The organism is Chryseobacterium sp. 7, from assembly GCF_003663845.1.
Taxonomy (GTDB): Bacteria; Bacteroidota; Bacteroidia; order Flavobacteriales; family Weeksellaceae; genus Chryseobacterium.
Genome location: NZ_RCCA01000001.1, coordinates 403,700 through 461,370 on the forward strand (window position 1 = coordinate 403,700; position 57,671 = coordinate 461,370).

Here is a 57,671-nt window from a genome sequence, read left to right on the forward strand (position 1 = left end):
CAACTTTAGGGTTAGAAGCCTGAAAGTCAAGAATAGCAAAGATCTTGTCATTTTCATTGCTGGTTCTTGCAACTTTAACGCCCAAATCTTTTAAGATTTTAGTCAGTTCCGTTACGGATTTTGACCTTAACGTTTCTATGTTAAACATATTTATGTAAAAATGTAATTAATTGTGAGTAAGAAAAGTAAGTCCGGCGACTTTGGTTTTCAAGTACATTGTATAATGCAAATCTACACTTATTTTTGAATTGTGCAAAATTTATGTTATTTTTGCCAAGAATTTAATATTCAATGCTACAGAGAATACAAACAATATGGACTTTATTAGCAGTTTTAGCTGCTGTTTTCCTTTTTATAACGGGACAGGATGTTGTTATTTCAGACAGTATTCCTTTACTTAATATAGGATGTATAGTCCTTGTTATCATAGGAGCATTAAGTATTTTTAGTTTCAAAAACAGAAAAAGACAAATTTTGCTGAATACCATCAGCATCATTATAAACGTTTTGTTGATTGGTGTATTGGCGTACTGGTTACTCAACTTATCCGGAGGAATTCATTTTCCTGAGAAGGGTATTGAGCCGATTTTCCCATTAATCGCGGTGATATGTCTGCTTATAGCAAATGTTTACACCCGCAAAGATGAGAGGCTCGTAAAATCTGTAGACAGACTTCGATAGCCTTACAACGATTTTTTGAGTGAGAACAGCTTCTTTTAGGAGCTGTTTTTTATTGTTTATATACTCTGAGTATATCATTCACAATGCCGAATCAATTAATTTATGTAATTTCATGCAACATTTTCACTGAAAATGCGACAGATCATATAACTTTCAATTAAAGACAATGAAAAAGCTCACGTATCTTACTTTATCACTTTTCTCCCTATTCACCTTTGCACAGGAAGTTTCCAAAGAAAGGGTAAAAACAGTTCTTTCTACTTTGGCATCAGACGAAATGAAAGGCCGTGAAATAGGAACCCAGGAAAATGAAAATGCAGCCAATTATATTGCAAAACTTTTCAAAGAAAATAATCTGGAATACTGCACCGGAAAGTCGTACCTCGTACCTTTTGACTATAATGGGAAAACAGTATATAACGTTTGTGGAGTCAAAAAAGGGAAAACAGACCAGTATTTGGGATTCTCGGGACATTTTGATCATATCGGAACCAGTGATAAAACCGGAGACAATATTTATAACGGAGCCGATGATGACGCCAGCGGAATTACCACTCTGGTAGGTATTGCCGACTATTTTAAAAATAAAAAACCGGAATTTTCTATGGTTTTCATGGCATTTAATGGGGAAGAAAAAGGAATGCTGGGATCAAGAGCCATTTCAACAGATAAAAATCTGGATCCTATTTATAATAAGATGACTGCACTTTTCAATTTTGAAATGGTTGCTACAGAATCCCAATGGGGGAAAAATGCTTTATATATGACGGGAGACGGATTCTCTGATCTTGATGAACTTTTCAATAAAAATGCGGTGAACGGACTCAAAATCAATGCCGATCCTTATGCAAAACAACAGCTGTTCTACCGCTCAGATAACGTAAGCTTTGTAAAAAAGAAAATCATTGCCCACTCATTCTCTACCGTGGATATGACGAAAGCATCTCATTACCATCACGAAAATGATGATGTCAATATTGTAGATCTTGATAATATGACGCAGATCATCAATAACTTTGGAAAAACACTGGATAAGCTGAGTCCGAAAAATTTTGCCCCGAAATATAATGATCAGGTGAAATTTTAAGTCAAGTAAAGATAAAAAAACCGCTACTTCAGCGGTTTTTTTATTATCCGGTTCTCTTATTATTAAGTCATTTTCAAGCCTGCTTATTCAAAAAAACAAAGTATGATTGCCCCTCGTTGTAACAAAAAGACATTTTTTGGAACTTATCCATTAAAGTAAAACAGGATTAAGAACGTCTTATCTTTTAATTTTACGTAATTTTGCTATCCAATTTTTTTATTGAATGAACCAATATATTAAAATACTAAAGTTCGCAAGACCTCACCAAAAATACATCTACGGAAGTTTGTTTTTCAACCTTATGTACTCTGTATTTCAGATTGCTTCCTTAGGAACTATTCTACCCGTTTTGGGGATGCTTTTCGGAACCATTGAGGCTAAAAAATACAGCCATCCTCCTGTTTATTCGGGAGAGATTTTAGACTTTTTCTCTTATGCAAAAGAATATGCCAATTATTATGTTCAGACCTTAGTGGCTGAGCATGGAGCACTTAACGTTTTGGCGTGGCTTTGTGTGGTAACGGCTTTTATGTTTTTACTGAGAAACCTTTTCAGATATTTAGGTTCGTTTTTACTGATCAATTACCGAGTAGGGGTTACTAAAGATCTTCGTGGAGCTATGTACAGAAAGATTCTTTCTTTACCCGTTTCATTTTTTACAGAAAGCAGAAAGGGAGATCTGATGTCTCGTATGTCCAATGACGTGGGTGAAGTGGAAGGAAATATTTTAGGAAGTTTAGTTGAATTAATCAATGCGCCTTTCATGCTGATCAGTACATTGGTAACACTCTTCTTTTTAAGTACAGAGATGACGCTTTTCTCTCTTTTAGTATTGCCTGTAATGGGAACTATGATCGCTTTAATAGGAAAAAGTCTTAAAAAAGATTCTCACGAAGCGCAAAATGAAATGGGAAATATTTTCTCTATTGTAGATGAAACATTAAAGTCTACCAAAGTGATTAAAATTTTCAGCGCAGAAAAAATAATGGACAACCGCTTTATGCAGTCTATGCAGAAATGGATTAACAGTTCAATAAGCCTGGGCAGAAAAAAGGAATTAGCCTCTCCCATGAGCGAATTCTTAGGTTCAGTTACTTTCTTAATTATTGCCTGGTACGGTGGTAAACAAATTATTGTAGAACAAAGTATTTCACCTGCAGATTTCTTGGTTTTCCTGGGTATTTTCTTCCAGATTTTACCTCCTGTAAAAAGTTTATCCCAGTCTATCTCGAATGTACAGAAGGGAGAAGCTTCTCTTGAAAGAGTTTTAGCAATTCTGGATGCTGATGTGAAAATAGACGAAGTACCCAATCCTGTTTCTATCTCCACATTAAACAGTTCTATCGAATTTAATAATATTGGTTTTTACTATGATAAAGACCACACGATTCTTAAAAACTTCTCACTTTCCATTCCTAAAGGGAAAACTGTTGCTCTTGTGGGGCAAAGTGGAAGCGGTAAAACAACTATTGCTAACCTTTTAGCGAGATTCTATGATGTTTCGGAAGGAGAAATACTGATTGACGGAACTGACATCAAGCATTTAAAATTACAGGAATACCGTAAACTATTAGGAATGGTAACACAGGAGTCTGTATTATTTAATGATTCCGTTTACAATAATATTCTGATGGGTAAACCTGATGCTACCAGAGAAGAAGTAATTGCTGCGGCTAAAATTGCCAATGCAGATGCATTTATTACCACACTTCCTGAAGGATATGATTCCAATATTGGAGATGATGGAGGTAAGCTTTCCGGAGGTCAGAAACAAAGGGTTTCTATTGCCAGAGCAGTATTGAAAAATCCTCCAATTATGATTCTGGATGAAGCCACTTCCGCACTGGATACGGAATCTGAAAGATTTGTACAGGATGCACTGGAAAAAATGATGGAAAACAGAACTTCCTTAGTGATTGCCCACCGTCTTTCAACCATTCAGAAAGCAGACTGGATTGTAGTAATGGAAAAAGGTGATATTGTGGAACAGGGAACACACCATGACCTGATTGCAAAAAGAGGAATGTATCATAAGCTTGTTGAACTTCAAAACTTCGACTAATCTTTTAATTCAATTAAAATGAACCCCATACAAGAGTATTTCTACAGAATCGAAGAGCCTGAAAGAAGTACTCTTTTATTTTTGCGTAATGCTATTCTGGCTTCGGATCCGGAACACATTACGGAAACATTCAGTTTCGGACTTCCGTTTATTAAATACAAAAAGAAAATGCTGTGCTATTTCTACTACAGCAAAAAATACCAAAAACACTATCTGAGTTTTTATCACGGTGACAGATTAGATTATCCGGAACTGATTCAGGACGGCAGAAAGAAGTTTAAGATTCTTCTTATTGATGCAGAAGAAGATATTCCTGTAGAATTTATACTAAGCCTTACAGAAGAGATTAAAAGATATATAAAATAAAAAACTCCGGTACGAATCATCGCACCGGAGAAATCTTTAAAAACCTTTTATCATTGTGTGTTTATTCCGTTAAATTCTGCCTGCTTTATTGCCCAGGCAATCATATTGGCAAAGAGGATGGAATTCTGAACCTGCATCCCTCCTGTTGTATATCCGTTTCCGGCGTATCCGTAAGCTGATTTCTGAACCGGAAAATACCCTCCTGTGCTGGGTGCTACAAAAGGCTCAATAGTATTACTTGCATATTGATTTCCATTAGCATTTTCGTTACTTAAAAAGCCACCGTCACCAAACCAGATAAAGTTTAAGCTAGTATTTCTTAACCCTGAAATTCCAGTTCTGGTAGTTGTACTGTTGATAGGCTGCGCATAGCTGTAAGGAACAAAACCACTTGTCAATCCTGACATGTTTACAGTTGTAGAAGCATCCTCACCCCAGTTTTTCCCCCTTACATCTCCAAAAGGCCCGTTAAGGATAGGATCATCAGTATTGGTAAGAGCATACACAGAACCTGCACCTGCTCCATAAGAGGCAGAAATAGTAGGATCAGAGAATATTCCTCTGAATAAATTCTGTGCAGTCCCTGTATCATCTGTCAGAGCAATGACAACTCCTTTTTTATTAAGATAAGAAGCAATATAACCGGCATCTGTAGCATTAGGTGTATAGTTGTAACCAATAACAACAATATCCGGCTTATTATTCAGAGCAGTCTGAAGGGCTGTTGATGAAGGGGAATTTCCTAAAGAAGTATGGGTAAAACCTTCATATTTAACAATACTGGAAGCAGTGGTACCGAAATTTGTCGGAGAATCCATCAGACTTCTTGAGGGACCAGTATATGCGCTATACCCGTAAGCTGTTTCCAGTCCGATATGGAGAACCGTTTTCTTAGGAATAACAACCACTACATTTACAGAACAAGTGGTAGATACACCTCCCTGGCTGTCAGAAGTAATCGTAATTGTTTTCACCGATGTAGAGGTTGGCGTTCCTGTTCCTCCTAATGTTATATTCTGATTTCCTGTAGCCGTAAATGTTCCTGATCCGCTGAAAGAAATTCCATCCACCGTATTGGTAGTAATAGTATAGCTTCCCAATGTTGCAACATTCACAGGTAAAGTAATGGTATTGGAAGCAGTAAGTGCAGTTCCTACTTTGTAAACACCATTTACTGTTGCACTACCACAACTCATAGTATATGATCCTGCAGGGCTTAGTACAGCAATAGAAATAGCGGGTGTACAGGTAACAGCAGCGCCGTTTGCTTCCAGTGACACATTATCTGTCTGGATATTCACAGGTGTTCCCTGCCCCGGAATCTGTACTGTTTGTGTTCCGGTATTAAGAAATACGCCGGTTCCATAGAAGTTATATCCGTTTGTAGTAGTACCCGAAATGGTATAATTACCTGGTTTCGTTACGTTAACAGCAATGCTCAGATAATTTGAATTGGTAAGTTCTTTACCTTTCACATAGCTTCCCATTGCTTTGGAAGTAGAGCAGTCTATCGTAAAAACAGATTTACCCATTTGTCCGCAGACACTTTTCCATTCGTTATCTGCAAGGCTCCAGTAATTGATACAATCTTCAGTTGTGTTGTAAATGGTCAAGCCATCATCTTTAGACTGGTTGATTGTAATAGCATTTCGTTGTGCTTCAGTTAATCTTGGAATTAGTATTCCTTTGTTGTTATTTCCTGAAACAACATCCAGAACGGAATTAGAATTGGGCGCTGAAGTATTAATCCCTACTGCACCATTATTGGTTTGAGAAAAAGATTTTCCAAAAATAAAAAGCATTGCGATAAGCAAAACTTTGATTGGAGGCATTGTAAATTTTGTTTCCATCATTGTATATGTTATAATTGTTTGATAATTAAAATTTTTAATCAGATCATTTAACAGGCACAAAATTATCAACGATAGGCTATTATAAATTAATTTTCCGATACGCAATACTACTCACGCGTAGTAAAACTCACAAAACACCAGCAACTTACATTTATTTAAAAGCACAAATAAAAAGTTGAGTTATTTAAAATAACTCAACCATAAATTCAAAAATAAAAATCAAATCAATAAAAAACTTATCATTGATCAATTATATCAAAAAATAATATTACTAAATTAAATAAAATGCAATTTTAATTTATGAATTGAAAATAGTTTTCCATTTGGCAATGGTATTCCGGCTTATTTTAAACTGTTTACCCAACTGAAGATTGTTGAGCCCATTCTGTTTCTGATATTTTAGAATTTTCAAAATAGATTCCTTATCATAGGAACGAAGCCTTTGATTATTAAACCCAACGGTATATTCAGGTTCTCCAAAAATCAGTTGATTAAACTTAAGAATATCAAAAGCCGAATGCAGTGTTTCCAGTTTAAGCCTGATGGCAGCATCTATTAATTTTTCAGGAAACTTTTCTTCAAGAATGTCTGTGTAAATCTGTTTGTAATCAGGGATCATGTTATAGTTTTTTCATCCATTTGTATAAAGTTGTTTTTGGGATTTTATACCTTTCTACAACGTCATTGGCTGTCATTGTTCCGTTTTTTATTTTTTCCAGGATAAAATCCTTTACCTCCTGTGTATAAATGCTTTTCCTGAAAACAAGAGAATTTCCCTTCTGTCTGAGTGCATTGTCCATTCTGGACTGTGGGGAATACAAAATGAGATGTCCGGTATAAAATCTAAAGAAATCAAATCTTAAGAGTTTACACCACTTCATCAGGATGTCTGTATCCATGCTTTTTACATGGTACATCTTTTCTATATCACCCTCTGTACTCCCAAAAAATCTGCAGATTCTTTCTATTGAAATCTGATGCTCTTCCACTTTTGATCTGATCAGGCTTCCAATATGAATGTTCTTAATATTCATCACAATATTTTTAAGTAAAAATATCGACAAGAAACTCAAAAAATACCATCAGACACTACTCAACACTACGTATAAGTAATAAAAATCGGAATTTTGTTTAAATTTTAATGAGAAAGCTATTGATATTGATCTCTGAGGAAATATTCAGCTTTTTCCGGATCCTGTATTTTTTACTTTCCACAGCCCGAATACTGTTATTGGTACACTGTGCAATCTTCTTGGTATCAAAATCAAGCTTCATCAATGCACAGAAATACAATTCGGAATGGATAAGATTAGGATTTATTTTCAAAATACCGGGGATAAAATGTGGAAAAAACACCTGAAATTTCTCAAAAAACATAGGCGAATTGCTATCTGCTAAATTTAAAATCTCCTGAATATTTTCTTCTGAAAGGTGGTTGATCAGCATTTGGTGCTTCATGAGTTCCGTATTCGTTTTCACCAGATCTTTGATGGTAGAATCTTTTTCCTTTTTATCTGAAATTAATCCATGAATAAGCGCATCTTTCTGGGTAATAAAAACAATATCCATAAGAAAAGAGGCTACGGAAAACAAGATATTCAGCAGCTTTATGGTTTTAAAGTCCTCTTTTTCTATATATCTGCTCTTAGGAAGAAAATTAAAATCAAAGTAAAGGCATGCAATAAAGTTAATACTGATGATGAAAGTAATAAGGAAAATAGCAAAAGTATCTTTTTTATAATTCAGAAAGAATGGCAGGGCAAATAAAAGGCAAAAATAAAAATACTCTACACCAGCATTTTTGTAGGTATAAATATTAAAAAAATTCACTATAAAAGTCAGCAGTACAAATACAAAGATGACAAATCCTTTCAATATATTTCTGAATCGTTTTGTTTTCCCCTTTATTGCCATTAAAAGCAACCAAAAAAAAGTAATGACAGTAAGAAAGATTGAGATCAACGTATCTCCGAAAAAAGTAATAATAAAAATAGAATAAAACAGAAATATGAAAAACAATAAAAGGAGATAACGGTTAATAAGATGAAGATAATTACTTTCGAAATCATCATCTATATTCTCCGCTTCGTTGTTGATCACTTTAAAGAAAAACTTATAAATCATCTTGTTGTTGTTTTTTGTGCTTACACAAGCTTAAGTTGGCATTTGTACTTCCGAAAGTATAAATTCCCCTATATTAACAGCCCTTCATGCAAATAAAAACTTACAAAACGAAATATGTCAGTACTTTTCCAGCATTAAAAAGGGTATGATTAAGGTGTTTTTCTAGTTCTAATTTACTAAAAATCAACATTAAAATTATCAAATAAAATACCATTCCTGATAAAATTTAATAATTGCTTATCTCATATCACCTAAAAAGCGAAAGCTTGTGTTTTTAAGCATGCAAAAATATTGATCTCAACGGAATATTATGAATCTTCTTATACGCAATATTACGCGTGCGTAATTAAACTCGAACAACAAAATATACTCATTAATCCAAAATAAAAAAGAGAGCTTTTATAGCTCTCTTTTGATTTTTATATACGATAAAGAATATTAATTTTCTTTCAGTTTGGCAATAATATCTTCACCTCCTTTTGTAATATCCCCGATCTTGCAGATGATTTCCGTATCCAAAGGCAAGAATACATCCATTCTGGACCCGAATTTAATAAATCCGAACTCATGTCCCGCTTTTGCATTATCTCCTTCATTACAGTAGAAAACAATCCTTCTGGCCACATATCCTGCAATCTGTCTGAAGACTACTTTATGATTCGTCATTGTTTGCACTGCAACAGTAGTTCTTTCGTTCTCTGTAGAAGATTTTTCATGCCATGCTACAAGATATTTTCCAGGGTGGTATTTCTTGTAAATAACCTCTCCGGAAACCGGATATCTACAAATGTGCACATTCAGTGGAGACATAAAAATAGAAACCTGAATAGCTTTTCCTTTTATAAATTCGTCTTCATCCACTTCTTTAATCATTACCACTTTTCCATCTACCGGAGCTATAACGTTTTCTTTATGCTCCAGAATACTACGATCCGGAACTCTGAAAAACCAGAAAACTAAACCATAAATAACTAATAATGGGATGATGATCAGCAGGGACCATATTTTAAGGAAATAAATTGCTAAAGCACCCAGAATAATAAAAGCCAGGGTTGCAACGGTAATTGTTCCTTTTGATTCTCTATGTAATTTCATGAGACTAAATAAATTTTTCTAAAATAAAGTACAAATATACAACAGGAACGCAGATAATAAAACTATCCAGCCTGTCTAAAACTCCGCCATGTCCAGGAATGATGTTTCCACTGTCCTTCACACCGAAATTTCTTTTCAATTGGCTCTCCACCAAATCACCTAGCGGAGCAAAAGCGGCTACCAGAAATCCTACGACCATCCAGTTTCCTCTCAGCTCTGGCTGATAATGTTCTATAAAATAAGATAACACTAATGTTAATACCACACCTCCCGCATATCCTTCCCAGGTTTTCTTAGGAGAAATTTTAGGAGCCATTTTATGTTTTCCTAAGAACTTTCCTACCAGATAAGCAAAGGTATCACTACTCCAGATCAGGATAAACAGAAACAGCACCTCAAGAGAGAAACTTTCTGAATAGCTGGAGAACTTTGGAAGTCCTAATGCAAAACTAAACGGAAGCGCGACGTAGATAACTGTAAAAATAAGTTTTCCACTGTCGAAGTATAATTCGTTGGGATATTTGAATAAAGTAACCACAGCAATTCCAATGAGCGCCAGCGCCAGTATTTCACTCAGCCTGAAATCAAAAAAGAAATCGTGATTAAAATATCTTTTGGAAAACATGTAGAATATAAAAATGACCAGCGGATACACTACCCATTTTTCATACCCGTTTCCAAACTTCATGATTTTGACGCACTCCCATGTTCCCACAATCAGCAGCAAGCTCATTAACCCATGATAAAGATACTGTTGCTTGGCAAGACCAGGGGCAATACTGTTCAGCAGCTGTGCTCCCAATGGAGTAGAACAAAGAATAATGATGGCTACATAAACGATACCTGATACGGTTCTTTGAATGAGATTTTTGTCCAAGATGTAAAATTTTGAGGTGGTTGCTTAATCTTCAAGCAGCAATAAAAATAATTTTGTATTGGAATTGGAAGAACTGTCCATTTTAGACTGGCTTCCGCTGATGGAAGTAAGGTTCTTGATATTTCCGTTTCTTTTTATTTTCCCCATAGCATCATTCAGGTTGTTTACAATCTGAGAAACATTGGCAATGATGATAATTCTATCAGGAAGCCTTGAAGAATGATAATGAAGAATATTATTATGCGAAAGCATGATTCTGCCATCATAGGCAATCAGGTATTCACAGGTGATGAATGCGGCGTCATTAGACGGCTGAAGTTCTGAAGTATAGGTAGACTTCACAACGTTCAAAAAGTTCTGAAGTTCTTTATCCCAACAGAAAAGGTTATGGATACCTTCAATTTTGATAATCTGATTTAAAGTTTGTAGAGCCTCCGCTTCATCTGCACAATAATTAAAAAATCCCCCCGAATGCGTAAATAATTGCGCAAACTTATAGTCAAGATCCGCATTTTTCAGCGAATCCCCAAGCTTCTCCAGGCTCTGTTTGTCCTCTTCTTCAGGCTGGTTGGTAAGTTTGCTTACAATCCTCTTGAATAAATTCAACTTAATCTATTTTTAGTCAACTTTATACAAAAATAGAAAATAAATTACAATAGTGTCCAAAATATCTCCTTAAATATGAAAAAACCTGACAATTTTCGAGGTTGCCAGGTCTTTGTAATATTTATTTTTGAGAGTCTTAAAGCTGTGTCGGGCTTTCTGGAGCCTGTATTTCGCTTTCTTCTTCTTTTTCTTTGATGTGAGGTGTTTCCACTACTACCGGCTGATCTTTTTCAGGGATTGTATTGGTAACAGGCTTCTCTGTCAATTCAGGATCCCATGCTCTTTTTCCGAATATTTCTTCTAAGTCTTCACGGAAGATCACTTCTTTTTCTAACAGTTTACTTGCTAAAGCATCCAGCTTGTCTTTATTATCAGCAAGGATTCTTACTGCTCTCTCATATTGGTTTTCAATAATCAATTTGATCTCTGCATCAATTTTGGTAGCCGTTTCTTCAGAATATGGTTTCCCGAAATTGTATTCAGACTGGCCTGAACTGTCATAGTAAGAAATGTTACCAATGTTCGGGCTTAATCCGTAGATGGTCACCATTGCCTGAGCTCTCTTCGTTACTGTTTCCAGGTCAGAAAGTGCTCCTGTGGAAATATTATTGAAGATCACCTGCTCTGCAGCTCTACCTCCCAATGTTGCACACATTTCGTCCAACATCTGCTCTGTAGTGGTAAGCTGTCTTTCTTCAGGAAGATACCAAGCCGCTCCTAATGAACGTCCTCTCGGAACAATCGTCACTTTTAAAAGTGGAGATGCATGTTCTACCAACCATGAGATGGTAGCGTGACCTGCTTCATGGTAAGCCACTCTTCTTTTTTCAGAAGGTTTGATTGCTTTATTTTTCTTCTCAAGACCACCAATGATTCTGTCTACAGCATCAAGGAAATCCTGTTTTGTTACCGAAGTATGGTTATTTCTTGCTGCGATAAGCGCTGCTTCGTTACAAACGTTGGCAATATCCGCTCCACTGAATCCAGGAGTCTGTTTTGCAAGAAACTCTCTGTCTACATTATCATCAAGCTTGATCTTTTTCAGATGAACATCAAAGATCTGTCTTCTTTCGTGAAGTTCCGGAAGATCTACATAAATAGAACGGTCAAAACGTCCTGCTCTCATCAAAGCTTTATCAAGGATATCTGCTCTGTTGGTTGCTGCCATTACAATAACGTTGGTATCTGTTCCGAAACCATCCATTTCAGTAAGAAGCTGGTTCAATGTATTTTCTCTTTCGTCATTTCCGCCGGAGAAATTATTTTTTCCTCTTGCCCGTCCAATGGCATCAATCTCATCAATAAAGATAATTGCCGGAGATTTTGCTTTTGCCTGAGCAAAAAGGTCTCTTACTCTGGAAGCTCCTACCCCAACAAACATTTCAACGAAATCTGACCCTGAAAGTGAGAAAAACGGAACTTTAGCTTCCCCAGCAACAGCTTTTGCCAATAAGGTCTTACCTGTTCCCGGAGGCCCTACTAAAAGAACTCCTTTAGGAATTTTACCTCCTAATTTTGTATATTTTTCAGAGTTTTTCAAGAAATCTACTACCTCCTGAACTTCTTCTTTAGCACCTTCCAATCCTGCAACATCTTTAAATGTTACCTGAATTCTTTCTTTTTCGTCGAAAAGCTTCGCTTTAGATTTTCCGATAGAGAAGATCTGTCCGCCAGGACCTCCGCCACCGCCCATCTTTCTGAAAAGAAGGAAGTAGAATAATCCAAGAATGGAAATCCAAACCAACGCAGGAACTAAGATGTCCATTAGTGCGCTTTTGCCTGTTCCGTAATCTTTTGTTGTTTTAATAACCGGATTGCTGGCTTTAACCTGTTCAAATTTCTGAAGGAAAAGTTGAAGGTCTCCGTATTTCACAGAATAATCTGCTTTAGGAGCCATATCCAGGACAGAAAGAGGGTTATTTTCTTTACCGGTTTTGGAAACCATTGCTGATTTCGCTTCTTTTGTTAGGAAAACATCAGCTTTCTCTATGTCTTTGTATATAATTATATTCTGGACTTTGCCCGCCTGCATTTCTCTAAAGAAACCATCTTCATCAATAGATTTTGCTGCATCACCTCCAAGGAAATTGGAGCCAAAGAAAAGCAAAAGAGCTATGATTGCAATTGGAAAGAACCAGTTGAATCCTTTATTATTCATTTAGACTTTTTAAATTTTTTATTATTCATTTTCAATTTTGGTAATGACTGCGTCACCCCAAAGCTCTTCTATATCGTAGTACTCACGTACCTGTTTTTGGAATATATGAACCACCACTGAAACATAATCTACCAATACCCACATTGCATTTTCAGTCCCTTCTACGTGCCAAGGTCTGTCTTGCAGTTCGTTTCTTACTTTCTTCTCTACACTTCCCGCCAATGCAGATACCTGTGTATTTGAGTTTCCACTACATATCACGAACGTTTCTGCTACGGAGTTTTCGATGTTGGAAAGGTCAAAGATCATAATGTCTTCTCCTTTTACATCCTGGATAGCTTCAACGATTTTATCTATTAACGCTTGTTTTTCTGCTGTTTTATTCATTAAAAAAATACTATAATCTGCAAATTTATTGTTTTTTCTTTACTTTACCCTTACTTTTACCCTCTTAATGTCTTAAAGTTTTCTTAAATGAGCCAACTCTTCTACCTGAAAGAATGTTCTTCTACTAATGACGAAATATCAAAGTTTTTACTTTACGGAGATTCAAATTTTATAGGACTTCATACTTTTAATCAAACAAAAGGACGTGGTCAGTATGGAAATGTCTGGACTCAGACTGCCGGAAAAAACCTGGCTTATACGCTGGCAGTGAATACTCAGAACATCCTGTGCTCCGACTTTATGTTCAATTATTATACCGCAACGCTGATCCGGGATTTCCTTGCCAAATTGTCTGACTCTGAGGTAAAAATCAAGTGGCCGAATGATATTATCCTTAAAGGTAAAAAAATCGTTGGGATTTTAATAGAAAAGAAAAAAATTAATCAAAATAATTATTTCATCATAGGAGCAGGCATCAACGTCCTTCAGGACAGTTTTGATGAGATATCGAATGCTGGATCACTTCTGACGCAGACAGGCATACAGTACAATCTGGAAGAACTCTCCTTGAATCTTCATGAATATCTGTCTGAAAAAATTAGAAATATTCCCTCCGACCAGGAAATTCTGGACGGTTTTAACAACCATCTTTTCAGAAAAGATCAGGTATCTGTCTTTGAAATTGAAAAAGAGCGACAAAATGGCATCATCCGATATGCAGACGAAAAGGGTGAACTGTGGATTGAACTGGAAGATGGAATGCACTCCTTTTATCACAAAGAAGTAAAATTACTTTACTGATTGGCTCTTTTAATATAAAGATAAAGGGTAAGCGGTAAAAATACCATATTAGGCAGCCACATGGCTACAGCCGGGGACAAACTTTTATTTTCTGAAACCACTTTTAGGGCTTCAAATGAAAACACGAAAATAAAGGCCAATGAAATACCTATTGCTAAGTTAACTCCCAATCCTCCCCTTTTCTTTTGTGATGACAGGGAAAGTGCCAGAAATGTAAGGATAATGATAGAAACAGGCATTGAGGTTCTTTGGTGAAGCTCATTCAGATAGGAATTCAGGTTACTGTTTCCTCTTGCTTTTTCTCTTTCAATGAATTTTAAAAGCTCCGGTGTGGTTTTATTCTGGCCCAAAAGCTCATTAGGGAAAAGTTCTTCCGGTGAGTGTCCGTAGTTTTTCCTTAATTCTATTCCGTTACCTAGTTTTTCGGTATTGTCTTTATTGATTGTTTTTTCAAGATAATTATTGAGAACGAACTGTTTTTTGGTCTTATCCCAATACACTTCACTTGCTTTCAGCTCGTAGGTCATTTTTCTGTCTTTATCATATTTCTGATAGACAAAACTGGATCCTCTTTTTTCTCTTTTATTCCAGGAATCAACGAAGATATATTCTGTTTTACTCAGCTGTGAAGAAGCCGGAGCTGTTCCTAAAATCTTTTCTTTATTGGCTGCATTATAAGTATATGCTTCCAGTTCATTTTTTTTGATATTGGCCCATGGAAGAACCATGTGATACACCACGAGGGCGATCAATCCAATAAAAATGGAGGTAAACAGATAAGGTTTGGAAAATCTGTGAAAACTGGCTCCACTACTGATAATAGCAACAATTTCAGTATTGTTTGCCATTCTGGAGGTAAAATAAATTACTGAAATAAATACCAGAATGGAAAGGAATGTTACCACAAGATTGATGATCCAGAAGGGATAAAAATGGATAAGGAAATACGTAAGATCCAGTTTTGGATCAATAGCCTTGGCGTTTTCTATCCTTGGAATTTTCTGCTGAACATCAATTACCAATACGACTATAGACAATAATACCAACATGAAACTGAAAGTTCCAAGGTATTTTTTAATGATATATCTGTCTACAATTTTAAGCATATTCTCTTACAGTCTTTGTCTAAGAACCGGTACTACAGCGTTTTTCCATTCGTAGAAATCTCCTGCAATAATATGTTCTCTGGCTACTTTTACTAAATCCAGGTAGAATGCCAGATTATGAATCGAAGCAATCTGTTTTGCCAGATATTCTTTAGATACAAACAGGTGGCGAAGATACGCTTTTGAATATTCACGATCTACAAAACTGGTCCCGAATTCATCCAAAGGCGAAAAATCGCGCTTCCATTTTTCATTTTTAAGGTTCATCACCCCCTGCCATGTGAAAAGCATTGCATTTCTTGCATTTCTGGTTGGCATTACGCAATCCATCATATCAATTCCCAGTCCGATAGATTCAAGTATATTCCATGGTGTTCCTACTCCCATCAGATATCTTGGTTTTTCTTTTGGAAGGATATCTGTCACTTCATCAGTGATTCTGTACATTTCTTCTTCCGGTTCTCCTACAGAAAGTCCTCCGATAGCATTTCCTTCTGCTCCTGCTTCTGAAATTACTTCAGCTGAAATTTTTCTAAGGTCGGAATAGGTAGATCCCTGAACAATTGGGAAGAGTCTTTGTTTGTATCCGTATAATTCAGGATTATCATTCGTCCAGTCAATACATCTTTTCAGCCAACGGTGCGTAAGCTCCATAGATGATTTTGCCTGGTTGTAGTCACAAGGATAAGGAGTACATTCATCAAAAGCCATGAAAATATCGGCTCCGATCTGTCTTTGAATCTCCATTGATCTTTCCGGAGAGAACATATGATAGCTTCCGTCGATGTGAGATTTGAATCTCGCCCCTTCTTCCGTCATTTTTCTGTTACTCGCCAGTGAAAATACCTGAAATCCTCCCGAATCTGTAAGAATAGGAAGATCCCAGTTCATGAATTTGTGTAAGCCACCTGCATCCTGCATTGTTTCCATGCCCGGACGAAGGTATAAGTGATAAGTATTCCCCAGAATAATCTGAGCTTTAATGTCTTCTTTTAATTCTCTCTGATGAACTGTTTTCACACTTGCTACAGTTCCCACAGGCATAAAAATAGGAGTTTGAATTTTCCCGTGATCTGTGGTAATTTCCCCTGCTCTTGCTTTTCCTTCAGAGGTTTTTTCTATATTAAAAAATTTCATCTCTATACTTTTTAATTCACCGTTTTTATCAGTGATTTCTCCAGAATTGAAACTCCGGCCCTTTTTTATCTTACCAAAGGTACTACAGCTCCGTTTTGTTTCAGTTTATCTTTTATATATTTATCTGCTTTGGGATCTTTCTTCACCAGTATTTCCTGTGCATCATTGGCGATCCCATCCATTTCTTCTTTGATGACGTAATATTTGAAGCTTTCTACAAAGTCTTCAGATTTTACTTTATGTGATTTCAGAACAGCTCTTGTACCGGCTTCCATATTTTTGTCCGGATATACAAAGATTGCCTGATCATTGATTGCAAGGTCTGCAATGATTTCTGCCATCACATCTTTATCGATCAGATTTTTAGGCTTATCAATATAATCGCTGCACGACAACAGGCTCAGCAAAACGAAAATAAAGATTAACTTTTTCATCAGTTTCATAATTTGTTGATGATTGATTTCCATTTTAAGTTCAGTACTCCAAAAACGGCTTCATGAATAATTCCACCGTTCATTTTGCTTTCTCCTAAAATCCTGTTGGTAAATATAATAGGAACTTCTACAATTCTGAAACTTTTTTTGAATGCTCTGAATTTCATTTCTATCTGAAACCCGTATCCTTTCAGTTTTACATTATCCAGTCCTATTTCTTCCAATACTTTTCTTGAAAAGCAGACAAATCCTGCTGTAGTATCATGAATAGGAAGTCCTAATACAAATCTCACGTATTTAGATGCAAAATAAGAAAGCAATACTCTTCCCATAGGCCAGTTGACCACATTTACTCCTTTTGAATAACGGGATCCGATGGCCATATCTGCATTTTGGCATGCTTCAAAAAGCTTTGGCAGATCATTAGGGTTGTGTGAAAAATCGGCATCCATTTCAAAAATATAATCGTATTTATTTTCGATGGCCCATTTAAACCCATGAATATATGCCTTTCCCAATCCGTCTTTTGTATGTCTTATTGACAGGTGCAGATAATGCGGATGTTTTTTTTGCAGTTCTTTTACAATACCTGCTGTTCCGTCCGGAGAGGTATCATCCACTACCAGGATATGAAAATCGTCCTCCAATGCAAAAACCGCGGAAATAATATTTTCAATATTTTCCTTTTCGTTATAAGTTGGGATAATGACGAGTTTTTTCATTTCAGTTTGCAAAGATAGTTTATTTAACCTTTTTATTTTATACAAAATAATCTATAATTTTGCAAAAATATTTCTCAGGGATTGAGCGGATGAAACAGAAACTTTTATACAAAAGGTCTGAACATTACGCAAAATCGGTGAGAGCAAATATTTTAACTTTAAATTTACGAATCAGGTGACAGGAAAATCTGTGCCGGGATATGTTATCTGAAGTTAAGAGCCTGTTTAAATTTTCGTAGAAAATTTTGTTAAGAGGCTTTCAGAGGTTGGATATTTGAAAAAAAAAAATGAAATACCCAACCGATTTAACTGAAAACCAGTGGCAATATATAAAGAAAACGATGAACCTAAAAGAGAGAAAGAGAAAATATCCTCTTCTTTTGATTTGGAACTCCTTAATGTATTTGATAAAAACAGGTTGCCAGTGGCGTATGCTTCCTAAAGATTTCCCCAAATGGCAATTGGTTTATTACTATTATATCCGTTGGACGGAGTTGGGATATTTTGACTTAATTCTAGAAAAGCTACGAATGAAAGTTCGTATAAAAAAGGGTCAGCGAGCAGAAGCCTCCTTAGGAATAATGGATAGCCAAAGTGTACGCTGGGGCAATAATAGAGGTCTTCATGGCGTAGATGGAAATAAGAAAATAAAAGGAATAAAACGCCATGTGCTAGTAGATAAGAATGGATTTTTAATCGCAGTGATGGTTTGTGTAGCCAATATTCATGATAGTAAGGCTGGATTGCTTTTGCTTAGATTACTCAGGGAAGAGCTGATGAATTTCAAGTGTATTCTTGCTGATGCAGGCTATAGAGGAGATTTTCTAGATAAAGCTCATAGCCTTTATTCATACCTGGTAAAAGTGGTAAGTCGGGATAAAGAAAAACAAGCTAAAAAAGAGTTTAAACCCGTAAGTAAACGATGGGTAATAGAAAGAACTTTTGCTTGGTTTGATAATGACAGAAGGCTTTGTAGGAACTATGAACTACTGCATGAGTCTTCCGAAAATATGACCAAATTATCCGCTATAAAATTATTACTCAATAAAATTTAAACAGGCTCTAAATAATAAATAATAAAAACTTAAATTTTGCCATCATCACAACACTTCATCAATCATGTAAGAATACCTGAGAATAATGACTGGGTAATCTTCATCCTCGTGGGCTGTATATTTTTGTATGTTTTTATGATGAACGTCATAGAAAGGGATGCCAGTCTCAAGGATTTTCTGCTTCAAAAGTATTTTGATGCGAGCAATAACCTTCCCAGCTGGATTATCACATCCTGCGTGACTACTCTTACCTTATCTGTTTTGATTTCTCAGTACATTCCTATTGTACCTAAATATATTGCCGATCTCCAGCTTTTTGGATATCAGCTTAATAAATTCGGGTATACCTTGCTGGCGGTACTGTTTTTTTACTTAATAAAATCTACATTCGGATTTTTATTTTATCAAAGTATAGGGGATGGAAAAAAATGGACAATATTCTATTTTACTTCCACAAAGTTCTATTTCATTCTTTCCTTTTTGCTAATAATTCTTTGTGTAGCCCACTATTACTTCCCTATTGACAGAAATAGAATGTTCTTATATTATATCTGCTTCTTTTCTTTTGTCTTCATTTTCAAAGTTTTTTTCTATTTATTTCACAAGAACAAGATTCTTCCCGAGAAATGGTATTATAAATTTTTGTATATTTGCACCCTCCAAATCGCACCATTATTATTGCTTTGGAAGTTGTTATTTTTTTAATAAATGTCAATGATGAGAATAAAGTCTATATTGGTTTCTCAACCAGCGCCTAGTGAGTCTTCTCCATATCTGGATATAGCGAAGAAGGAAAAAATAAAGATTGATTTCCGTCCATTTATCCACGTCGAAGGGGTTGACAATAAAGAGCTCAGAACACAGAAAATAGATCTGACGCAGTATACCGGTATTATTTTTACCAGTAAAAATGCGATTGACCATTACTTCAGACTTGCGGAAGAACTTCGTTTTGCCGTACCGGATACAATGAGATATATCTGCCAGTCGGAAGCAATTGCCAACTACCTTCAAAAGCATATCGTGTACAGAAAAAGAAAAATCAGCTTTGGGGAGAAAAACTTCTCAGATCTGCTTCCTCTTTTCAAAAAATTCCCAACTGAGAAATATCTGTTGCCATCTTCAGATGTTCTAAGTCCGGATATTGTGAAAACCATGGATGCATCTAATGTAGACTGGACAAGAGCAATCATGTACCGTACCGTATGCAGTGATCTTACAGATATCACTATTAAGGATTACGATATGCTAATCTTCTTCAGCCCGCAAGGAATCAAGTCGTTACAACAAAATTTCCCAGACTTCAAGCAGGATGAAACAAAGATCGGGGTTTTCGGAAACACCACTTTGGCAGCTGCGGAAGAAGCAGGATTAAAAGTAGATTTAATGGCTCCTACGAAGGAAACTCCTTCCATGACAATGGCTCTTGAAAAGTATATTAAAGCACTTCATAAATAGTCTTTAATTATAAAAATACTATCAACCATCTTTTCAATAAAGGAAAGATGGTTTTTTTTTACCTAAATTTGAACAAAAATTAATATTGAACAGAATTCTGCTTAAATTACTTTACTTTCAGAAGAAAAAGTATAAAGACCTATTCTATTCAATAAAAAAATAAAATACCCGGATGAAAGCTCCACAGGCAAAAAAAATAGAAAAAATACTAGAAACCCACGGCGATACAAGAACCGATAATTATTTTTGGCTGAATGAAAGGGAAAACCCTGAAGTCATCAAATATATTGAGGAAGAAAATGCCTACGAAGAATTCATCATGAAAGATACGGAAACCCTTCAGGAAGAGCTTTTCGAAGAGATGAAAGCCCGTTATAAGAAGGATGATGAATCTCTGCCTTATTTCTTCAATGAATACTGGTATATTGTACGGTATGAAGAAGGCAAGGAATATCCTATTTTCTGCAGAAAGCACAAAAGCCTTGACAATGAAGAGGAAATTGTACTGGACGTTAATATCCATGCAGAAAGCAAAGAGTTTTTCGAGGTAGGAAGTGTAGCCGTAAGCCCAGGTAATGAACTGGCTTCTTTTTCTTCCGATGATGTAGGAAGAAGAATTTACACACTTAATTTTAAAAATCTGAAAACCGGAGAAATCCTACCGGACACCATCCCCAATACAACAGGAAAAGCTGTTTGGGCCAATGATAACCAGCATGTTTTTTATATCAGAAAAGATAAAAGCCTGCGTGCATTCCAGGTGTACAGACATAAGTTGGGAACAGATTCCGCAGAGGACATTCTGATCTTCCACGAAGAGGATGAAACTTTCGATGTGAATGTATTTAAAACAAAATCTTTACAATATATTTTCATTGCCAGCTCAAGTACTATTTCTGACGAGCATCGTTTTATTCCTTCTGACAATGTATTTGCAGAATGGACTATTATTCAGCCAAGAATAGATGATCTTGAATATTCTGTAGAACATTACGAAGATGAATTTTACATCATTACCAATGCTGATGATGCCATCAATTTCAAAATTGTAAAAGCAAAGATTGACAATTGTGGTATGGAAAACTGGGTAGATGTAATCCCACACCGTGCCGAAGTTTTGCTGGAAGGTTTTGAAATTTTCAAAGATTACCTGGTACTTGAGGAAAGAGAAAGAGGATTGCTTCAGATCAAAATTATTGATGAAAAGACACAGGAATCTTATTATTTACCTTTCTCAGATCCTACTTATACAGCTTATATAGGAATCAATCTTGAATTTGACACCGAGATTCTGCGTTACGGATACACTTCTCTTACACAGCCTAGTTCTACGTATGAGTATAATATGAAAGAAAAAACCACAAAGCTTCTGAAGCAACAGGAAGTACTGGGTGGAAAATTTTTCCCTGAAAATTATATTTCAGAAAGAATCTGGGCAGACTCCAGAGATGGAGAAGCTAAAGTTCCTATTTCATTAGTATATCATAAAGACACCAAAAAATCAGCTGATACACCACTTCTTCTGTATGGATACGGAAGTTATGGACATACTGTTGATGCCAGCTTTTCAAATGTAAGATTATCTTTACTGGACAGAGGTTTCATCTATGCCATTGCCCATATCCGCGGTGGAGAATATTTAGGAAGAGAATGGTATGAGGACGGAAAAATGTTATTCAAGAAAAATACATTCTTCGATTTTATTGATGCAGGAAAACACTTAATCAAAGAAAACTATACTTCATCAAAGCATATGTATGCGATGGGTGGAAGTGCAGGAGGTTTGTTGGTAGGTGCTGTAGTGAATTATGAACCGCAGTTATTCAACGGAATTGTGGCACAGGTACCATTCGTAGATGTTGTAACCACAATGTTAGACGATACTATTCCATTGACTACCGGAGAATATGACGAATGGGGAAATCCAAATGATGAGGAATACTATCATTATATGAAGGATTACTCTCCTTATGATAATGTGGAAGCCAAAGATTATCCGCATATGCTGATCACTACAGGATTTCATGATTCTCAGGTACAATACTGGGAACCTGCAAAATGGACCGCAAAACTGAGAGAATTAAAAACAGACGATAATATTTTAGTTTTCAAAACAGATATGAGTTCCGGGCACGGAGGAGCAAGCGGAAGATTTGAATCCCTGAAAGAAGACGCGCTGGAGTATGCGTTCTTGTTGAAAATAAATGGCAATTCATAAAATTATGATTAACGAATCCGAATATTGGAAAAAAATAGAACAGTTCTTCGAAGATAATTTTCAGACTGAGAAGAATCCGCCCATTGAAACCCTTTTATTTCTGATAGGGCTTCAGGAGCTGGGAAGCGGCCAGCAAAAATATACAAAAGAAGACAAAGTAAACCTGATTCACATTGCAGTCTGCAGATTACTTGAACCTTTTGGATATTATAAATTTACACACTATGAAGATGGATGGCCACAGTTTGAAAACCTGGAAGAACTTCCGGAGCTAAAGCCTAATGAGCAGACTTTACTTATGAAGAAGGCAATCATTCAGTATTTTCAGGAAGAGGAGCTTTTATAAGTGCAGGAAGCCTGAAGAATGAAACGGGATGTTAATCGCTAATGAGGCAATATTCAATATAGAATAAATAATCCGGATCTTTCCAAGGAAAGATCCGGATTATTTTTATTGATCATTTATTTTATAATTTCATATTTACCCAATTATTTTCTCCAGTTGGTTAAGTCCCATTGTAAAGCCGCCTTCGAATCCCATTTCCATAATTTTCTTCATCATTTCCTGAGAGTGATAATGAATATTAATAGTCAGCTTGGTACCTTCTTCTACTCCCGTAAAACCAATCAGCCATTTTGATCTCGGAAAATCTTCGTTGATATTTCCTTCTTCATCAGAAAAAGCACTCAGCCAGTCCAGACTTCTGTGTTCCATAATTTCTCCATATTCAAACTTCGAATATCCTTTTTCACCATTTGGGCCAACCATTGCATAGAACCAAAACCCTCCTTCTTCGAAATCCTGACTTACCGTTTCACATTTCCAGGGCTTGGGTGCCCACCACAGATCCAATAATTCGGACTGGGCAAAATAATTCCACACTGTAGAAACGTCAGCTTTATAAATCTTCATTACATAAGTACTGGCTGCGTCAAAATCTTTGTTAAAAATGAAGTTCGATTCCATAAATAATTATTTTTAATAAAGTTAGCACTTTATTTCATTCAAAGGGAGTTTTCATACGACAAGGAGAGGATAATTCATAAATAATTGTTAAAAAACACTCTTTTAAGAGAAAAAAAACAATTTTTTGGCTCGTTTTTTGTTTATGTAGTCTTAAAACAATTAATTTTAACATTCATTTTTCCAAAACATATATAATTAAATAATGAATAACAAATTCATCCCAATAATTTCAGTGTTTATGACGATCTCACTGATTGTCTTTGTGACGCTCCAATTTTATTGGTTGAAAGGCTATTATGGCGTACTGGAACAGGATTTTTCAAATAAAGTATATGCAGTTTTGGAAAGTACTTCAAAAAGTATTGAAGAGATTGAAGCAGACAAATACCTGAATCAGGATTATAAAGATTTCAGAAAAAATATTCTTGCCAACAGCAAACAGCCGTCCTTAACAACGATTCAGCAGGTAGCAGACTCTGGTACTCAGAGACAGATTATTTATTCCAAAAACATTATTGAAAACACGCAGCTTCCAATTTCTCAAAAAGGAGATTCTATTAAGCTGACCACTTTGTATACAGATGAGGCTGCTTATAAAATAAAAAGAGATACCACCAATCGTGAACTTCTTACAACGGACATCAATCAGGAGATTGAAACAGGAGACTACTCCATGAAAGAGTTTGTAAAAGTATATGGAAACAATCTTCCTATCACCAAAAGAGTGGATCCGAAAACGCTTGATTCCGTTATTGCCAAAGAACTTAAAATAAGAGGGATTACAGCCAAGTTCGGATATGGAGTTCTGGACAGCAATAATAAGCTTACAAGCATTGCCAATAAGGCTTACAAAGAGAAGAAGGACAGCAATACGTACAGCTTTCCTCTTTTTGCAGATAAGAAAAATACATTGTACAGCCTTGCCCTGGTTTTCCCTAAAAAAGAATATTCTCTGGCCATGAATAACTGGCCGATGCTGTTAGGAACATTCCTTTCTCTCCTTACCATTCTTGGGATTTACATTATTTCCATCAATTATATGATGAGGCAGAAGAAACTTGCTGAAGTAAAAACAGACTTCATCAACAACATGTCCCACGAGTTTAAAACACCACTGGCAACCATTTCTGTAGCAACGGATTCATTAGCAAACGATAAAATTGCAACCAATCCGGATAAGGTAAAATATTATTCGGAACTGATTAAGCAGGAGAACTTAAGGATGAAAAAGCAGGTAGAAAATGTGCTTAATATGTCTAAGCTTGAAAGGAATGAAGTGGAATTATTCTTAAGGGAAACTAATGTAAGAGAACTGATTAAGAGAACAACAGAATCTTTCAATCTTATTGTACAGCAGAGAAACGGAACACTTACACAGAAGTTCAATGCTACCCATTATAATTTTAAAATAGATGAATTCCACATCTCAAACATGCTGGTCAACTTACTGGATAATGCCAATAAATATTCTCCTGAAGCACCGGAAATACATGTGGAAACAAAAAATGAAGGAAACTGGTATGTGATTGAAATTTCCGACAAGGGAATGGGAATGGACACCCAGAATAAAACTAAAATTTTCGAAAAGTTCTTCAGAGAAGAAACAGGAAATATTCACAATGTAAAAGGACAGGGCTTAGGTCTTTCCTATGTAAAAAAAATTGTAGAACTGCACAAAGGACAGATTATTGTGGACTCTCATAAAGGAAAAGGAAGTACGTTCACAATAAAATTGCCAATGGGATAGAATATCAATGATAGATGATAAGCGATAAATGATAAAACTTCTCCTTCACATCAATTATCAATGATCATTCATCAATTATAAAAAATTTAACCAAATATCAAAATATAGAAGATAGAGTGAGGAAGTTCATTCTTAATGTTAATTATTAATTATTAAAAGTTATGAGCAACAGAATATTATTAGTAGAGGACGATCAGAGTTTCGGGGCGGTGCTTAAAGATTATTTGACGATCAATAATTTTGAAGTAACTCTTGCCACTGACGGGGAGCAGGGATTAAAAGAATTTACAGAAAATGAATTCGACATCTGCATATTTGACGTAATGATGCCTAAAAAAGACGGGTTTTCATTAGCAGAAGACGTAAAAAAGATTGATAAAAATACACCTATCATTTTCCTTACCGCAAGAAATATGAGAGAAGATATCTTAAAAGGGTATCAGCTGGGTGCGGATGATTATATTACAAAACCTTTTGATACTGAGCTTCTTTTATACAAAATAAAAGCAATTCTTCAGAGAAGTTCTACGTTGGAGAACGAAGAGCAGGAGCAGTTCAAAATCAGCAATATTTTCTTCGACTCTATGTTGAGACAACTGAAAGTAGGTGATAAAGAATACAAACTTTCTCCTAAAGAGAATGAATTATTAAAACTTCTTTGCATCCACAGAAATGATTTTATGCCGAGAGATCTTGCTTTAAGAAAGATCTGGAAGAAAGAAAATTACTTTACCGCAAGAAGTATGGACGTTTATATTGCAAAGCTTCGTAAATTATTAAAAGATGACGAAGGATTGGAAATTATCAACGTTCACGGAGAAGGATTTAGACTTTTGGTAAAAAATTAATTCAAAAATCAAATTATAAGTATAAAATTAGCAAAACAATTGAAAATGTTTTGCTAATTTTGTTTCATACCCATGGATATGAAGAATACATTTATAGGTTTGATCGCCGTATCACTACTAGCTGCATCTTGCAAAAAAGATGAAAGAGCAACTTATTTAAAAGAAGAAGCTAATGCTGGACAACCCAACGTAGCCCTTAATACCACCTCAAAAACAGCCCTGATGGATCAGGCAGGCATTCAGTCCAGCCCTAATCCCGCTCCTATGGCCACAGCTCCGGGAATGAACCCTCCACATGGACAGCCCGGACACCGATGCGATATACCGGTAGGACAACCTTTGAATAGCCAACCTGCAGCAGCTACTCCTGGTGCACAAAATGTAAATGTGAACGGAAACAATACCATCCAGATTGACCCGAATGCTGTATCACCAGGAAAAATCACACTGGATAACAACGGAAAACAGGTAAAAACAGCTCCGGGGATGAATCCTCCACACGGACAGCCAGGACACCGATGCGATATTCAGGTAGGACAGCCATTAAACAGCAAACCTGTTCCGGCAGCGCAGCCTGCACAAAATGTAGTACAGCCCACTCCAGCACCCGCACCCGCCGCACAGAATCTTGCCATGGGTGAAAAACCTAAGCTGAATCCGGCACACGGAGAACCTTGGCACAGCTGCTCTCTGAAAGTTGGTGATCCTTTGCCATAAATTTTGTATTTTTGCAGATATGAAGCTGTTTCACCTACTTGCAATAGTATTTTGCCTGGGAGTCTTTCTGATTCCCAAGGACAATCTCTATGTGCAGGGAATGAAGGAAACATGCTGTAAAGCAGAGTCGTCCAAAAAAATGGACTGCTGCAAAAATCATTCTTCAAAAAAAGAGAGCAACCATGATACAACAAAATCATGTAATGATGACTGCTGCTCGTCATGTGTTGCCTGCTATACTTTTATTGAAACCCCTTTCTCAAAAAATCTACGTTTGGAACTGTCTTATTACAAAGCGAATAAGAATCTTCAGTTTCAATATTCAGATCCTTATCTTTCAGACCGTTTAAAGGAAATCTGGCAGCCGCCTAAGATAGGTTAATTAAAATATCAAGGGTTCATTATGTCCTATAGTGAACTGTTTTAATTAATTTAAACTTTAAACAAAATGAAATTATATATTTCCAGGTTGATACTTGGTGCATTATTCCTATTTACACAATTTATATCTGCTCAAGCCCTTTCAAAAAATCAGTTCAAGGTAAAAGGGAACTGCGAAATGTGCAAAACAAGAATTGAGAGTGCCGCAAAAAAAGCAGGTGCAAAAACGGCAATTTATTCCATTGATCTTCAAACCTTAACCTTTGAAACAGACAAAGCATCCGCTGATGATATTCTGAAAAAAGTAGCAGAAGCAGGACATGATAATGAGAAATTTAAGGCGTCTGACACAACCTATGAAGGTCTTCCGGGATGTTGTCATTACGATAGAGATGCACAACTTTCTAATGCAGAAACACATCATGAACACCATGCTGATGCTAATGTTTCCGCTAAAAAAGAAAATGAATTTTATGTAAGAGGAAACTGTGCTTCTTGTAAAGCCAGAATTGAAAAAGCATCCAAAGATGCCGGAGCCAATTCTGCAGAATGGAATGCGGAGAAACAAACGATTACTTTAAATTTTGATCCTTCAAAAACCTCATCAGATAAGATTTTAAAAGCCATTGCTGATGCTGGTCATGATAATGAAAAATACAAGGCTTCTGATGCCGTTTACAACGGACTTCCGGGATGCTGCCTGTATGACAGAGACTTTACTTTTGGTGAACCCAATCCAAAAGTACATTATGAAGAAGGAACAAAGCATGAAGATCATAAAGAAGGTGAAACTTCATCAGCTAAAGAGGACCATTCTCAGCATGAAAAAAACATTGACGGAGTTGTGGTAACAGGTTCAAAGGCAGCAACCTCTTTAAGTAAAAAAGAAGCCGGACTTGTTTTTAATATTGATAAAAAAGAGCTGTTAAAGGCGGCTTGCTGTAATCTTTCTGAGAGTTTCGAAACCAATGCAACGGTAGATGTTTCTTTCAGTAATGCCGTTACGGGAACAAAGCAGCTGAAAATGCTTGGCCTGGATCAGAAATATACCAGTTTAACGAAAGAACAACTGCCTGAAATCAGAGGACTAGCTTCTGCTTACGGATTAAATTTTATTCCGGGAAGATGGATTGAAAGCATTCAGCTTACCAAAGGGGGAAGTACTGTAACTAATGGTTATGAAAGTATCACAGGACAGATCAATACTGAACTTCTGAAAAATGCCAAGACTCCTGAAACATCGTTAAACCTTTTTTCTGACTTCAATGGAAGAGCAGAAATCAATATTACCAATGTTTCTCTCATCAACGATAAATGGTCTCAGACTTTCCTTCTTCACGGAAACGGAACTTTCGGAAATACGGATATGAATGGCGACGGTTTTCTTGACAGACCGAAAGGAACTCAGATCAACGCAGCCTATTTATTGAATTATAACGACCTTGAAAAGTCAGGATTCGGGTCTCACTTTGGGATTAATTTTATCAGAGATGAAAGAACTGCAGGACAGATTGGTTTTGATAAAAAAATTTCTCAGGATAAGCAGTCTCCATACGGTGTAGGAATTGATATTTCAAGATTTCAGGTTTGGAATAAGACGGGCTATGTTTTTAAAGGAAAACCTTATCAGAGTATCGGCTGGATGAACCAGTATGTGTATCATCAGCAGGACAGTTTCTTTGGATTGAGAAATTATGCAGGGCAACAGCATACGTATTATTCAAACTTAATCTTCGAAAGCATCATTGGAAATACCAACCACAAGTATAAGGCTGGTGCAAGTTTCTTATATGACGGATACAAAGAAACGTATCTGACAGATGATATGAGAAGAAATGAAATTGTACCGGGGATTTTTGCTGAATATACTTTAACTGGCTTAAAATATACTTTAGTTGCTGGTTCCAGGGTAGATTTTCATAATCTGGCAGGAACACAGTTTACACCGAGACTTAATTTCAAGTATGATTTCACGCCTCAGACTATTTTAAGACTTTCTGCAGGAAGAGGATTCAGAACAGCGAATGTATTTGCGGAAAGCCAGCAGTATTTTGCTTCGAACAGAGCCATCAATATTTTACCCAACGGAGGAAATATTTATGGTTTAAGACCTGAAATTGCATGGAATTATGGGGTGAGTTTACAACAGGAATTTAAGTTATTCAGAAGAAAATCGAGCATTGTTGCGGACTTCTTCAGAACAGATTTCCAGGATCAGGTATTGGTAGATTTGGATAAATCACCTCAACAGCTTACATTCTATAATCTGGATGGAAAATCTTTTGCGAATTCATTTCAGACTCAATGGGATTTTATGCCTGTCAAAAATCTTGAAGTAAGACTTGCTTATAAGTACTACGATGTGCAAGCGGATTATATAGGAGGAAGAAGAGAAGTTCCTTTTATGGCGAAGCATAGAGGATTTGTGAATCTGGCTTATTCAACCAATAAAACAGATAAAGGAGGATTCTGGAGTTTTGATACTACTTTAAACTGGGTTGGAAAGCAAAGGCTTCCTGATACTTCAAGCAATCCTGCAGAGTTTCAGTTACCAGCTTATTCAGAATCGTATGCCGTACTTAATGCTCAAATCTCAAGAAATTTCAATAAAAAGATCAGAGCTTATGTAGGAGGTGAAAACCTTACTTCTTACTATCAGAAAAATGCGATTGTTGATTTTAAAAATCCTTTCGGAAATTATTTTGATGGTGGAATGGTATACGCTCCGATTATGAAGGCTAATTTCTATGTGGGACTGGATGTGACGTTTTAAAGGCTGGGAGCTGGAAGAATGAAGCAGGGAGTACTGTTAGACAGGTGTTCTTATCTGGTATAAACCATTGATATATTTGCTCCAGAAACTTCCCTCTTCCAGCCTCAAGCCTCCTTACCAATAAAAAAATCCGCTTCAATGAAGCGGATTTTTTTATTTATCTTCCAAAGTCATCCTGTACTCTTACAATATCATCTTCGTCTGAAGGATTGGATGCATCGGTATGCTGCCAGATTTCAGCTACAATTCCCCAGCCTGCAAGACCAATTAATCTGTGTCTTTCACCCTGCTGAAGTTTTATCTGATCTTTCGGACCATATTCTCCCAACTCGCCTTCTTCATCGGTATTACTTCTTTTGATACCAACAGTTCCTTCTACCACTTGCCAGATTTCGGCTCTTCTGTGGTGATACTGCCAGCTTAATCTTGCTTCCGGAGCAACGATAAGAATTTTCGGGCTTAGCTTCCCTCCAATTCTCAGGTTATCTACATCAATCCCATCGAAATATTGGTTAGCAAAATCCTGTGCCTGTGTTTCATCAATCACAAAAAATCCTCCCCATGGTCTTGTATCATCTTTGGCTGCAATGTTAAAACCTTGTGTCTGCAGCATGCTCTCTACTCTCTCGAATATTTCTTTTTTTTCTGTACTCATACAGCTATATTTTTAATTTAAAAATTATTTATTTGATTCTTCTTTTGACATTGAGTAAGGAAAATCTTTTTCCTGTGAACCTCTTTCTTTATTGGGCTTGTTATCCATCTTAAAATCTAAAACAGCTCCTTTCATCAGTTCTTTATGGCTCAGCCAGTTTTTGGAATAAGGTTGCTGGTTCACATCCAGTGATTTTACATAAAGATTTTCTGCATTGTTTTCCGGAGCTTTTATTTCAATTTTCTTACCATTTTCCAAGTGGATGGTAGCTTCTTTAAATAATGGCGCTCCCAACACATACTGATCTGTTGCCGGTGTCACCGGATAAAATCCGAGAGCTGAGAAAATATACCACGCAGAAGTCTGCCCGTTATCCTCGTCACCGCAATATCCGTCTGGAGTGGCATGATACAATTTGTTCATCACCTGTCTTGCCCAATATTGGGTTTTGTAAGGTGCTCCTGCATAGTTATAGAGATAGATCATGTGCTGGATAGGCTGATTTCCGTGGGCGTACTGCCCCATGTTCATGATCTGCATTTCTCTGATCTCGTGGATCACGCCTCCATAATAGCTGTCATCAAAAACCGGTGGCAACGAGAATACCTCATCTAATTTAGCTTCAAATTTCTTTTTTCCACCCATTAATTCTGCCAGACCGTCAATGTCCTGGAAAACAGACCATGTGTAATGCCAGCTGTTTCCTTCTGTGAAAGCATCTCCCCATTTGAAAGGATTGAAAGGTTTCTGGAAATTACCATCTTTATTTTTACCACGCATCAATCCGGTTTCTTTGTCAAATACATTTTTGTAGTTGTAAGCTCTTTTCTTATAAATATCAATTTCAGAAGCAGGTTTTCCCAGTGCTTTTCCTAACTGATAGATTGAAAAGTCATCATAAGCATATTCTAATGTTCTAGCTGCATTTTCATTAATTTTCACATCATAAGGGACATAGCCTAACGTATTGTAATATTCTACTCCGGCACGGCCTACAGCTTCTATTGGACCTTCATGATTCGCGCCGTGTTTTACAGCCTGCCAAAGAGCTTCCGTATCATATCCACGAAGTCCTTTGATATAAGCATCTGCTACTACGGACGCAGAATTGTTTCCAATCATAATATCAGAATATCCAGGACTGCTCCACTCTGGTAAGAAACCTCCTTCCTTATAAGCATTGGCCAAGCCTTCCTGCATTTCCACATTGATACTTGGATAGACAAGATTCAGGAAAGGATACAAAGCACGGAAAGTATCCCAAAATCCTGTTCCGGCAAACATTCTTCCGTCAACAATTTTCCCGTTGTAAGGACTCCAGTGTTTTATTTTGTTCTGAGCATCAATTTCATATAATTTCTGCGGGAAGAATAACGTTCTGTATAAAGAGGAATAAAAGGTTCTCATCTGCTGATCTGTTCCTCCTTTTACATCTATTTTTCCTAATGTTTTGTTCCAGATATTTTTAGCATCGGTTTTTACCTGTTCAAAATTTCTGTTTCCGATTTCTCTTTTAAGGTTCAGTTCTGCCTGTTCAAAGCTTATGAATGAAGAGGCTACTTTTGCATAAACCGTTTCTTTGTTTTTAAGCTTAAACCCTACTACAGCACCTGTATGATCGCTCGTAATTTCTAATTGGTCATTAACCAGTTTATCGTCTTTCCAGGTTTTTGTCAGTTCGAAATCTTTATCAAATTGGATAACAAAGTAGTTTTTAAAGTTTTCGTATTTCCCGGTAGAATATTTCGTTGTATATCCCAGGATTTTTCTTTCTTTCGGTAAAATCTTGATATAAGAACCTTTGTTCAAAGCATCTACTACCACATAAGCACTGTCAGTCTTTGGAAAATCGAATTTAAAATAAGAGGCTCTTTCCGTAGGGGTAAACTCTGTAGTAACATTGATATCTGCCAGATAAACACTATAAAAATAAGGTGTGGTAACCTCAGCTTTATGACTGAACCAGCTTGCTCTTTCGTCTTCTTTAAATTTCACTTTTCCTACTCCCGGCATCATGGCAAAAGCACCATAATCGTTCATCCATGGAGAGGGCTGATGGGTTTGTTTAAATCCTTTTATTTTATCTGCATCGTAGGTATATGCCCATCCGTCGCCCATTTTACCGGTTTGTGGCGTCCAGATATTCATTCCCCATGGAAGTCCTACTGCCGGATAGGTATTTCCGTTGGATAAGGAGGGTTTGGATTGTGTTCCCATCAAAGGATTCACATAATCTACGGGAGATACATTCTGACCTAAAGCCCAGGCCTGTAATAACAGTAAGCAAGTAGAAAATATAAACTTCATTGTATCTTTTCGTTTGTTAATTTATATACGCTTTTTTTAATGCATAGCTGGCAGCTCCAAGAATGGCCGCATCTTCAAATATTGCAGAAATCTTAACCTGCAAGTTAATATTATTCTTCGTTAAATTCTGAATAAATTGTTGTTCAAAATAAGGATATGCTTTGGCAATATTTCCTCCTATAACTAAAACTTTCGGTTTGTAATGAGCTACGTATTTCACAATAAATTCGGAGAAAGTGTCTGCATATTCATCAAACATTTGGGTTTGTATTTCTTTGGGTTTATCCAGCAAATCTTTGGTTCCTGAAATTTCATCCCCTGTCAGTTCTTTGTAACGATTCACAAACCAGCGTGTTGCCAGATAATCTTCACTGATAGAATCTCTGAAAGAAGAATCCCATAAGTCCTCATCGGCAGCAAATTCTCCGTTAAAGAAAGTCGTTCCCAATCCTGTACCGAGAGTGACTCCAAAAGCACTGTCGAATCCCTGGGCGCAACCTCCGAATACTTCTCCTTCCATGAAGGCGGCAGCATCATTTACAAAATGAATCTGCTCCTGAGAAATACTGAGTCTTTTTGCCAGTTCTTCTTTAATATTGACCTGATAGATATCTATAAATTTCCCCTGCTGCATAAGAGATACTCCATTCTCATAATCGAAAGGGCCTGGCATTGCAATACCGATTAAAAGGTCTTCTTTTACCAGATCATGAGCCACTTTTTCAATGGCTGAAACCCAAGCGCTGAAAATAAATTCTTTCTTTTCAAAAGCATCTACATGTTCTCTTACATAGGTTGATGAAATGATTTCACGTTTTTCCGGATCTACCTGAGCCAACGTGATGTGAGACCCTCCGATATCGATTCCTACTATATTCTGCATTATTTTTTATTTTAAATTCAAGATCTCCCTGTGACTGAAAAAACAGACAAACAGAAATGAGCTTCTGTCTGTCTGCTTTGTATTTCAGACTTTATTTTATCGAATCCAGTAATTACTTCATTATCTGAATTTTACTTCACAATGATTTTACCGGTTGATAATACTTTACTGTTGGCGGATGTAATCTTGTAAATATAAGTACCACTGATTAAATCCTGTGTATTCACTACGTTATTATTTTGATTAATATTCTGTTTTTTGAACAGTTTTCCTGAAGCATCATACAATGCCACTTCATTGGCTGAGCTGTCACTGATGGCAAAATGAATATCATTTCCTCTTTTCACAGGATTTGGATAAACTGTACTACTCTCTTTTACGGATTCAATATCTTTCACGGCAAGAGATGACGCACATGCAACATCTGTTCTCCAATTCGCATCTGTCATACTTACCAGCGTTGCAAAATGAGTATTTGCCGTAGCATCCAATGCACCTAAACCGCTTCCTTCATCCATTTTCCAGTTGGCTTCAAGACCTGCGGAGTTCGCAGGAACGTTACAGCTGTTGCTCAAAATTTCCTGAGGAGTCAGTGCTTTTTTCCATACTCTGAATTCATCAAGAAAACCGTTGATTGTACGGGAATTGTCATAATTTCTTCCCAGATAAAGAATTCCGTTTGCTGTAAAGTTACCCGTTACGGCAAAAGTAGCATCAAGGTTACCATTGACATAAATTTTCATGGCTGCACCATCATAAGTGGCTGCTATATGATACCATGTATTAGTGTTGAATGCTGTATTCGTATTCAATTTCACCTGTGATGAACCGAAACTCAATATAAACTGAAGTTTGTTATTCGCCAGGTTTCCGTCTCCGAATCTAAGCATAGCCGAGTTATTATCGCCTACTTCAACTCCCATCACTGATGAGATATAAGGAAAAGCTGATTTAAATGAGTTTACTTTTACCCATCCTTCAAAGCTCACTGCATTTCCGCTTAAATTAAATTGTCCTGCATTAAGATAATTGGTACTTCCGTTGAAGGCAAGGGATCTTGCTCCAGGGCTTGTAACAGGTGCGAAACCGCTGTTGAAGGCTCCTTCTGCTGAATAAGTACTTGTAGTTCCTCCCGCACACGAAGCCTGTACTTTCCATACATAGCTTGTATTAGCAGTCAGGTTTTGTAATGAATAGGAATTGGTTGTAATATTTGGAATTTCAGACCATGTTGTTGCTGCGGCAGTTTTATACTGCAGGGTATATGAAGTTGCATTTCCTGCATCCCATGACAACTGAGTGGTATTGCCAAGGAAACTTCCGGAAGTTAATCCTGATGGCGTAGTGCAGCCACTTCCGGAGTTAAACCTTGGTGCGAAAATATAAGTACTTGTTAATGTTGGAGAGCAGTTAGACTGTATTCTCCAATCGTAATCTGTATTCAGCGTAAGATTATTGATCACAATATTATTTCCTGAATAGTTATTGGCCACATTCGTCCAAACTGTTGAGTTGGCTGGTTTGTAATCAATATTATAGGACTGCGAAGCATTGGAAGTCCAGTTCAGTTGAGCTGAAGTTCCTGTAACATTGGAAATATCAAGTCCCAATGGCGGATCACAAGCCTGTCCCTGAGACCATGAATACAGCTGACCGCTTAAAAGGGTATTTTCATTATAAAGGATATTAGAGCCTGTGCTCAGATAGCTCGCGACATCGGTTCCACCCAAATCATACCACATGAAAACGCCATATTGGTCATTCTTTGTACTGGTTGCTAAACTTGCTAAAGTAGTTGCTGAAGTTGAACCAGAATTAGAATTAAGAATCCATGTTGCAGCGGCAGAAATTTTAGATTTATCAAGAGGCGGAACAACAGGTGCATTGTAAGTGCTATACATTGCATTCCAGGTGTAATTGATATAATTTCCTGCTAAATCTCCATTATAAGTCTGTCTGGTTGTAGCCGGACCATAGTAGTAGAATGTAATCAGTTTATCCGGCATTGCGGCTTTCAGTTCCTGCAAAAGCATGACAAAAGAGCTGTTATTAGGCTGTCCTGTTCCGTTATTTCCGTATCCTGCATATTCGTCATCAAGGTCTACTCCATCCAAACCGTAAGTATAAACAGTATGAGCTACCTGTAAAGCGAAATCTTTTGCCGCTTCACGGTTCGGAAAATTAGAAATTCCGGCTCCCTGGTGGTTTCCCAATAGATCCAGTAATACTTTTATTCCTTTTTGCTGTAAAGGTTTTACGTAAGTATTAACATCATTCAGAACTTTGGTAACGTTATTATTGTTTGAGATATAAGCACGGTTTTTGGAAACATCATAGTTGATATTCGCCGCAAAAATAATGGCTACGTCAAAAAGCTGTCTGTTGGTATTCTGCAACGTATAGGAACCCGCATTCAACGGGTTATTGTTATTCACTTCTACATAGCAGACTCCTAAGGGATTAAGCTGCTGTGCTTTGAGCAACGGGGCACACTGAAGCATCAGGGCCATTAAGGGAATAAAAAAGGATTTTTTTCTCATAGTATATCAATTTTGCAGTAGAAAAAGCATTGGGCCGAAGCCCAATGACTGAGTTTTATTATTTTACAATTAGTTTTTCGGATTGTTTTAGGCTTCCATCATGAGATTCAAACTGGATGATGTAGTTTCCTGCCGGAACTCTGCTCAATTCGTATTGATTGTCTCCTGAATTCAATGATTTTGTATCTACGATTCTTCCGTTAAAATCATAAACCGTCAATTTTCCTTTGCTGTATTCATCCGGAACAGAAACGGTAAGTGATGAAGATTTGCTTACCGGATTAGGGTATAATTTGATTTGATTTTTACTATTTGTTTCTCCCGCATTTACTGCCTTTTGACCCGCAGTTCTTGCTAATGCTGAACTTCCTGTTGTACATGGTACATCTGTTCCCCAATTAGAAGAATCAACACCTGTCAACGTTAATGTCACTCCGTTTCCTGAAGTATCCTGAACGGTAGAACCACTTCCTTCGTTAAACTTCCAATAGGCAGCCAGTGAAGTTGCCGGAACAGATACATTACACATATTCTGACTGATTTCTGTCTGACTTAATGCACGCTTCCAAACTCTTACCTCATCTATTTTACCATTGAAATTTCTGGAAGTATTATATAAATATCCTACATTGAACGCCCCTGTTGAATTCACACTTCCGGTTTGTGCTTTGGTGGCATCCAGAGTACCATTGATATAAATTTTCATATTGGATCCATCGTAAGTAGCTGCCACGTGATACCATGTATTGGCATTCAATGCCGTTGCGGAAGCCAGTTTTTGCTGTACATTATTGATGCTTACCACAAACTGAAGTTTATTATTCGCCAGACCGGCATCTCCTAATCTTAAGAATGCAGAATTGCTGTCACTAACCTCTGTTCCCATGATAGAAGAAATATATGGAGATGCAGATTTGAATGATGAAGGTTTGATCCACCCTTCAAAAGATAGTGCAGAACCGCTCAAAGTAAGATTTCCTGCTGCTCCAGATTCAGTGCTTCCATCCAAAGACAGAGCATAAGAGCCTGTAGGCGTTGTTCCTGAGGTGCTTGTAAATCTTGGGGCAAACATATAAGCGCTTTTCACGCTGCAGTTGGTTCTGATTCTCCAGTCATATTCAGTGTTAGCTGTCAATCCGGAAATAGTTACAGAAGTAGAACTTGTTGCAGAAACTGCATTTGTCCATGTGGTTGAAGAAGCTGGTTTATAATCAATATCATAGGTATTGGTTCCTACGGCTGACCAGTTCAGTTTTGCTGAAGTACCTGTAAGATTACTTGTATATAATCCGATAGGCGCATCACAATTGGTTCCTTGCGTCCACGACTGTAAAGTTCCACTTAAAATCGTTGGCTCTCCGTATAAGGTCTGAGTTCCTGCTGAAAGCTGGGATGTTTCATTGGTTCCATGCAGATCATACCACATGAATACTCCATATCCTCCATTTTTGGTTTGGGTGGCCAGACTGGTGGTTGTAGAATTGGAAGTATTCCCCATCCATACGGCTGCCGGAGAAATTTGTGCTTTGGTAAGAGGAGGTACATTTGGGGCAGAGAATGTTCCGTACATGGCATTCCAGCTGTAGTTGACATTGTCTCCTACTCTGGCTCCATTCCAGGAAAGTCTTGAAGCGGCAGGACCATAATAATAGAACGAAATAATTTTATTCGGTAATAAGGCTCTGAGCTCCTGAACAAGCATTACGAAAGAGCTGTCATTGGGCTGCCCAGTTCCGTTATTTCCATATTCTGAGTATTCATCATCAAAATCAATTCCATCAAGACCATAGGTATTCACTGTATTGGCAAGCTGTAGAGCAAAGTCTTTTGCGGCTTCACGCGTAGGAAAATTACAGATTCCTGCTCCCTGGTGGTTTCCCAAAATTGTCAGGACTACTTTCATTCCTTTTTGCTGAAGTGGCTTTATGTAGGTATCCGCATTGGTAAGAACCTTCGTAACGTTATTATTGGAATACAGATAAGCTCTTCCACGGCTGGTATCATAATTAATATTGGCCGCAAAAATATTTACCACATTAAACAGATAGCTGTTCGATGTCTGCAGTTTGTACGCTCCTGCATTCAGGAGGTTGTTATTATTCACTTCCACATAGCATATTCCTGTAGGATTAAGCTGCTGTGCGTTAATCAGAGCACCAGACTGAAGCATCATGGCGATCAGTGCGGTAAAGATGGATTTTTTTTTCATTGTATAATTTTTTTAAGGTGTTTTTGGTGTCTGAATTTTATATAGCATTCCCCTGATACCTTCTTTTTTAGAAAGGAATCCAGATGAATAAGCGATATAAAAGGGTGGACTATGTCAGTAGCTCAGGGTTTTCATTAAAGGTTTTCCATAACAATTCGCCAAACAGGGTATTGGCCCATGCAAACCATTCTCTGGTGAATTTTTTGGCATCGTCTTTATGGAAGGATTCATGCATAAAGCCTGTTCCTCCGTGCGTTTTCTGTAAGATATCTATACACCATCTGATCTCACTTTTGTCATTGGTAGTGAGCGCTTTCATGATGATACTCATTGGCCAGATCATATCCAATCCGATATGTGGACCTCCTATTCCTTCTGCCAGTTTACCTTTGAAGAAGAACGGGTTGTTTTCTGACCACACGAATTTTCTTGTATTCAAATACACAGGGTCATCAGCTTTCACCGCATCCAGATAAGGCAGTCCCAGCAAGCTTGGACAGTTCGCATCATCCATCAGGTTGTAGCTTCCGAAGCCATTCACTTCAAAAGCATATATTTTTCCAAATTCAGGATGATTGTAAATTCCGTATTTTTTAATGGCTGTTTCTACCTCATCAGCAAGGTTGTTCAGTTGTTGAGCCAATGTTTTTTCATTTTTAATCTGAGCAACCATTTCCGCTGCCTGACGTAAACTTACCACCGCAAATAAGTTGGAAGGGATCAGGAATCCATAGATGGTAGCATCATCACTTGGACGGAACATAGAGCTGATCAATCCGACAGGCTTCGTTGGATAACCATATCCTCCCATAGGAACTCCGTCTGTAGCCCAAGCTGTGGTACGCTCGAATTTATAAGGTCCAAGATCATGTTTTCTCTGCTGTTCTGTAAAGGTCTGCAGGGTAAGTTTAATTCCTTTCAGCCAGTTGGCATCAAAAGGTTTTGTATCTCCTGTTGTTTTCCAGAAGTGGTAGGCCAGACGGATAGGATAGCAAAGCGAGTCAATTTCCCATTTTCTTTCATGGGTTCCCGGCTTCATATCGGTATGATCATATTCTTTCCATTTACTGATCTTCTGATCATCGTTATAGAAAGCATTCGCATAAGGATCTTTCAGGATGAAGGTAGTCTGTTTGTGGATTACTCCTGAGATCAGCTTATGAAGTTTTTCGTCTTTTTTCGAGAACTGCAGATAAGGGAAAACCTGTGCGGAACTGTCACGAAGCCACATGGCATCAATATCCCCTGTGATCACATAGGTATCCGGTGCTCCGCCGGTTTCCGTATAGTAAACAGTAGTATCTAATGTATTCGGGAAGCAGTTTTCAAAAAGCCAGCTCAGCTCTTTGTTTTTTACTTTCTTTTTAAAGGCTGCAATAGCACTTTCTACGGATTCGCTGGTAAAATGTCTTTTATCTTTAGGAACACGGACAACAGGAAAATCATCCAGTACTAAATTTTTAGCAAAAACATTCTGAGTAAACAGCAATCCGGCTCCTGCCAGAGCACTTGTTTTAATAAAATTTCTCCTTTCCATTGATACTTTGTTTCGTTTATTTTTATTAGTCTTATTTTACTGGTTTGCTTCCCATTACGAATCTCAATTCACCACCATTCATGATATCGCTGTGGTTCAGCTCCCAGCTTTTGTACTCTTTTCCGTTCAGGAACATTTTCTGTACATAGATATTCTTATCAGATATTTTGTCTGCAACAACCGTAAATGTTTTTCCGTTCTCCAATTTTAAAGAAGCTTTCGGGAATTGTGGTGCTCCTATGGCATAAACAGGTTTCCCAGGTGTTACAGGATAGAATCCTAATGATGAGAAGATATACCATGCTGACATCTGACCACAGTCTTCATTGTTAACGATTCCGTCAGGTTTAGCGGCGTACATATTGTCACGGATATATTTTACCATTTTCTGAGTCTTGTAAGGACTTCCTGCATAGTTGTACAGGTATGGAACATGATGTCCCGGCTCATCCCCGAATCCTAAAGATCCGATAAATCCTGAGATATCTACGTGCTGTTCTCCTTCCATGTGAAGCGCTTCAGTGAAGGTTTTATCCAGCTTTTCTTCAAATCCTTTTTTCCCTCCGTACAGATTCATCATTTCATCAATCTGGTGAGGAACAAAGAAATCATAAGCCCAGATGTTTCCGGAAACCCAGTGTGGTTGCAGTTTTTTCCAATCATTAAGGGTAAAATCTGCTAAGAATTTTCCATCTTTTTGTCTTGGCCAGAAGTGGTTATTTTCTTTATTGAAGGTATTCAGAAAGTTCATAGAACGTTTTTTATACACTTCTGATTCTTCTTTTTTACCTAATTTTTCAGCAAGCTGCTGGATACACCAGTCGTCATATGAATATTCTAATGTTGCAGAAACTGAAGCTCCGTTTTCTGATGGAGTGTAGCCTAACTTGATATAATCATTAAGACCTCCACCACCATCGCTACTGCTCATTTTATCCGTTAAAGAAGCATCTTTCATCGCAGCAAATGCTTTTTCAGCATCAATACCCGGAACTCCTTTTGAAATGGCATCCCAGATTACCGAAGCACTGTGATAACCCAGCATACAGAAATTATCATATCCGCAAAGTTCCCAGATTGGCATGTGATCTTTACGATCCGTATATCTGCTGATCAGAGAATTCGCAAATTCTTTTGTATGTTTCTGATCCATAATAGTCAATAATGGATGTGTCGCTCTGAATCCGTCCCAGTAAGAGTAAGTACTGTAGTTGGTGAACCATTTGGTATTCATATTTTCCTGAGCGGCAACATAGTCACCATTCACGTCCATGTATAAATTTGGTGCAATGAATGTATGATAAACCCCAGTATAGAAAATTTTTCTCTGATTGTCTGTACCTCCTGTCACCTGGAATCTTCCGATAAGATCTCTCCAAGTCTTTTGTGCTGTTTCTTTTGCTTGTGCAAAGTTTATATTTTTAGCTTCAGTATCGAAGTTTTCCTGTGCATTTTCTATACTCACGGGAGATAAAGATACTTTTACTTCTATGCTTTCCTGGTCTTCTGTTGAGAATCTTACAAAAGCTTTAGCATCTTTGGCAAGGGCAATTTTTTCATCGTTTTTGATTTTTCCGTCAGCATAAACGCCGTAAGACTTAAACGGTTTGGAAAACTCCATTACGAAGTAAGCAAATCGTTTACCTCCCCAGCCATTGCTGTAACAGTACCCTTTGATTTTATTATTGCCTTCCACACTCACTAAAGTATGGTAGATGTTTCCGAAGATTTTGTTGGTAGGATCAATAATGATATTGGCTTCGCTACTTTTCGGAAAAGTATATTTATGAAATCCGACTCTTGGGGAAGTGGTAAGTTCTGCTTTAATTCCGTAGCTGTCCAGCATTACGGAATAATATCCCGGAGACGCTATTTCTTTATCATGCGTAAATTTTGAACGGTAACCCGTTTCAGGATTTTCTTCAGATCCCGGCACCATTTTCACCTGTCCTACGGTAGGCATTACCAGAATATCTCCAAGGTCTGCCCATCCTGTTCCGCTCAAATGGTTATGGCTGAATCCCATAATCGTTTTGCTACTGTAGTGATATCCGGAACACCAGTCCCAATCACCGCTTTTCGTATTCTGATCCGGACTTAGCTGTATCATCCCGAATGGAGTGGTTGCCCCCGGAAACGTATGCCCATGTCCTCCCGTGCCTATGAATGGATCTACCCAGGATAAAACATCATTTTTATTCTGTTGGGCACTGGCTACAGAAATCAGGGTTGTAAAAAAGCAGATTAACAGTTCTTTTTTCATGATAAGAGAGGTATCGGAGATTTTTGGTTTAAAAGTTGGTTTAAAAATAGGAAAACCATTATAAAATTCCCAGTAAATGGGAAAATTAAGATGATTAACCTATTCTCCTAAACTTTATATTACTGTATTAAATTGAATTCTTTTTCATAAAATCAATGATTTCTGAGATATATCCAAAGGCAATCGCAACTACGGTATCAGCGGCACCATAATATACTGTTACTTTGTCTCCCTCAGTCAATGCTGCACAAGGGAAAACCACATTCGGTACATCTCCTGTCATTTCATACAATTCAGCCGGAGCCAACAGATAAGGCTTCGTTCTGTACAATACTTTTGTAGGGTCTTCAAGATCAAGCAAAGCTGCTCCCATTGAATATCTGAATCCTCTGCAGGTATTGATCACTCCATGATAGAAAAGCAGCCATCCTTCTTCTGTTTTGATAGGAACAGGCCCACCTCCGATCTTTGTACACTGCCATGCACTGTCTTCAAAGGGAGTTACTTTCATCACGCAACGGTGCTCACCCCAGTACTTCATATCAGGGCTGTAGCTGATATAAATATCACCGAAAGGTGTATGTCCGTTATCACTCGGACGGCTCAGCATGGCATATTTACCATTGATTTTTTCAGGGAACAAAACTCCGTTTCTGTTGAAGGGAAGAAATGCATTTTCGCACTGAAAAAATTCTTTAAAATCAAAAGTATACCCAATTCCGATGGTAGGACCATTGTATCCGTTACACCATGTAATCCAGTAGCGGTCTTCAATGAAGGTTACGCGGGGATCATATTTGTAATCGGATTCAATCATATCCGTATTTCCAGCCTGCATTTCAATAGGATCATGATTGATATCCCAATTGATTCCGTCTTTACTGAAACCAGCAAAAATATTCATCTGTACTGCCTTGTTGTCACAACGGAATACTCCGGCAAATCCGTCTTCAAAAGGAATCACGGCACTGTTGAATATACTGTTGGATGTTGGTATCGCGTATCTGTTAATGATCGGGTTTTCGGAAAACCTCCACATGATATCATTGCAACCTTCCGGGCGATCCTGCCAAGGGATCATTACTGATTGAGCTGTCATAAAGTATTTTTTACTTTTTATTTTTAATTATTATGAATTGATTTGTTGTTCTTTCTGATTTTCAGGATGCGGGAAAGGAACGAATAAGGTGACCAAAAATGCAGGAATAGTGGCGATCAATACCCAGATAAAGAACATTTTGTACCCGATCCAGTCACTGATCATTCCGCTGAACATTCCGGGAATCATTACACCAAGGTTCATGATTCCTGTTGCAAATGCGTAATGGGCTGTTTTGTGTTTTCCGGGGGCAATCTGCTGCATCATGTAGAGCATTAATCCTACAAAACCAAATCCATATCCGAAATATTCTACTACTACGGCAATTCCTACCGGTAAAAGGGTAGCCGGCTGATAGTGCGCTAATAATGCATAAACCACAAAAGGAATATTGAATGCACAGCACAGCCATATCAGAGATCTTTTCAATCCGCGGGCTGAGATAAAATATCCTGCCAGAACAGATCCTAAGATAAATGCTGCAGAACCGTATGTTCCGTAAATAAGTCCGATATCTGAAGTAGATAATCCTAATCCTCCTGACGTTCTTGGAGCTTTAAAAAATAAAGGAGCAATTTTGATCGCAAATCCTTCCGCAAAACGATACAGAATAATGAAGAGTATACACCACAGAATTTTCTTTTTGGTAAAGAAAGAGGTAATGACTTCCAATAATTCCTGACGGACATTTCCAGCTGTTTTCTCTTCTTTCTGCTCTTCTTTGCTTTCTTTCGGCAGAATAAAATAGTGGTAAATAGCCAATACAAAAAACAGTAATGCATAGATCACCATAATGATCATCCAGGCATGTATAACGCCTTTTGTTTTTTCTAAAACACCAGCGAAATAAACCAGTGCTCCACTGCTGATAATCTTGGCCAAATTGTAAAATGCACCCTGCCAGCCAATATATTTCGCCTGCTCTTTATTGGTAAGAAAACCAATATACGTTCCGTCTGCTACCACATCATGGGTAGCTCCACAAAATGCCACTACTGCAAAAAGCGCAATACTGTATTTGAAAAAATCATGCATTGGCAGGCTTAAGGCTACTAATGCGAACAGAATTCCTATGGCAAACTGAGTAAAAACAACAAAGAATTTTTTGGTTTTATAGATCTCGAGAAACGGGCTCCAAAGAGGCTTCAGTGTCCAGGAGAACATCACAAGGGCTGTCCAGAATGTAATCTGTGCATCCGAAACACCCATATCTTTATACATGATTCCTGAAACCGCATTAATGGTTACAAAGGGAACACCCATTGCAAAATATAATGTGGAAATCCAGAGAATTGGCTGGATCCTGCGGGTTTCGGAGTTGTTTTTTCCCATATTTAAAAATAAGATTCCAAATAAAAGAGAACATCTCAAACATTCATTCAGGCTAAAAAACGAAACTATAAATTTTTTGGAGATTCTACTCTATTCTCCTGCCTTAATGAATGTATCAAATAAAAATCTGATGTTGAGATGTCTCTTTATTAATGAGTGATTCTGAATATTTTTTATTTCTTATCCCACCATAGCTTAGTACCTCCGGTATCTGGACCATTAAGCATCTGTGCAGCCTGCTGGTAATTATATAATGACGTTTTGGTATCAATAGTGAAAGGAATTCTTCTGATCATTGCTTCTGTATTGATAGCTCCGCCGCTGTCATTTTTTCTTACTTTGAAAAGAATCGGATATCCTGTTCTTCTCTGCTCTGCCCATGCTTCTGGCCCGTTCGGATAAAGAGAAAGCCATTTCTGAGTAATGATTCTTTCTAATTTTCTTTCATTGGTATCTCCGTTGTTCCATGCAATAGTAATGGTACTTAGCTGAGGATGTCCTAAAGCGATATTATTGTCTGCATTTTTCGGATCTACATAAGGTGCTTCTGTAGAGGTGTTATCAGCAAGATAAGTGGCAACGCTTGCACTTTTACCCCATTCTCCGAAAGACTGCTGAACCCCGGTAGTATAGTTAGTCTGAATATCACCTGCTCCTGTATATCCTCTCAAGGCAGCTTCTGCTTTTAGAAACCAAGTTTCTGCAGCGGTGAATAATTTCATTTTACCATCAGTTCCTGAGAAATAATCTCCGCTGGCAGATTTTGCCTGTGGCTGAGAGAATCCCCCATACGTTGATTTACCATTTAATAAATCAATTCCCTGGCGTATTCCTATATATTTCCCCTGAAGGCTTGGATCCGATGCAGGAATAGCATATGCAGGAAGTCTTGGATCATTGTATCCGTTCATGTAAGCCATCAAAGGTGCTCCGATCAAACAGTCTCCCCATGAATAAATGATAAAGCTTAATTCTGACTGTCCTACACTAATTAAAGCATTATCTGCATTATCAGTAATCAATCCCGCAGATGAAGCCAATGCCTCTTCTGCATATTGTTTTGATTTCACAGGATCAGCATAGCTCATTCTCATGGCTAATCTCAGCTTTAATGAATTGGCAAATTTTGCCCATTGTGCCATATTTCCACCGTAAACTAAATCTGCTCTTTTCAATGCAGCTTTATCACCTTCATTTCCAGTAGCAGGCATATTCTGTATTTTTTGCAAATCTGTAATAGCCACAGTAAGGTCATTGATAAAGTTTTGATAGGCATCTTGCTGAGAATCAAAATCTGTTACCCCGTTTGCATTGGGTGTTTCATATTTGCTGTATACTACCGGACCGTGATTGTCTGATACTCTTGCCGCTGTGATTACCTTTAAGATCTTTTTAACGGCAAATGTTCCTGTAAAATCTATTCCCGGATAAAAGTTTTTAGCGGCGTTATCAATGATGATAGAATAATTGAAAATATCCTGCTGCCTTGCAATAATCCTGTTATTCCACCCATCCATCATAAAATAGGTCATATTGTTCTTACCACCATTAAACTGGGTTGCAGTACTGAACATACCACTGAACATATCCGCACTTAGATTGGGATACAGTTGGTAATCTGACTGAAGACCTCTTTGAAGGGATTTTAAGGGATTAACAACCGCGTTGTAATCCGCATACATGTTTTCAGGATTCCCTAGCTTTTCCTGATTATACTGATCTAGATCACCGCATCCGGAAGCAGTCATCAAGACTGCCGCACCCAATACCAGTGTTTTAATATTATTGAATTTCATTTTCGTTAAATTAGAAGTTAGCCTTTAATGATAGTCCGATTGAGCGGGTAACCGGCAGTCCGAATGAATCTACCCCAACCCCACCAGGTGTATTTCCTGATACTTGTTCCGGATCAAACGGTGCTTTTTTATAGAAGAAAAACAAATTGGTTCCCACCAAGCTTACCGTTGCATTTCTCATATATTTTGATTGGATATCAAAGCTGTATGAGATGGATGCCTGACGTAAACGTACCGTTGTAGCACTGTATAAATAAGCCTCATCAATTCCAGTCCCAATACCACCGGCACCACCTGTTCTTTTATAATATGCTTTTGCATCGGTAACTCCGTTATAAGCCTGTCCTGCCAGAGGTGTTCCCGGAGCATATACTGCGTTTGGAATGGATACTCCACCAGCATCTCTTGCATCAGCTGTCGCCTGGCTTACTCCGTACAAATCATTTGCTTTTTCAGTAAGAGACAATACTTTACCTCCGAATTTACCATCGATAAGGAAAGATATTCCCAGTTTACCAATATTAAAAGAGTTATTAAAACCTAGAATAAACTTAGGGTTTGGATTACCCAAATATTGAGGATCACCTGTAGTACCCAATGGAACTCCATTTTCATCTACTAAAACACGTCCCTGATCATCTCTTTTGAATTTAACTCCGTAAAGATCTCCAAAAGATCCTCCCAGTCTCAATTTTGTGAAATCTCCACCACCCGTTAATGAGAAAAGCTGGTTTTCTGATATTGGCAGGCTTGATGGAAATAATTCAACAATTGTATTTTTGTTTGCAGAAGCATTTATTGTAGTTGTCCAGCCAAATTTCTCTGTCCCAAAAACTTTGTATGATAAAGAGGCTTCAAAACCTGTATTGCGTATTTTCCCCGCATTAATATAATATGAACCTGATGGAATTCCTCCAAAGTTAGATCCAATCGTTGTCTCCAACAACTGATTGCTGGCATTAGAGTTATAATAAGTAAGATCGAAATTTAATCTGTTGCTGAACATTCTCAACTCAGTTCCTGCCTCAAACGTTTTATTAAGTTCCGGACGAGGAATAAGGTCTGGGCGACTGGTAACAAATGAACTTTTCGGATATACAATAGTTCCTGCATCTACTCCATAAGAATAGGCATTATAATAGGCAACCATTGCATTAGAAATATTAGCTGGTAATCCTAACCCTACAGTTGCATAAGAACCTCTTACTTTCCAGAAATTAATCACTTCCGGAAGTTTAAAGATAGAAGATAAGATCGCATTCGCTCCTACAGACTCATAATCAAATCCGCTTCTTCCTGTTAATGCCAAAGTGGAATCCCAATCGTTTCTAAAGGTCATATCTACATAAAACATATTCTTATATCCTACTGAAGCACTTGCAAAAACTGATCGCACCTGTTTTTTCAGGTTCCAGTAGATATTATGATATCCATCTCCCGGGCTTCGGTCTACATTCCATTGCAGGTTGTTTATTGCAAACAAATTAGGATTGGACAGATAAGCATTATCAATCTGTGTTACTTTATTACTTGTAGTATTCACACTTCCTCCAACGGTAAAGTCTAAAGAAATTGATTCGCTTAATTTTGGACTACCAATCAATAAAACGTCACCATAAGTAGACGAATTTTCGTATACGTTTTTAAGGATTCTTCCGTTTTGTCCTCCTGCCAATAAACTTGGCGCTGAATAAGCCGAAATATCACGCTGGCTGTCTGAACTGTTCCAGCTATAATTACCTCTTACTCGCGCAGTTAACCATGGATTAATCTCATAAGACAATGAAACAGCGCTGTATGCATTTTTATTTTTAACCGTAACCGCATTTCTGTTTAAAATCCAATATGGATTTTGAGTTTCCGGGTTTCCTTTGAAACTTCCGTCAGGCTTTACTTCCCACCAATTTTGGGCAGGTAAAAGTCTCTTTTTATCTATGAAAGAGTAGCTATCCGGTCCATATTGATCGAAATCTACCCCTCTCGGCAGCCAGTATAAACTTGCTAAAGGAGAGAAAGATGCCCCTGGAGTCTGTCTGTTTTTACTGTCCTGTAAGGAACCAATGAAGTTAGCATCCAATGTCAGTTTATCATCAAGAAACTTACTTGAGTTTCTGAATGACACGTTATACTGATCAAAATAAGACATTGGGATCACCCCTTTATTGGTCGTATTTCCAATGGAAAAATAGTTGGTTGATTTTTCGTTTCCGGATTGGAAAGAAAGACTGTTCACCCAAGTTGTTCCGGTTTGCAGAAAATCTTTAACGTAGTCCTTCGAACTTCCTTTTGCTCCCCAGCTCTCAATATTATTTCCTGGAGATTGAGTAGGATCGGATGGATCATAAGATAAATAACTATGCTGCAGTTTGGGTAAGCTATAGGCTCTTTCAACCGTTAAACTCGAGCTATAAGAGATAGAGCTCTTACCTATTTTCCCTTTTCTTGTGGTAATCAAAATAGCTCCATTTCCACCTGCAGAACCGTATAATGCTGATGCTGATGCTCCTTTCAGGAAGTTGATGCTCTCAATATCATCAGGATTAATAGAACTCAGTACATCTCCCGGATCCGGCATATTGGAATACTGACTTATATCCGCAGATTTTCCTGTTCCGTTGATAATAGGAATTCCATCCACTACATACAAGGGCTGGCTGTTTGATACAGACTTATTCCCTCTCATAATTACCCTTACGGAACTACCTACACCATTGGTTCTGTTGATTTGTACATTGGAAACTTTTCCATTGATCGAATTTAATAGATTGGGAGTTTTCACTTCTGTAAGCTCATCTCCACCAATCTGCTGACTGGAATACGTCAAAGAGCGGGCCTGCCTTTTTATTCCCAAAGAGGTCACTACGACCTCCTCAATACTGTTTGTCTTCGTAGTATCGGCTGATTTTTTCTCCTGTGCATTCGCAGAAATTGAAAAAACGAACAGAACGGGTATAACTGCTTTTCTCATAAGGTTTAGATTCGTTAGATTTAATTGAGAATCAGTGACATTACTTTATTTTTCAATACAAAAAAAATTATTGTTTTTTTCAGCAAAAAATTGCCGTTTATGTATTAAATTATTTAAAGTTTTGTTAAGATTTAATTCACATTCACAAATCTAAATTTTGTAACCAGTCTGATATAATACTATTTTATCATAAAACGATATTATTTTTTCAGCAATTTTATTTAAACCCGATTAAACCTCTAAATACCAACAAAATACACCTGATTAAATTCTATCAGAAAAAGAGGATTTATCTTACTTTTTTAACAAAAAAACCGGGTAGTTATACCCGGTTTTGTCTTTTATTTTGCAGTAAAAATGAATTTTTAAAAAATATTATTCAATTTTTTTCACGCCTTTAAATTGTTCTTTAAATTCTGTTGGCGTTGTCTTTTTGATGGATTTAAATACCTTGTTGAAGTTCGCAATATTATTAAACCCAGCTTCAAAAGCAATTTCAAAAACCGTAAGATTTTTTTCCATCAGCCAGCGTGCGGCGTAACTGATTCTTATCTCATTCAGATAGTTAATGAATGTTTTTCCTGTTCTTTTTTTGATAAATCTGTTGAAAGTTACATTACTCATATTCACCAATGAAGCCACTTTATCCAGTGTTATTTTATTCTCAAAATTTTTATGGACAAAGTCATGAATAACCTTCATTTTATCATTATCTGCAAAAGATTCAAGCTCTATGCTGTAGGAAGACAGAAGGGTTTTGTTTTCTGCAACGGCCAGTTCATTCAAGATTTTCATAATTTCTATAAAAGACTCAAAACTGTTCATTTTGGACAGATTGAGAAACGAATCTTTTAGTTTTTCAGCCGTTTCTGTTGAGAAAAGAATTCCCTTGATAGAATCTTTCATCAGATTATTGATTGGTTTCAGGATATTTTTCTCCATCAGTGACTGTTGAAAGAAATCCTGATTGAATTGTATGGTGATCTCGTGAGTCTTTCTGTTTTTGCATTTATAATTGGCCCAGCAATGTGGTAAATTAGGGCCAACCAATACCAGCTCTATATTTCCAATTTCACCTGTGTGGTCTCCAATCATTCTGCGATACCCTTTTCCTTTATAGATAAAGTTGATTTCAATTTCCGGATGATAATGATACGGGAAGTCAAAAGAAGCTTTAATCCTGTCGAATACGAGAAAACTATCCTCAGGAGACAGTGGAGTTATTTCTCTCAGAATATTTTCTAATTCGCTCATACAGGCAGTTTTGAAAAATGGTTAAATAATATAGGTCGCGATACAAATCTTTGTAAAAATGATAAAATAATATCAATGTAAAAATATATTTGCGATTTATTTTATTCCAATTCTTTATGTCTGGCATCAGAAATTTGGGTTTCAATAATTTAATAAAGCTCAAATCATGCTTTTTTGTATCTTTAAACTAAAGTTAAAGTATGCCGCAACCGCTTATTTTTGAAGATCAATATAAAAGACTCGGACTGGAGGTATTTTCGGAAGAAAATCTGGAGAATTTCAACGGAAATCGGTTCAGTACAGATATTAAAGTATTTTTTATTCCTTCCGGATATGAACTTACGGTAGACTTTAATCATTACAAAATAAAGACTCCTTCATTATTTTTTTTGACAAACCAGCATCTGAATATCCAAAAAGGAAAAGATGAATCTATACTTCTTTTCTACAACCGTGATTTCTACTGCATCCAGATTCATGATAAAGAAGTAGCTTGCGATGGGCTCCTTTTTCATAATGTTTTTGAAATTCCTTTTGTGGAGCTTGATGATTCTGAAACGAGTCTTATAAAAGGACTGTTCCAAAACATTCAGGATGAGCTTAAATGGAAAGACTCTTCTGCCGAAGAAATGATCAGAACCTATGTAAAACAGATCATCATCCGGGCTACCAGAAAGTGGAAGAAACAAAATTTAGATAATAACTCTGTCAGAATTCCAGGCAGCGAACTTGATATTTTCCGAGACTTCAGCAGACATCTGGAAATCCATTTCAGAGAGAAACATAATGTAGCAGAATATGCAGAACTGCTTCACATAGCACCGAAAACCTTAACCCATAAATTTAAAAATTTAAATCTGGAGTCTCCCAATCAGTTTATCATCAACAGGATTTTACTGGAAGCTAAAAGATTACTGTTTTATACAGATAAGCCCGTAAAGGAAATTGCCTACGATCTCGGCTATGAAGATCCTGCTTATTTTAACCGTCTTTTCACCAATAAAACAGGAAGTACACCTTCCAATTTCAAAAAAAATTACTCCTCGGGAAAAAAGTACAATATTTAAGTCTTTTTATCTATTGAATACTCCTAACCGCAGACATACCTTTGTAACATCAAAAACAAACAATACTAAATACAAAAACAAACATTATGAGACGTAACGCAACAGCCGTTTGGAACGGTACCATCAAAGAAGGAAAAGGACATTTAACTACTCAGAGTACCACTTTAAATCAGACTCAATATTCTTTCAACAGCCGTTTTGCAGATGGTGTTGGGACAAACCCTGAAGAATTACTTGCAGCAGCTCACGCTGGATGTTTCACTATGAAACTGGATGCGGAATTATCACAGGCAGGTTACAACCCTGAAGAATTAAAAACAACTTCTGTAATCACTCTTGACCCAAACATTGGAAAAATTACAAAATCTGAACTGACTCTTACTGCTAAAGTTCCGGGAATCTCAGAAGAAGAATTCCAGAAATTCGCTAAGATTGCTGAAGAAGGATGCCCCGTAAGTGCCGCTTTCAACTTTGAAATTACATTGAATGCTACTTTAGAAAATTAAGATTCAAAGCATTTATATCAATAGAAACGGGCATTATCCTGAGCGGAGACGAAGGAAGCCCGTTTTCTTTTTTAAAATAATTCTATTGGCTTTAGTCAAAACTTAAATCCAAAACATTCAAATTAATTATTCTCCTTCAATAAAATATACCGAGTGGTATATTTTTGTATATTTGCATTACAATTATCCAATTATAATGTCGAAGGCAGAAAAAACAAAACAGCATATCATCGAGAAAACAGCGACTCTTTTTAATACGAAGGGTTATATTTCCACATCGCTGTCTGACATTACACAAGCAACAGGGCTGACGAAAGGGAGTATCTATGGAAATTTTGAAAACAAAGATGAAGTCGCGATTGAAGTTTATAAATACAATGCAGGATTATTGGGTAAAACCCTCAGTCGCTCTTTTAGCGATGAGTTCCCTACTTCTCTGGATAAGCTTCATGCTTTTGTAGATTTTTATAGAAAAAAATGGAAATTTGTTTTTGCCAACGGCGGATGTCCTTTAATGAATGCTGCAACAGAAGCAGATGATTCTTTTCCTGCTTTAAAAACCCAGGTTAAAAGATCTTTTGAACAGTGGATGATCAAGATATCAGGTTCTATTACCGAAGGGCAAAAGAATGGTGAAATTGATAAAAAAATCAATGCTGATCAATACGCTTCCCTATTCATCATGCTTATTGAAGGCGGAATTCTGCTTTCAAAAACAATGGGTGACCAGAGCTTTCTCAACAATGCTTTAGATAAGGTTAGCAGTATGATTGATCATGAACTCAATATTCTTCCATCATAAATAATACAATATGGAAACAAAAAAAGTGGCTATTGTGGGATACAACAGAATCCCTTTCGCCAGAATGAATACCGCTTATTCGGAACAGGGAAACCAGGATCTGCTTCTTGCTTCTCTTAACGGATTGATAAGCCGTTATCATTTAAAAGGAAAACGACTGGGAGAAGTTGCCGGAGGTGCTGTGATTAAACACATTTCTGAAAGCAACCTCATCAGAGAAACAGTGATGAATACTACTCTTGACCCTGCAACTCCTGCATGTGATCTTCAGCAGGCATGTGATACAGGTATTGAAGCGGCCATTTATATCGGAAATAAAATTGCATTAGGACAGATAGAATCGGGTATTGCATGCGGAGTGGAAGCTATGAGCAATATTCCGTTTGAGTCTTCACCAAGATTAAGAAAAGCCTTGTTAAAAGCTAATAAAGAAAAATCAGCATTTGGAAAATTAAAACAACTACTAAGCCCAAGACTGAAAGATTGGATGCCTATTCCATACAAAGGACAGGAACCCAAAACAGGTCTGGTAATGGGTGAACATACAGAAATTACAGCAAAATATTATAATATTCCCAGAAAAGAACAGGACGAATTGGCTTTAAAAAGTCATCAGAATATGGCAAAAGCGTATGATGAAGGATTCTTTGATGATATGATCACTCCGGCTTTTGGCTTAGATAAAGATAATAACTTAAGACGCGACAGCAGTTTTGAAAAGCTTTCACAAATAAAACCTGCATTTGATAAACAGAACGGAACTCTGACGGCAGGAAACTCAACACCTTTTACAGATGGAGCTTCAGCGGTATTGCTGGCCAGTGAAGAATGGGCAAAAGCCAACAATCTTCCCATTTTAGCTTATATTAGTTTTTCTGAGGTGGCAGGAATAGAATACGTAGAAAATAAACAGGATCTGCTTCTTGCCCCTGTTTTCGCCGCAGAAAGAATGCTTAAAAAAGCAAACATGAATTTGTCTGATTTTGATTATTACGAAATTCATGAAGCATTTGCAGCACAGGTTTTAGCCACCATAAAAATCTGGGAAAATGATGAGCTTGCGCAAAAATTCGGATTGGAAAAAGCCTTGGGAAAAATAGACAGAAGTAAGTTGAATGTAAAAGGAGGAAGCCTTGCAGCAGCCCACCCATTTGCAGCAACAGGAGGAAGAATTATCGCAACACTGGCAAAACTGCTCAACGAAAAAGGCACCGGAAAAGGGTTTATATCCATCTGTGCAGCACGTGGACAGGGAGTAACCATGATTTTAGAAAAGTAAAAGACTAAGTATGGATAGATTAGCACAATTAAAAAAATTCATCGGAAAAGAATTTGACCAGTCACCATCTCCATTTATGAAATGGCTGAATCCTATTGTTCTTTCCGTAGAAGAAGGACAACTGGAATTTCAATATACCATAAGACCGGAATGGCTGAATCCGATAGGAAATCTTCACGGCGGAGTTACCGCTGCTATTATAGATGATATCATTGGTGCCACTATGTTTTCTTTAAATGAAAATTCTTTTATTACTACTATAAATAATGTCATTGATTATTTCTCAACTGCAAAAGAAAATGATAATATTGTAGCCGAAACTAAAATCATTAAAAGGGGAAAGCAGTTTGTAAATGCTCAGTGCGAAATATGGAATGCAGATAAGACCCGTTTAATAGCGAGGGGAACCTCGAATTTATTCAAAATCAATAACTAAGTATGAAAAGAGTTGTCATTACAGGTCTCGGCGCAGTGACGCCTTTGGGAAATAATGTCGAAGAATTTTGGCAAAACAGTATCAATGGAGTGAGTGGAGCAAACAAAATCACCCATTTTGACACAGAAAAGTTTAAAGTACATTTTGCTTGTGAGGTTAAAAACTTTGATCCAAAAGCTCATTTAACACACAACGAAATCAAAAGAAGTGATTTATTTTCACAATATGCAATGTACTCTACTGCGGAGGCGTTGAAAGATTCCGGGCTTGAACTGGAAAATATGGACCCATTTGATGTAGGGGTTATCTGGGGAACAGGACAAGGAGGAATGTGGACTTTCGAAAGCGAGGTCATGAATTTTGCAGCAGGCGACGGAACCCCAAGATTCAATCCTTTCTTCGTGCCGAAATTTATTGCCAATATGGCTTCGGGAATGATTTCCATGAAATATGGCCTTCAGGGAATCAATTATACAACTGTTTCTGCATGTGCAACAGGAAATACGGCATTAATGGATGCCTTCAACTATATCCGTCTTGGAAAAGCAAAAGTAATTGTAAGCGGTGGTTCTGAGGCTGCTATTTCTCCGGCTTCTATCGGAGGATTTTCCATTATGAAAGCGATGTCTACACGAAATGACGATTTTGCAACCGCCAGCCGTCCTTACGATGCAGAAAGAGATGGTTTTGTGATGGGTGAAGGTTCCGGAACTTTGATTCTGGAAGAATATGAACATGCCAAAGCAAGAGGAGCAAAAATCTATGCAGAATTGGTAGGTGCTGCCATGACAGCGGATGCCTATCATATGACGGCACCTCATCCTGATGGTGTTGGAGCAATCAAAGCCATGCAGTTGGCTCTTAACGAAGCAGAAATCAATGTAGATGATATTGATTATATTAATCCTCATGCCACTTCTACTCCTCTTGGAGATCTGGTAGAGTTGAACGGAATTAATAAATTATTTAAAGGAAGCAAGAATCTTGATATCAGTGCAACGAAATCCATGACAGGCCACCTGTTGGGAGCTGCCGGGGCTGTGGAAGCCATTCTTTCCATTAAAGCGATTCAAAACGGAATTATTCCGCCAACCATTAACCTTCATTCTATTGATGAGAATATCCCGAAAGACATCAATATTGTATTTGGAGAAGCAAAAGAAAAAGATATTACCTATGCTTTAAGTAATGCTTTTGGCTTTGGAGGACATAATGCTACTTTAATTTTTAAGAAATTCATATAATTTGAATTAAAATAATTGAGAATCCCTGTATGAAACCATACAGGGATTTTTTATTCTATTTTATCTTTAATTGTTACATAAAATCCGCATCAGGAATGAAAAAATCATCCTCATTCTCTACAATCGGGATATAAAGTCTCTCCCATACTTTACCTTTCAGTATATCCCAGCTATGACCGGAACCTTTAAGATCTTCAGCCAAAAGAATAATTCCTGGTTCAATAATAAATGTAGTACCGTCTGTTACTTTAAATCTTATATTCCCTTTGATGGTAATAACATATTGCCTTCTGGGTGCCGGATGGTCATTTTTTTCCCATTCTTCCGTTTCATTACTCATCCAGAAAACGGTAGCTTTTATATGTTTAAGAGTGGGCATTTTACCTTTCTCAAAAGTACATGAGCCATCAGGATTATTAATCAGTCTTATGGCTGGAACGAATCCTGTAGATGTTTCCAGGGCTACATTTATATTTTTTTGATTTTCATCTTGTCCATTCATCATTCTATTATACTTTAAAGCAAAAGAGTTATATAAATGTAATTGTTATTTTCGAATTGCAGGACCTATTTAAAAGAAAAAGAGCAGCCCAATCTGACTGCTCTTTTAATCTTTACGCTTTCAACCATTCTGAGGAAGAAAGGTAATTCTGATCGGGATAATAGATGAACAGACAGTTTTTTCCTTTAATCGTATTGATTATAGACTGTGTCAGCTCTCTTGGAACGGCAGGGCATCCCCAGCTTCTTCCGATTCTTTTGTGCATCGAAGCAAATGCATCACTTACATAATCCGCACCATGCATTACAATTGCTCTTCTGTATGCAGCATCATTAAAGCCCTTATCCATTCCTAATAATTTAAGAGAGTATCCGTTATCACCCTGATAGGTAGCATCCGTGATATAAAATCCCAGGCTGCTCTGCAGCGAACTTTCCTTGTTAGAAAAATTCGTCGCAAATTCTTCGCCAGTATTTTTTCCGTGTGCCACTAAAGAGTTGAACAGAACTTTTTTGTCTTCCAGGTCAATGATCCAAAGTCTTTTTGTGTTAGAAGACATAGAAAAATCGCAGATAGTCAGTAAATGCGAGTCTTGGGTAAGCAATCCTGCTTTTTTTAAATTTTCATAACCAGTTAATGCTTTTGAGAACACATCATAGTTCAGTTCATGTTCCGGGTCAAATGCAATAGATTGGTACAGTGCTTCTGATGCAGACACAGCTGTTGTGTTCTTCTCAGATTTCGTTTCAGCTACTTTTTCAGTTTTCTTTGTTGTTACATTCTCACTTTTCGCCGCTACTCTTGGGGAAATGTAGAATGAAGTCGTAACCATGTAAACAAGGCATAATACACTATAAATTCCTTTCATTCAATACTATATAAATCCAAATTAGTGGGGCAAAATTATAAAAACATAATTACCAAGGGGGTATAACTCTAAAAAGTTTAACGCTATTTAAGAAACTTTAACGTCCTGATTTTGTGAATTAAAGCACTTATTTTTGAGAATCCGGAACAAATTCAAGGCTCACAGAATTCATACAATACCTCAATCCTGTAGGCTTCGGGCCGTCATCGAAAACATGTCCAAGGTGAGAATCGCATCTTTTGCAAAGCACTTCTACCCTATCCATTCCATAAGACTGGTCTCTTACATAATAGACTCCTTCTTTATCAGCTTCAAAGAAACTTGGCCAGCCACAGCTGCTGGAAAATTTTGATGTAGAACGAAACAGATGATTTCCACACACCGCACAATAATATTCTCCTATCTCATCAAATTCATTGTATTTTCCTGTAAAAGCTCTTTCAGTCGCTGCCTCTCTGGCAATT

The 57,671-nt window shown here is 37.2% G+C and carries 51 protein-coding genes (2 of these 51 running past the window's edge); 21 read left to right on the top strand and 30 right to left on the bottom strand.

All coding sequences use genetic code 11. The features are described from left to right. On the bottom strand, positions 1–148 hold the 5' end (the start) of the coding sequence (rho, locus tag CLU97_RS01905; RefSeq protein WP_121486447.1) for a transcription termination factor Rho. The gene continues 1,685 nt to the left of window position 1, outside the view; the window shows 148 of its 1,833 coding nt (coding positions 1–148); it begins with the start codon at positions 146–148; its stop codon lies off the left edge, out of view. Positions 149–291: 143 nt separating this feature from the next. Between rho and CLU97_RS01910 the strand changes: the two genes are divergently transcribed. From CLU97_RS01910 to CLU97_RS01925, 4 genes are all read left to right on the top strand, one after another. Beyond that, on the top strand, positions 292–681 hold the full coding sequence (locus tag CLU97_RS01910) for a DUF4293 family protein (RefSeq protein ID WP_121486448.1): 390 nt from the start codon (positions 292–294) through the stop codon (positions 679–681). 166 nt (positions 682–847) lie between these two features. Beyond that, positions 848–1,768: a M28 family peptidase gene (locus CLU97_RS01915; RefSeq protein ID WP_121486449.1), complete on the top strand. Its 921-nt coding sequence runs from the start codon at positions 848–850 to the stop codon at positions 1,766–1,768. 223 nt (positions 1,769–1,991) lie between these two features. Beyond that, the gene (locus tag CLU97_RS01920) at positions 1,992–3,830 is read left to right on the top strand and encodes an ABC transporter ATP-binding protein (RefSeq protein WP_121486450.1); all 1,839 of its coding nucleotides are present in this window, start codon (positions 1,992–1,994) and stop codon (positions 3,828–3,830) included. 18 nt (positions 3,831–3,848) lie between these two features. Further along, positions 3,849–4,196 (top strand): DUF1801 domain-containing protein, encoded by a 348-nt coding sequence (locus CLU97_RS01925; RefSeq protein WP_121486451.1) that lies wholly within the window; start codon positions 3,849–3,851, stop codon positions 4,194–4,196. A gap of 50 nt (positions 4,197–4,246) precedes the next feature. Here CLU97_RS01925 and CLU97_RS01930 read toward each other — a convergent pair whose 3' ends face one another. The 9 genes from CLU97_RS01930 to rsfS form a co-directional block, all read right to left on the bottom strand. Continuing rightward, entirely contained in the window at positions 4,247–6,049 is a 1,803-nt protein-coding gene (locus CLU97_RS01930) for a hypothetical protein (RefSeq protein ID WP_121486452.1), read from the bottom strand. A 298-nt stretch (positions 6,050–6,347) separates the two neighbouring features. After that, complete coding sequence (locus CLU97_RS01935; RefSeq protein ID WP_121486453.1) at positions 6,348–6,668, bottom strand: helix-turn-helix domain-containing protein; 321 nt, start codon at positions 6,666–6,668, stop codon at positions 6,348–6,350. Position 6,669: 1 nt separating this feature from the next. Further along, on the bottom strand, positions 6,670–7,083 hold the full coding sequence (locus CLU97_RS01940; RefSeq protein WP_121486454.1) for a transposase: 414 nt from the start codon (positions 7,081–7,083) through the stop codon (positions 6,670–6,672). Between the two features lie 97 nt (positions 7,084–7,180). Then, entirely contained in the window at positions 7,181–8,173 is a 993-nt protein-coding gene (locus CLU97_RS01945; protein WP_121486455.1) for a helix-turn-helix transcriptional regulator, read from the bottom strand. A 438-nt stretch (positions 8,174–8,611) separates the two neighbouring features. Next, the gene (locus CLU97_RS01950; RefSeq protein ID WP_121486456.1) at positions 8,612–9,268 is read right to left on the bottom strand and encodes a phosphatidylserine decarboxylase family protein; all 657 of its coding nucleotides are present in this window, start codon (positions 9,266–9,268) and stop codon (positions 8,612–8,614) included. A gap of 4 nt (positions 9,269–9,272) precedes the next feature. Beyond that, positions 9,273–10,145 carry a phosphatidate cytidylyltransferase gene (locus CLU97_RS01955; protein ID WP_121486457.1) on the bottom strand — a complete coding sequence of 291 codons (873 nt, stop codon included), beginning with the start codon at positions 10,143–10,145 and terminating at the stop codon, positions 9,273–9,275. A gap of 24 nt (positions 10,146–10,169) precedes the next feature. After that, the gene (locus CLU97_RS01960; RefSeq protein ID WP_165790439.1) at positions 10,170–10,751 is read right to left on the bottom strand and encodes an LUD domain-containing protein; all 582 of its coding nucleotides are present in this window, start codon (positions 10,749–10,751) and stop codon (positions 10,170–10,172) included. 136 nt (positions 10,752–10,887) lie between these two features. Then, positions 10,888–12,909 (bottom strand): ATP-dependent zinc metalloprotease FtsH, encoded by a 2,022-nt coding sequence (gene ftsH, locus CLU97_RS01965; RefSeq protein ID WP_121486458.1) that lies wholly within the window; start codon positions 12,907–12,909, stop codon positions 10,888–10,890. A 21-nt stretch (positions 12,910–12,930) separates the two neighbouring features. Then, positions 12,931–13,296: a ribosome silencing factor gene (gene rsfS / locus CLU97_RS01970; protein ID WP_105700531.1), complete on the bottom strand. Its 366-nt coding sequence runs from the start codon at positions 13,294–13,296 to the stop codon at positions 12,931–12,933. Between the two features lie 87 nt (positions 13,297–13,383). On the opposite strand from rsfS, the gene CLU97_RS01975 reads away from it, so the two are divergent. Continuing rightward, positions 13,384–14,097 carry a biotin--[acetyl-CoA-carboxylase] ligase gene (locus CLU97_RS01975; protein ID WP_121486459.1) on the top strand — a complete coding sequence of 238 codons (714 nt, stop codon included), beginning with the start codon at positions 13,384–13,386 and terminating at the stop codon, positions 14,095–14,097. Here the strand turns inward: CLU97_RS01975 and CLU97_RS01980 are convergent. The 4 genes from CLU97_RS01980 to CLU97_RS01995 form a co-directional block, all read right to left on the bottom strand. After that, complete coding sequence (locus tag CLU97_RS01980; RefSeq protein ID WP_089692849.1) at positions 14,091–15,203, bottom strand: LptF/LptG family permease; 1,113 nt, start codon at positions 15,201–15,203, stop codon at positions 14,091–14,093. The genes CLU97_RS01975 and CLU97_RS01980 overlap by 7 nt on opposite strands. A 6-nt stretch (positions 15,204–15,209) precedes the next feature. Next, complete coding sequence (gene tgt, locus CLU97_RS01985; RefSeq protein ID WP_121486460.1) at positions 15,210–16,340, bottom strand: tRNA guanosine(34) transglycosylase Tgt; 1,131 nt, start codon at positions 16,338–16,340, stop codon at positions 15,210–15,212. Between the two features lie 65 nt (positions 16,341–16,405). Next, complete coding sequence (locus CLU97_RS01990) at positions 16,406–16,774, bottom strand: DUF4296 domain-containing protein (protein WP_228437462.1); 369 nt, start codon at positions 16,772–16,774, stop codon at positions 16,406–16,408. Positions 16,775–16,779: 5 nt separating this feature from the next. Continuing rightward, positions 16,780–17,496: a polyprenol monophosphomannose synthase gene (locus tag CLU97_RS01995; protein WP_121486462.1), complete on the bottom strand. Its 717-nt coding sequence runs from the start codon at positions 17,494–17,496 to the stop codon at positions 16,780–16,782. A 287-nt stretch (positions 17,497–17,783) separates the two neighbouring features. Between CLU97_RS01995 and CLU97_RS02000 the strand changes: the two genes are divergently transcribed. The 5 genes from CLU97_RS02000 (at position 17,784) to CLU97_RS02020 (ending at position 22,573) form a co-directional block, all read left to right on the top strand. After that, positions 17,784–18,551, top strand: coding sequence for an IS5 family transposase (locus CLU97_RS02000; RefSeq protein WP_121486240.1), 768 nt, complete (start codon positions 17,784–17,786; stop codon positions 18,549–18,551). 36 nt (positions 18,552–18,587) lie between these two features. Beyond that, a complete protein-coding gene (locus tag CLU97_RS02005; protein ID WP_121486463.1) occupies positions 18,588–19,256 on the top strand; it encodes a DUF4271 domain-containing protein in 669 nt (222 codons plus the stop codon). 12 nt (positions 19,257–19,268) lie between these two features. Then, positions 19,269–20,009: a uroporphyrinogen-III synthase gene (locus tag CLU97_RS02010; RefSeq protein WP_105700653.1), complete on the top strand. Its 741-nt coding sequence runs from the start codon at positions 19,269–19,271 to the stop codon at positions 20,007–20,009. Positions 20,010–20,181: 172 nt separating this feature from the next. After that, positions 20,182–22,227, top strand: coding sequence for a S9 family peptidase (locus CLU97_RS02015; protein WP_121486464.1), 2,046 nt, complete (start codon positions 20,182–20,184; stop codon positions 22,225–22,227). A gap of 4 nt (positions 22,228–22,231) precedes the next feature. Then, on the top strand, positions 22,232–22,573 hold the full coding sequence (locus tag CLU97_RS02020) for a hypothetical protein (RefSeq protein WP_121489624.1): 342 nt from the start codon (positions 22,232–22,234) through the stop codon (positions 22,571–22,573). A 135-nt stretch (positions 22,574–22,708) separates the two neighbouring features. On the opposite strand, the gene CLU97_RS02025 is transcribed toward CLU97_RS02020, so the two are convergent. Continuing rightward, a complete protein-coding gene (locus CLU97_RS02025) occupies positions 22,709–23,194 on the bottom strand; it encodes an SRPBCC domain-containing protein (RefSeq protein WP_121486465.1) in 486 nt (161 codons plus the stop codon). A gap of 202 nt (positions 23,195–23,396) precedes the next feature. Here CLU97_RS02025 and CLU97_RS02030 point away from each other — a divergent pair, with 202 nt between their 5' ends. From CLU97_RS02030 to CLU97_RS02050, 5 genes are all read left to right on the top strand, one after another. Continuing rightward, entirely contained in the window at positions 23,397–24,941 is a 1,545-nt protein-coding gene (locus CLU97_RS02030; RefSeq protein ID WP_121486466.1) for a sensor histidine kinase, read from the top strand. A 161-nt stretch (positions 24,942–25,102) separates the two neighbouring features. After that, positions 25,103–25,789 (top strand): response regulator transcription factor, encoded by a 687-nt coding sequence (locus tag CLU97_RS02035; protein WP_002982671.1) that lies wholly within the window; start codon positions 25,103–25,105, stop codon positions 25,787–25,789. 78 nt (positions 25,790–25,867) lie between these two features. Next, positions 25,868–26,506: a hypothetical protein gene (locus tag CLU97_RS02040; protein ID WP_228437464.1), complete on the top strand. Its 639-nt coding sequence runs from the start codon at positions 25,868–25,870 to the stop codon at positions 26,504–26,506. Positions 26,507–26,525: 19 nt separating this feature from the next. Then, positions 26,526–26,888 carry a hypothetical protein gene (locus CLU97_RS02045; RefSeq protein ID WP_183084499.1) on the top strand — a complete coding sequence of 121 codons (363 nt, stop codon included), beginning with the start codon at positions 26,526–26,528 and terminating at the stop codon, positions 26,886–26,888. Positions 26,889–26,954: 66 nt separating this feature from the next. Beyond that, a complete protein-coding gene (locus CLU97_RS02050) occupies positions 26,955–29,660 on the top strand; it encodes a TonB-dependent receptor domain-containing protein (RefSeq protein WP_121486468.1) in 2,706 nt (901 codons plus the stop codon). 157 nt (positions 29,661–29,817) lie between these two features. Here CLU97_RS02050 and CLU97_RS02055 read toward each other — a convergent pair whose 3' ends face one another. The 12 genes from CLU97_RS02055 to CLU97_RS02110 form a co-directional block, all read right to left on the bottom strand. Beyond that, entirely contained in the window at positions 29,818–30,315 is a 498-nt protein-coding gene (locus tag CLU97_RS02055; RefSeq protein ID WP_121486469.1) for a phosphoheptose isomerase, read from the bottom strand. A gap of 24 nt (positions 30,316–30,339) precedes the next feature. After that, positions 30,340–32,622 carry a GH92 family glycosyl hydrolase gene (locus tag CLU97_RS02060; RefSeq protein ID WP_121486470.1) on the bottom strand — a complete coding sequence of 761 codons (2,283 nt, stop codon included), beginning with the start codon at positions 32,620–32,622 and terminating at the stop codon, positions 30,340–30,342. 16 nt (positions 32,623–32,638) lie between these two features. Then, a complete protein-coding gene (locus tag CLU97_RS02065) occupies positions 32,639–33,505 on the bottom strand; it encodes an ROK family protein (RefSeq protein ID WP_121486471.1) in 867 nt (288 codons plus the stop codon). A gap of 131 nt (positions 33,506–33,636) precedes the next feature. Next, the gene (locus CLU97_RS02070; protein WP_121486472.1) at positions 33,637–36,045 is read right to left on the bottom strand and encodes an endo-beta-N-acetylglucosaminidase H; all 2,409 of its coding nucleotides are present in this window, start codon (positions 36,043–36,045) and stop codon (positions 33,637–33,639) included. Positions 36,046–36,103: 58 nt separating this feature from the next. After that, positions 36,104–38,254, bottom strand: a complete 2,151-nt coding sequence (locus CLU97_RS02075; RefSeq protein WP_121486473.1) for an endo-beta-N-acetylglucosaminidase H — start codon at positions 38,252–38,254, stop codon at positions 36,104–36,106. A 109-nt stretch (positions 38,255–38,363) separates the two neighbouring features. Then, entirely contained in the window at positions 38,364–39,791 is a 1,428-nt protein-coding gene (locus CLU97_RS02080) for a glycoside hydrolase family 125 protein (RefSeq protein WP_121486474.1), read from the bottom strand. A gap of 31 nt (positions 39,792–39,822) precedes the next feature. After that, positions 39,823–42,054, bottom strand: coding sequence for a GH92 family glycosyl hydrolase (locus CLU97_RS02085; RefSeq protein WP_183084500.1), 2,232 nt, complete (start codon positions 42,052–42,054; stop codon positions 39,823–39,825). A 127-nt stretch (positions 42,055–42,181) separates the two neighbouring features. Then, a complete protein-coding gene (locus CLU97_RS02090; RefSeq protein ID WP_034691616.1) occupies positions 42,182–43,153 on the bottom strand; it encodes a glycoside hydrolase family 130 protein in 972 nt (323 codons plus the stop codon). A gap of 30 nt (positions 43,154–43,183) precedes the next feature. Beyond that, entirely contained in the window at positions 43,184–44,485 is a 1,302-nt protein-coding gene (locus tag CLU97_RS02095) for an MFS transporter (RefSeq protein ID WP_121486476.1), read from the bottom strand. Positions 44,486–44,658: 173 nt separating this feature from the next. Then, positions 44,659–46,281 carry a SusD/RagB family nutrient-binding outer membrane lipoprotein gene (locus tag CLU97_RS02100; protein WP_121486477.1) on the bottom strand — a complete coding sequence of 541 codons (1,623 nt, stop codon included), beginning with the start codon at positions 46,279–46,281 and terminating at the stop codon, positions 44,659–44,661. Positions 46,282–46,291: 10 nt separating this feature from the next. Continuing rightward, complete coding sequence (locus CLU97_RS02105) at positions 46,292–49,249, bottom strand: SusC/RagA family TonB-linked outer membrane protein (RefSeq protein ID WP_121486478.1); 2,958 nt, start codon at positions 49,247–49,249, stop codon at positions 46,292–46,294. Positions 49,250–49,624: 375 nt separating this feature from the next. Next, the gene (locus tag CLU97_RS02110) at positions 49,625–50,503 is read right to left on the bottom strand and encodes an AraC family transcriptional regulator (RefSeq protein WP_121486479.1); all 879 of its coding nucleotides are present in this window, start codon (positions 50,501–50,503) and stop codon (positions 49,625–49,627) included. Positions 50,504–50,703: 200 nt separating this feature from the next. Here CLU97_RS02110 and CLU97_RS02115 point away from each other — a divergent pair, with 200 nt between their 5' ends. From CLU97_RS02115 to fabF, 6 genes are all read left to right on the top strand, one after another. Continuing rightward, on the top strand, positions 50,704–51,570 hold the full coding sequence (locus tag CLU97_RS02115; RefSeq protein WP_121486480.1) for a helix-turn-helix domain-containing protein: 867 nt from the start codon (positions 50,704–50,706) through the stop codon (positions 51,568–51,570). A gap of 86 nt (positions 51,571–51,656) precedes the next feature. After that, on the top strand, positions 51,657–52,076 hold the full coding sequence (locus CLU97_RS02120; protein WP_002982623.1) for an OsmC family protein: 420 nt from the start codon (positions 51,657–51,659) through the stop codon (positions 52,074–52,076). A gap of 196 nt (positions 52,077–52,272) precedes the next feature. Beyond that, complete coding sequence (locus CLU97_RS02125; RefSeq protein ID WP_121486481.1) at positions 52,273–52,878, top strand: TetR/AcrR family transcriptional regulator; 606 nt, start codon at positions 52,273–52,275, stop codon at positions 52,876–52,878. Between the two features lie 10 nt (positions 52,879–52,888). Further along, positions 52,889–54,157, top strand: a complete 1,269-nt coding sequence (locus CLU97_RS02130) for an acetyl-CoA C-acetyltransferase (RefSeq protein WP_121486482.1) — start codon at positions 52,889–52,891, stop codon at positions 54,155–54,157. A 10-nt stretch (positions 54,158–54,167) separates the two neighbouring features. After that, positions 54,168–54,593: a PaaI family thioesterase gene (locus CLU97_RS02135; RefSeq protein WP_121486483.1), complete on the top strand. Its 426-nt coding sequence runs from the start codon at positions 54,168–54,170 to the stop codon at positions 54,591–54,593. 2 nt (positions 54,594–54,595) lie between these two features. Continuing rightward, positions 54,596–55,837, top strand: a complete 1,242-nt coding sequence (gene fabF / locus CLU97_RS02140) for a beta-ketoacyl-ACP synthase II (protein ID WP_121486484.1) — start codon at positions 54,596–54,598, stop codon at positions 55,835–55,837. A gap of 73 nt (positions 55,838–55,910) precedes the next feature. Here the strand turns inward: fabF and CLU97_RS02145 are convergent, their stop codons facing one another. The 3 genes from CLU97_RS02145 to msrB all read right to left on the bottom strand — a co-directional run. Continuing rightward, positions 55,911–56,342, bottom strand: coding sequence for a hypothetical protein (locus tag CLU97_RS02145; protein WP_228437466.1), 432 nt, complete (start codon positions 56,340–56,342; stop codon positions 55,911–55,913). 109 nt (positions 56,343–56,451) lie between these two features. Then, positions 56,452–57,207, bottom strand: a complete 756-nt coding sequence (locus CLU97_RS02150) for a murein L,D-transpeptidase catalytic domain family protein (protein ID WP_121486486.1) — start codon at positions 57,205–57,207, stop codon at positions 56,452–56,454. Positions 57,208–57,334: 127 nt separating this feature from the next. After that, positions 57,335–57,671, bottom strand: partial view of a peptide-methionine (R)-S-oxide reductase MsrB gene (gene msrB / locus CLU97_RS02155; RefSeq protein WP_228437468.1) — the 3' portion only. Its footprint extends 110 nt past the window's final position; only the last 337 of its 447 coding nucleotides appear in the window; its start codon lies off the right edge, out of view — the gene reads right to left on this strand; the stop codon is at positions 57,335–57,337.

Excerpts from the sequence above, each read along its gene's own strand:
- CLU97_RS02055 (WP_121486469.1), bottom strand. The coding sequence starts at position 30,315 with ATGAGTACAGAAAAAAAAGAAATATTCGAGAGAGTAGAGAGCATGCTG.
- CLU97_RS02010 (WP_105700653.1), top strand. The coding sequence starts at position 19,269 with ATGAGAATAAAGTCTATATTGGTTTCTCAACCAGCGCCTAGTGAGTCT.
- CLU97_RS01935 (WP_121486453.1), bottom strand. The coding sequence starts at position 6,668 with ATGATCCCTGATTACAAACAGATTTACACAGACATTCTTGAAGAAAAG.
- CLU97_RS01975 (WP_121486459.1), top strand. The coding sequence starts at position 13,384 with ATGAGCCAACTCTTCTACCTGAAAGAATGTTCTTCTACTAATGACGAA.
- CLU97_RS02150 (WP_121486486.1), bottom strand. The coding sequence starts at position 57,207 with ATGAAAGGAATTTATAGTGTATTATGCCTTGTTTACATGGTTACGACT.
- CLU97_RS02045 (WP_183084499.1), top strand. The coding sequence starts at position 26,526 with ATGAAGCTGTTTCACCTACTTGCAATAGTATTTTGCCTGGGAGTCTTT.
- CLU97_RS02145 (WP_228437466.1), bottom strand. The coding sequence starts at position 56,342 with ATGATGAATGGACAAGATGAAAATCAAAAAAATATAAATGTAGCCCTG.
- CLU97_RS02120 (WP_002982623.1), top strand. The coding sequence starts at position 51,657 with ATGAGACGTAACGCAACAGCCGTTTGGAACGGTACCATCAAAGAAGGA.
- CLU97_RS01945 (WP_121486455.1), bottom strand. The coding sequence starts at position 8,173 with ATGATTTATAAGTTTTTCTTTAAAGTGATCAACAACGAAGCGGAGAAT.
- CLU97_RS02070 (WP_121486472.1), bottom strand. The coding sequence starts at position 36,045 with ATGAGAAAAAAATCCTTTTTTATTCCCTTAATGGCCCTGATGCTTCAG.
- CLU97_RS01950 (WP_121486456.1), bottom strand. The coding sequence starts at position 9,268 with ATGAAATTACATAGAGAATCAAAAGGAACAATTACCGTTGCAACCCTG.
- CLU97_RS02075 (WP_121486473.1), bottom strand. The coding sequence starts at position 38,254 with ATGAAAAAAAAATCCATCTTTACCGCACTGATCGCCATGATGCTTCAG.
- CLU97_RS01910 (WP_121486448.1), top strand. The coding sequence starts at position 292 with ATGCTACAGAGAATACAAACAATATGGACTTTATTAGCAGTTTTAGCT.
- CLU97_RS02000 (WP_121486240.1), top strand. The coding sequence starts at position 17,784 with ATGAAATACCCAACCGATTTAACTGAAAACCAGTGGCAATATATAAAG.
- CLU97_RS02100 (WP_121486477.1), bottom strand. The coding sequence starts at position 46,281 with ATGAAATTCAATAATATTAAAACACTGGTATTGGGTGCGGCAGTCTTG.
- CLU97_RS01920 (WP_121486450.1), top strand. The coding sequence starts at position 1,992 with ATGAACCAATATATTAAAATACTAAAGTTCGCAAGACCTCACCAAAAA.
- CLU97_RS02085 (WP_183084500.1), bottom strand. The coding sequence starts at position 42,054 with ATGAAAAAAGAACTGTTAATCTGCTTTTTTACAACCCTGATTTCTGTA.
- CLU97_RS02025 (WP_121486465.1), bottom strand. The coding sequence starts at position 23,194 with ATGGAATCGAACTTCATTTTTAACAAAGATTTTGACGCAGCCAGTACT.
- CLU97_RS02015 (WP_121486464.1), top strand. The coding sequence starts at position 20,182 with ATGAAAGCTCCACAGGCAAAAAAAATAGAAAAAATACTAGAAACCCAC.
- CLU97_RS02130 (WP_121486482.1), top strand. The coding sequence starts at position 52,889 with ATGGAAACAAAAAAAGTGGCTATTGTGGGATACAACAGAATCCCTTTC.
- CLU97_RS02090 (WP_034691616.1), bottom strand. The coding sequence starts at position 43,153 with ATGACAGCTCAATCAGTAATGATCCCTTGGCAGGATCGCCCGGAAGGT.
- CLU97_RS01930 (WP_121486452.1), bottom strand. The coding sequence starts at position 6,049 with ATGATGGAAACAAAATTTACAATGCCTCCAATCAAAGTTTTGCTTATC.
- CLU97_RS02095 (WP_121486476.1), bottom strand. The coding sequence starts at position 44,485 with ATGGGAAAAAACAACTCCGAAACCCGCAGGATCCAGCCAATTCTCTGG.
- CLU97_RS01940 (WP_121486454.1), bottom strand. The coding sequence starts at position 7,083 with ATGAATATTAAGAACATTCATATTGGAAGCCTGATCAGATCAAAAGTG.
- CLU97_RS02105 (WP_121486478.1), bottom strand. The coding sequence starts at position 49,249 with ATGAGAAAAGCAGTTATACCCGTTCTGTTCGTTTTTTCAATTTCTGCG.
- CLU97_RS01990 (WP_228437462.1), bottom strand. The coding sequence starts at position 16,774 with ATGAAAAAGTTAATCTTTATTTTCGTTTTGCTGAGCCTGTTGTCGTGC.
- CLU97_RS02115 (WP_121486480.1), top strand. The coding sequence starts at position 50,704 with ATGCCGCAACCGCTTATTTTTGAAGATCAATATAAAAGACTCGGACTG.
- tgt (WP_121486460.1), bottom strand. The coding sequence starts at position 16,340 with ATGAAATTTTTTAATATAGAAAAAACCTCTGAAGGAAAAGCAAGAGCA.
- CLU97_RS02030 (WP_121486466.1), top strand. The coding sequence starts at position 23,397 with ATGAATAACAAATTCATCCCAATAATTTCAGTGTTTATGACGATCTCA.
- CLU97_RS02050 (WP_121486468.1), top strand. The coding sequence starts at position 26,955 with ATGAAATTATATATTTCCAGGTTGATACTTGGTGCATTATTCCTATTT.
- CLU97_RS01925 (WP_121486451.1), top strand. The coding sequence starts at position 3,849 with ATGAACCCCATACAAGAGTATTTCTACAGAATCGAAGAGCCTGAAAGA.
- CLU97_RS01995 (WP_121486462.1), bottom strand. The coding sequence starts at position 17,496 with ATGAAAAAACTCGTCATTATCCCAACTTATAACGAAAAGGAAAATATT.
- CLU97_RS01980 (WP_089692849.1), bottom strand. The coding sequence starts at position 15,203 with ATGCTTAAAATTGTAGACAGATATATCATTAAAAAATACCTTGGAACT.
- CLU97_RS02020 (WP_121489624.1), top strand. The coding sequence starts at position 22,232 with ATGATTAACGAATCCGAATATTGGAAAAAAATAGAACAGTTCTTCGAA.
- CLU97_RS02125 (WP_121486481.1), top strand. The coding sequence starts at position 52,273 with ATGTCGAAGGCAGAAAAAACAAAACAGCATATCATCGAGAAAACAGCG.
- CLU97_RS02060 (WP_121486470.1), bottom strand. The coding sequence starts at position 32,622 with ATGAAGTTTATATTTTCTACTTGCTTACTGTTATTACAGGCCTGGGCT.
- fabF (WP_121486484.1), top strand. The coding sequence starts at position 54,596 with ATGAAAAGAGTTGTCATTACAGGTCTCGGCGCAGTGACGCCTTTGGGA.
- CLU97_RS02065 (WP_121486471.1), bottom strand. The coding sequence starts at position 33,505 with ATGCAGAATATAGTAGGAATCGATATCGGAGGGTCTCACATCACGTTG.
- CLU97_RS02080 (WP_121486474.1), bottom strand. The coding sequence starts at position 39,791 with ATGGAAAGGAGAAATTTTATTAAAACAAGTGCTCTGGCAGGAGCCGGA.
- CLU97_RS02110 (WP_121486479.1), bottom strand. The coding sequence starts at position 50,503 with ATGAGCGAATTAGAAAATATTCTGAGAGAAATAACTCCACTGTCTCCT.
- CLU97_RS02035 (WP_002982671.1), top strand. The coding sequence starts at position 25,103 with ATGAGCAACAGAATATTATTAGTAGAGGACGATCAGAGTTTCGGGGCG.
- CLU97_RS02040 (WP_228437464.1), top strand. The coding sequence starts at position 25,868 with ATGAAGAATACATTTATAGGTTTGATCGCCGTATCACTACTAGCTGCA.
- CLU97_RS02135 (WP_121486483.1), top strand. The coding sequence starts at position 54,168 with ATGGATAGATTAGCACAATTAAAAAAATTCATCGGAAAAGAATTTGAC.
- rsfS (WP_105700531.1), bottom strand. The coding sequence starts at position 13,296 with ATGAATAAAACAGCAGAAAAACAAGCGTTAATAGATAAAATCGTTGAA.
- ftsH (WP_121486458.1), bottom strand. The coding sequence starts at position 12,909 with ATGAATAATAAAGGATTCAACTGGTTCTTTCCAATTGCAATCATAGCT.
- CLU97_RS01915 (WP_121486449.1), top strand. The coding sequence starts at position 848 with ATGAAAAAGCTCACGTATCTTACTTTATCACTTTTCTCCCTATTCACC.